Source organism: Geothermobacter ehrlichii, from assembly GCF_008124615.1.
Classification (GTDB): Bacteria; Desulfobacterota; Desulfuromonadia; order Desulfuromonadales; family Geothermobacteraceae; genus Geothermobacter; species Geothermobacter ehrlichii.
In genome coordinates this window covers 55689-110110 of sequence record NZ_VNIB01000012.1, presented here as the reverse complement: position 1 = coordinate 110110, position 54422 = coordinate 55689, and the positions used below count along the sequence as shown (strand labels likewise).

The following is a 54422-nucleotide window of genomic DNA, read 5'->3' as shown; positions in this document are numbered from 1 at the left end:
ATAATATTTAGTGTCACCAGCTTTTTGGAAATCCTTCCAGAAACAAACAAGAGCTATATCGTTTATAAATATCCAGCTTTTTTTCGTCTTGCCGTAGATATTATAGCAAACCCAATAAAAACATTTTCTTGGGTCACCGCTCTAATTATAATTTTTAGCTTATTAAGTGGAATTTATCGACAGCCAATATTTTACTATTTGTTAAGCAAGTATAGAGACATCCAAAGAATATTCATATGCCTTCCATTGCTATTCAACATAGTCACACAACTATGCTTTGGAGTAGCCGTATTTATAATATATTTTTTTATAATTAAATAGAATTATTTTGAACTCCGTGCGGAATTCCGGGACATAATACTATTTTTTACTCCCACCTGCCCCCGAATCCCCCACCTGTCTGGCCTTGCAACTTGAGAGCAGGGACATGGACCAGACCAACCTTCAATCCGGCCGTCCGCCAAGAACCGCCTAGGCCCATCTGCTGCGCCGGCTGTCCCACCCTCTACGCACCGGAGAAGATCTTTCGTCGGGAAACGCCCTGGGGGCAGGTCTTGAATTATAACCTTTTTGCACTATCCTCAATCCATGTCCAGACCACTGCGAATTGAATTTCCCGGCGCAGTCTATCACATCACCTCACGTGGCAACGCCAAGGCGGACATCTTTCTGGATGACGGCGACCGGCTTCTGTTTCTGAAGACCCTGACCCGGGTCGTCAAACGCTTCAACTGGCTCTGTCACGCCTACTGCCTGATGGACAACCATTACCACCTGCTGATCGAGACCCCGGAAGGAAACCTCTCTGCCGGGATGCGGCAGCTCAATGGCGTCTACACCCAGGCTTTCAACCGAAAACATGGTCGCGTCGGTCATGTTTTCCAGGGAAGATTCAAGGCCATCCTGGTCGAGAAGCAAAGTCATCTGCTCGAACTGTGTCGCTATGTCGTACTCAACCCGGTGCGGGCAGGAGCGGTTGGGCATCCGGCGGACCATCCCTGGAACAGCTTCCTTGCGACGCTTGGCAAGGAGCCTTGCCCACCCTTTCTGTCCACGGACTGGATCCTCAGCAACTTTTCCCAAAGCCGCGACAAGGCCAAAAGCACCTATCGGCAGTTCATTGAAGGCGGATTGGCTCAATCTCGCTCACCCTGGACACAGCTGCACAGCCAGATTGTGCTGGGTGGGGATGCGTTTGTGCAGAAGGTCAAGAATTTACTGGAAGACAGAAAGCTCGCCGCCGAAATCCCTCGTCATCAGCGGCAGCTTGGCCGCCCCGCGCTGGAAGACCTGTTCCCCCGGGACAAGCTGCTCTCAAAACAGGAGCGCAATCGTCTGATCCGTGAGGCGCACCTTGCGCATGGCTATCGACTGACAGAGATTGCCCGGGCTTTCGGGCTGCATTACACCACCATCAGCAAGATCGTCAACGCCGAAAACCGATAATTCAAGACCTGACCCCAAGCTTGTGGGAAAGAATATGACTGACAAAGATCAGCAAAAACTCCCGATTCTTGCCCATCCGACAGAAGAGCCTTCGGTTTTTCTGCCAGAAAACCTGCTTGCCAAGGCGTCATCAATGAAAGGCGGCAGTCGCAGCAAACTCCCTGCCTGTTGCCTGCTCGACTTTGATGGCGAGCTGGTGGCAGTGGCACGAGAGCATTTCGGTGCAACAACCAATGCTGATTGGCCCTGTTTCCATACATCGCTTCTGGTGATTGAACGAGACGGTTTCGAAATGGGCCTGATCGGTGGAACGGTCGGGGCCTCCTTTGCAGTACTGGTCTGCGAGCAGTTGATCGCCAGCGGTTGCCGCCATTTGATCGGTTACAGTTCCGCAGGATCGATCAGCAATCAGCTGCCTCCACCCTATATGATGGTTCCCGACCGGGCCATTCGTGATGAAGGTACATCCTATCACTATCTTCCTCCCGCACCCTGGATTGAAGCCGGCGGCCAGTTGCCTCAGATCTTGGCTCGTCATGCGGAGAGCTGCGGCTTACCGGTCTGCCGTGGGGCGACCTGGACCACAGACGCTCCCTACCGGGAAACCGCCTCGCAGATCGAGCAATATCGTGCTGACGGGGTGCAGACCGTGGAAATGGAGGCAGCGGCCTTGATGGCTCTGGCCCAAGTCAAGAAGGTTGAAATTGCCTCGCTGCTGCATGTAACGAACACCATGGCCACTGGCGATAGCGATTTTCACAAAGGGCCGAAAGATATCAACCACAAAGTGATTGAATGTTGCCTGGAAGCGTTAAGAGAAGCCATTGAACTGGGGCCTTGCCGATGAAGATCAGGGAAAGCGGCATGCCCGAAGAGGGGATGTGGGCCGATTTTTTCAACCCGGGAAAAATTCTTGAAAAACTCGGGTTGTCATCATCCACAGGGAATGTGGTCGACTTCGGTTGCGGTTACGGAACCTTTTCCATTGCCGCAGCACGAATGGTTTCCGGCCATGTCTACGCCATCGACATCGATGCAGAGATGATTGCCGTGACCACGAAAGAGGCGCAGCAGGCGAACCTTGACAACCTGCAAACCGTGTTGCGGGACTTCATGAAAGAAGGGACAGGTCTTGCTGACGGCAGTATCGACTATGTCATGCTTTTCAACATCCTGCATGCCGAACAGCCCGAACTCCTGCTGAATGAGGCCTGTCGCATCCTGGCACCAAAAGGCAAGCTGGCCGTCATCCACTGGAATTACGATCCGACTACGCCGCGTGGCCCTTCGATGGAAATCCGTCCCCGCCCCGAACAGTGCCAAGCCTGGGCCGAAGACGCCGGATTCCAACTGTTGCCGCCGGGCCTCATTGATCTGCCGCCTTACCATTACGGCATGCTGTTCGAACGGATACCGAGTGGAGATGCGTGATGAAGGCTGCAGAAAGCGAAAACGGAACAGAAATCTCACTGGGATAAAACATTCACCGAATCCACAGCCTTCTTGAGTCGGGAATTCCGGGGGCATAATACTATTTTTTTACTCCCACCTGCCCCCGCCCCCCACCTGTCTGGCCTTGCAACTTGAGAGCAGGGACATGGACCAGACCAACCTTCAATCCGGCCGTCCGCCAAGAACCATCCAGGCCCAGCTGCTGCGCCGGCTGTCCCACCCTCTACGCACCGGAGAAGATCTTTCGTCGCGTGCGGACCCTGGCCAGTTCGGGGGTCGATGCCGTGCACTTGGCCAACTGCGTGATGAGCCTCTGCCCACTCCACAAGAAGTACCTCAACCTGCTACGGGCCGAGTTCCCTCAGATCACCTTCGTCGAGAGGACCCACGAGGTGGACATGAAACTCGAAAGGCTGTTCGTACGCGACTTTCGGGACGGGGTCTGCAGCGGAAAGACGATTGATGGTTTCCTCGACAAGGTTATGCCTGTACTCTTAGCCAAACAGCAAAACGCGCCCAGATAGTTGCAACGAAGAACTTTTGCCGGTCAACACGCAAACCCAGGAGAAAAAAATGAACCGAAAGGAATTGATGGCCCTGTTCAACAACCCGACCCGCCTTGGCACCCTGGCCACCGCAGACAGCAGCGGCAAGGTCGACAATGCTGTCTTCTCGGCCCTGCAGATGGTCGACGAAAACACCGTAATGATGGCAATCGGCGACAACCGTTCCTATGCCAACCTGCGCGAAAACCCCCGGGCGGCTTTCGTCTTTTTCCATCCCGCCCCCGACCCCTATGCCTGGCAGGGCGGCCGGGTCTACATGTCGGTCGTGAAGGCCGACGAGTCAGGACCGGTTTTTGACCAGATGGTCGGCACGGTTCGCCAGATGGCCGGCGACAGGGCGGCCGACAACATCAAGGCGGTACTCACCTTCGCGATCGACGAGGTACGTCCGCTGATCGACAGCGGCAAATAGGACAGTTAATCCACGCTCTCCCTTTTCGCCTTCGAGTGAAAGGGGAGGGGCATGGCTGCCGGCAACGCGAACGAGTCCTCCACCAGAAAAAACGCTTTCCTTGATATTGAGTGAAGGAGGGGCGAAGAAGGGCCGGTGAACGACTCGTCCCTACTTCAACCGCCAGGTCGTTCCTTCCTTGCTGTCGAGCAGCTCGATGCCGGCGGCGGCCAGTTCGTCGCGGATCTCGTCGGCGCGGACGAAGTCGCGCTCGGCCCGCGCCCGGCTGCGCTCGGCGATCAGCGCCTCGATCTGTTCCGGAGTATAGTCGACCGCCTGCAGACCGCTCGCCTTCTGCCTTTCCAGCCAGTCGGCCGGATCGGAGCCGAACAGCCCCAGCACGCCGCCCAGCTCCCGCAGCTTGCGCGCCCCGTCGGCGATCACCTGCAGTGACAGGGGGCATTCGTCGAACCGGGCCTCGCCGATCAGCCGGTTGATCCCGCGCACCGCCTCGAACAGGTGGCCGATGGCCGCGGCGGTGTTGAAATCATCGTCCATGGCGGCGGCGAAGAACTCGTCCAGGTGCTCGATCTTGTCATAGACCTCCCGCTCGGCATCGGTGATCTGCGGGCAGATCGCCTTCTCCGGCAGCGGATGCCGGCGCAGGGTGTCGTCGGCGGCCGCCAGCGCCTCATAGAAGCGGGTCAGCCCGGCTTTCGCCTCCTTCAGGTTCTGATCTGAAAAATCGATGGGCGACCGGTAGTGGGCGGTGAGGATGAAGAAGCGCAGAATTTCCGGATCGTACTGCCGGAGAATCTCGCGAATGGTGAAGAAATTGCCGAGCGACTTGCTCATCTTCTCCTGGTTGACGTTGACGAAACCGTTGTGGATCCAGTAGCGGGCGAAGGGCTTGCCGGTGACGCCTTCCGACTGGGCGATCTCGTTTTCGTGATGGGGGAAGATCAGGTCGCGGCCGCCGCCGTGGATGTCGAAGGTGTCGCCGAGCAGGCTGGAGCTCATGGCCGAACACTCGATATGCCAACCGGGACGGCCCGGCCCCCAGGGGGATTCCCAGCTCGGCTCGCCCGGCTTGGCCGCCTTCCAGAGGGCGAAGTCCATCGGGTCCTCCTTCTGCTCGCCCGGAGCGATGCGGGCGCCGGCCTGCATCTCCTCCATGTTGCGCCCACTGAGCTTCAGGTAGCCGGGAAACTTGCGCACCCGGTAGTAGACGTCACCTCCGGCCTCGTAGGCGAGACCCTTGTCGATCAGCCGTTCGACCAGCTCGATGATCTGCGGGATGTACTCGGTCGCCCGCGGCTCAAAGGTCGGCTTGGCCAGGCCCAGGGCTTCCATGTCCTCATCGAAGGCCTTGATGAACTCCTCGGCCAGCTCCCGGCTCGAAATTCCCCGCTCGTTGGCCCGGTTGATGATCTTGTCGTCGACGTCGGTGTAATTGCGCACGTAGGTGACCTCGTACCCGGCATACTGCAGGTAGCGGTAGATGACGTCGAAAACGATATTGGCGCGGGCATGGCCGATGTGGCAGTAGTCGTAGACCGTCACGCCGCAGACGTACATCCTGACCTTGCCCGGCTCCAGCGGAACGAACTCTTCCTTCTTGCCGCTCAGGGTGTTGTAAACACGCAGGCTCATTTTTTTCTCCAGAATTCAAATGCGGCCACGAAGACATGAAGATCACGAATCAACCCTGGAGAGAGAATTTCTTCGTGTCCGTCGTGACTTCGTGGTGGATTCTAACTTCTACTTTTTCAGCTTCGCCCAGCTGTCGCGCAGGGTGACGGTGCGGTTGAAGACCGGCGCCCCAGCGCTTGAGTCGACGCTGTCGGCGGTGAAGTAGCCGGTCCGTTCGAACTGCACGGTCTGTCCCGGGGTCACTTCGAGCAGCGAAGGCTCGACCCAGGCTTCGGTTTCGACCAGGGAATCGGGGTTGAGGCAGTCGCGGAAATCCTCGGCCCGGTCCGGGTTCTCCTCCCGGAAGAGGCGGTCGTAGAGCCGCACCGGCACCCGGCGGCCGTGGACCGCCGACACCCAGTGGATGGTCCCCTTGATCTTGCGACCGTCGGCCGGATTGGCGCCGAAGGTATCAGGATCGCAGCTGCAGCGCAGTTCGACCACCTCGCCGGCGGTGTCCTTGATCACCTCGTCGCAGCGGATGACGCAGGCGTTGCGCAGGCGCACCTCGCGGCCGGGCGCCAGGCGGAAGAACTTCTTCGGCGCCTCCTCCATGAAATCGTCCCGCTCGATGTAGATCTCCGGGGTCAACAGCAGTTCGCGCTCCCCCAGTTCCGGCCGCTGCGGGTGATTGGCGCCACGGCAGACGATTTCGCTCTGCGGCAGATTGGTGATGGTCACCTTCAGTGGCCTGAGCACCGCCATCCGCCGCAGGGAGGTTTCGTTGAGCACCTCGCGGACGCAGTCCTCGAGCACCGACAGATCGATCCAGGCCTCCGACTTTCCGACGCCGATCCGGTCGCAAAAGAGACGGATCGCCTGCGGCGGATAGCCGCGCCGGCGCATGCCCGACAGGGTCGGCATGCGCGGATCGTCCCAGCCGGCGACCAGCTTTTCCCGCACCAGCTGCAGCAGCTTGCGCTTGCTCATCACCGTGTAGGTGAGGTTGAGGCGGGCGAACTCGATCTGCTGCGGGGCGTGAATGCCGAGCTGCTCGATGAACCAGTCGTAGAGCGGCCGGTGATCCTCGAATTCGAGGGTGCAGATCGAATGGGTGATCCCCTCGATCGAATCCTCCTGGCCATGGGCGAAATCGTACATCGGGTAGATGCACCACTTGTCGCCGGTGCGATGGTGCCGGGCGTGCAGGATGCGGTACATGACCGGATCGCGCAGGTTGATGTTGGGCGAGGCCATGTCGATCTTCGCCCGCAGCACATGGCTGCCGTCGGGGAATTCGCCGTTCTTCATCCGCTCGAACAGCTCGAGGTTCTCCTCCACCGACCGGTCGCGATAGGGGCTGGGAATACCCGGTTCGGTGAGGGTGCCGCGGTTGACGCGGATCTCCTCCGGACTCTGGCTGTCGACATAGGCCTTGCCGGCCTTGATCAGCTGCACCGCCCAGGCGTAGAGCTGGTCGAAATAGTCGGAGGCGAAATAGAGGTGTTCGCCCCAGTCGAAGCCGAGCCAGCGCACGTCGCGCTGAATCGCCTCGACGTACTCCTGCTCTTCCTTGACCGGGTTGGTGTCGTCGAAGCGCAGGTGACAGCGGCCGCCGTAGATTTCGGCCAGGCCGAAGTTGAGACAGATGCTCTTGGCGTGGCCGATGTGCAGATAGCCGTTCGGCTCCGGCGGGAAGCGGGTCACCACCTCGCTGCGGCGGCCGCTGGCCAGGTCGGCGTCGATGATGTTGCGGATGAAGTTGCTCGGGGTCGTCGTGGTTTCTGCCATGTCTGTTCTATCCAGGAAGATGAAAAAACTGCCGGAATCTCACCACGAAGACACGAAGAAGATTCTCCGGTTTTCGCTCCGTGTCCTTCGTGCCTTCGCGGTCGCTTCACCCATTTTAAACGTCCAGCTCGGCGCCGATGTCGACCTCGGCCATCAGCACCACGGCGTGGGCGGCGATCCCTTCGCCGCGGCCGGCAAAACCGAGTTCCTCGGTGGTGGTCGCCTTGATGTTGACCTGCCGGATGTCGACCTGGCAGAGGGCGGCGATCGTCTCCACCATGGCGCCGATGTACGGCGCCAGCTTCGGCCGCTGGGCGATGATGGTGGCGTCAAGATTGCCGACCCGGAAACCGCGCCGGGCGGCGATGGCGAGAGTTTCCGCCAGCAGCTTGCGGCTGTCAATCCCCTTGTAGGCGGGATCGCTGTCGGGAAAATGCCGGCCGATGTCCCCTTCGCCCACGGCACCGAGAACCGCATCGCAGATGGCGTGCAGCAGCACGTCGGCGTCCGAATGCCCCATCAGACCGAAATGCCAGGGAATCTCCACCCCTCCGAGAACCAGCCTGCGTCCGGAGACCAGGCGGTGCACATCGTATCCGTGTCCAATACGCATCATCGGTCCACCTCCTGCGCCGCCAGCAGTGCCTCGGCCAGAATCAGGTCTTCCGGCGTGGTGATCTTGATATTGCGGTAGTCGCCGCGCACCACGGCCACGGGCCGCCCCAGACGCTCGACCAGCGAAGCGTCGTCGGTGCCGACATGGCCGTCGGCCAGCGCCCGCTCGTGCGCCTCACGGATGACGGCAAAGGGGAAGGCCTGTGGCGTCTGAGCCAGCCAGAGCCGGTCGCGCCGCGGCGTTCCGGCAATCAGGCTGTCTTCGACCACCTTGACCGTGTCCTTGACCGGCACGCCGACGATGGCACCGCCCGTTTCGCGCGCCGCCGCCAACAGGGGCTCGATCAGGGCAGCGTCGAACAGCGGCCGGACGCCGTCATGAATCAGCACCAGGTCGTCGTCGGCAGCAAGACAGGCCCGCAGTCCCAGACGCACCGAATCCTGGCGCTCGACGCCGCCGTCGACCATGGCCCGCAGCTTGCGGTAGCCGCCGGGCCCGACGACCTGCTGCCGGCAGAGTTCCTGTTCACGGGCCGGCACCACCAACACCAGGTGGTCGATCGCCGAATGCCGCTCGAACAGATCGAGGGTATGGGCCAGAATCGGCCGTCCTCCCAGTTGCAGAAACTGCTTGCTGGTTTCGCTGCCCATGCGCCGACCCATGCCGGCAGCCGGTATGACGACCCATACGGCCATGAATCCGCCTTTCCGCCATCCTCCGGGCCACCGCCGCGCCCCGGGGCCAAAAAGAAAGACCGGGCGGCAAGGCCCGGTCGGCTCATTGGTCTCTGCAATCCGGATCAGTTCAGGAGCATGTTCTCGACCCGCTGGGCCACCTTCTCCTCGTCCTTGCCCTCGGCCAGGGCGATCTCCGAAATCAGCAGCTTGCGGGCCAGTTCCAGCACCTTTTTCTCGCCGTAGGAGAGCTCCTTGTCTTCCTTGATCAGGTAGAGCTCGCGCAGCACCTCGGCCACCTCCAGCGGATCGCCCGACTTGATCTTCTCGTTGTACTCCCGCTGTCTCCGGCTCCAGGAGGCGATGGCGCCGACACCGTTTTCCGGCTTGTTCTCCAGCACCTGGTAGACACGGGCCACCTGCCGCTTGCTGATCAGGCGACGCAACCCCACCTGTTCGACATTGCCTACCGGTACCATGATGGTCATATCGGTGTCGACAATGCGCAATACATAGAATTCGCTCTCGATACCGGCGAACTCCCGCGACTCGATGGCCTCGATGACACCTACCCCCTGTGCCGGATAGACTGCCCGATCACCGACCTTGAACGTCTTCTCTGAATTTCGCATTCTTACAAAATAGCACAACAAACCATGGACGTCAAACCGAAAGGCTTTAGAAACTCTATACTTACAGATTTTGCCTGCCGTTTTCGCCCGCCCTGTGCTAGTCTGCTTTCCAGTCTGAATTCCCCCCTGCCGGGTACGGCCGTGCACCGGCAGGCATTTCCTTGCCACGAGGGTCGCCCATGCCGCGTCTGCTGCTCTACACCCTGCTGCTGAGCCTGTGTCTCGCCCGTCCCGTCTTCGCCGCAACCGCCGACGATCAGCTCGGCTTTGCCGATCGGCTCTTTTCCGAAGAGGACTACTACCGGGCCGTCACCGAGTACAAGCGCTTTCTCTACCACTTTCCGGACCATCCGGAAGCTCCCGGCGCCCTGCTGCGCATGGCGCGGGCCTACCTGGCCGGCGAACGCTTCGAAGAAGCCGACAGAACGCTCGAGCAGCTGGCGGCCTCCTTTCCCGACAGCCCCGAGGCCGTCCGCGGCGCCCTGCTCTACGCCGAAGCGGCCTTTCGCCGCCACGACTATCTGCGCGCCCGGCAGCGCTACCGCCAGGCGGCGCGAACCTATCCCCGGCTGCGGCAGCAGGCCGACTACCGGATCGCCTGGTGCCTGATCGAGGAGGAAAAGTACGCTGACGCCCGTCAGCTGCTGGCCCCGCTGCCGGGAACCCAGGCCACCGCCCTGGCCGCCGGCATCGACCGGCTGCAGAGCCTCCCCCTGAAGTCCCCCGCCACCGCCGGCGTCCTGTCGGCGCTGCTGCCGGGCGCGGGGCAGGTCTATACCGGCCGCTACCGGGACGGCGCCATCGCCCTGGCGCTCAACGCCGCCTTCATCTTCGCTGCCGTCGAGGCCTTCGACAACGACAGCCCGGTGCTGGGCGGCATTCTGACCTTCATCGAACTCGGCTGGTACGGCGGCAACATCTACAACGCCGTCAACAACGCCCACAAGGGCAACCGCCGCCGGCTGGAAGAGGAACGGACATCCCTGCGCCGACGCTACGGCCTGGACCTGGAAGCGGGCCCGAATCTCGGCATGATCCGGCTGCGCTGGAGGTTCTGAGATGGGCGAGCATCCCGTGATCGGTGTGGTCGGCGCCGGCGCCCTCGGCCTCTATTACGGCGCCATGCTGCAGCGCAGCGGCCTCGAGGTCCGCTTCCTGCTGCGCCGCGACTTCGAGGCCGTTCGCCGGAAAGGACTGTGGGTGCACTCGTCGGTACACGACAGCTTTCATCTTGCCGGGGTGCGCGCCTTTGCCGACAGTCGGGCGATGGGGCCGGTCGACCTGGTCCTGGTCGGCCTGAAGACTTTCGCCAATCACCTGCTGCCCGAGCTGGTCCGCCCCCTGCTCAAACCCGAGACCGCCATCCTCACCCTGCAGAACGGCCTCGGCAACGAAGAGCTGCTGGCCGATGCCTTCGGTGCCGAACGGGTGCTGGGCGGCGTCGCCTACCTCTGCTCCAACCGCGGCGAGCCGGGGCACGTTCACCATCTCGGCGAGGGGCGCATCCGCCTCGGCGAGATGACCGGCGCTGCCGGCGGCCGGACGCGGCGGCTCGCCGAGCTGTTCGACCGGGCCGGCATTCCCTGCGAGGCGGTCGACGATCTGGGCCGAATCCGCTGGGAAAAACTGGTCTGGAACATCCCCTTCAACGGCCTGTGCGCCCTGACCGGCAGGGATGTCACCGAGCTGCTGGCGCATTCGCCCAGCGCCCGGCTGGTGGAAGCGATGATGCAGGAAGTGGTAGCGGCGGCCAACCGTCAACCGTTGCGCCAGCCGATCGACGGCGACGCCTTCATCGCCCGGATGCTGGCGATGACTGCACGGATGGATCACTACCGCCCCAGCATGATGATCGACCGCAGCGAAGGCCGGCCGCTCGAGCTGGACGCCATCTACGCCGTCCCCCTGCGCCGGGCGGAACGGGTCGGCAGCCCGATGCCCCGGGTGGCAATGCTCTACAGCCTGCTCGATCTGGGCGAAGCCGGCGGCGAAGGTCAGTAGGACTGGCGGAAGGGGCGCAGCACGATGTCGCCGACTTCGCGGATCTCGCCGGCATCGACCTGCAGACAGCCCGCCTCCCCCGGCGCCAGCAGACCATAGAGTTCTCCCTGCCGGGGCTGGCCGCGGGTTCCCTGGCGCGCCGCCAGACACCAGACGCCCGGCCCGTCGACAAAGAGCCGGAAGCGGCCGTCATCGGCCGCCGGCGGCGAGGTGAAATCGGGCATGCGGTGCATGTCCCGGCCGCGATAGGCCAGGGCGAAGGCGCCGGCGACCGGTCGGCCCCGCTCATCGATCAGCCGGCCGGCAAATCCGGTGTCGCCGCTGACCAGACTCCCCTGACGCAGAATGTTCGGCTGCACGACCGGCATCAGCACGAAATCGGCGACAGCGACCCGCCCCGGACGAACCTGAAGCGGATTGCGCGGCCAGGGTGCCCAGGCGTCGCCGCGGCGCGGCGGCCCACTGTCGCCGGCGCCGGCCCGCCGCAGCCGCGCCACCAGCCAGAAGCGCCCGGCCGGAAGATCGAGTTCGTAACGGCCGTCGGCAGCGACCCGGGCAGCGTAATCGGCCGGTCCACGCAGACCGCCGCGGTCACTGCGGTAGGCATAGACCCAGGCTCCGGCCGCCGGCCGGCCCTGCCGGTCGACCACCCGCCCCCGGGTCCCGGTCCAGTCCGCCGGCCGATACTCCACCCCCTGCCCGCCGGTCGTGGGCGCACAGGCGGACAGCAGCAGGAGAAGGACAGGCAGCAGGCGGAATGGAAGGCCCCCGAAAAACATGCTCGCGACCGCCTAGTTGATCTGGACGATCCGGCTCTTCTGGATCTGCAGCAGAAAGAGGAGCTTGTCGGCTTCGCCGTTGAAGTCGAAGCTGGTGGCGCCGGTGACGCCGGGGTAGTTGCGCAGCTGGCTGAGGGCCAGGCGGACATCCTCGCGGGTCCGGATGTCGGGCCGGTCGAAGATCGAGAGCAGAATGCCGGCGACATCGAAGCCCTGCGCCTCAAGGATCGACGGTTCCTCGCCATAGCGCTCAAAGTAGCGGCGGACGAAATCCTGCACGAAGGGATAGGAACTGTAGCGGAAGAACCCGTCGGGAAAGATCGCGCCCTCGACATAGCGCCCGGCGTGCCGCAGCAGGTCGGGATCGTTCCAGCCGTTGATGCCGAGCAGCGGCACGCCCTCGATGCCGTAGAAGGGAAGCTGCGGCGCGATCAGTTCGACCTTGTCGGCGTAGTCGGGAATGAACAGCGCGTCAAAATCGACCGGCGGAAAATCCGGAACGAAGAGATCCTCGAGCTGCTCCTCCTCGCTCAACGGCCCGGGATCGTCCGGCGCCTCCGGATCTTCGCCCATCAGCAGCCGGATCTGCCGGCGAAAATCGGTGGCGTCGGGGGAATAGGCCTCTTCGTCGATCACCAGCCCGCCCAGGGCGGCGACCTCCTCGGAGAAAACCCGGGCGAACTCCTCGCCGAGACGGCTCTGGGGACGGAGAATGCCGAACGCAGTCCAGCCCCGCTCCTGCACCGCGTAGCGGGCCAGGGTGCGGGCCTGCAGCCGGCTGGTCAGCGAGTCGCGAAAGACGTAGTCGCCCAGCTCCGGAATCCCCTCCCTTTGCGCCAGGGAGAGGATCGGCACCTGCTGGTACTGGGCCTGGCGGGCCGCTTCCATCGCCCTGCCGCCGGTGATCGGGCCGGCCAGGGCCATCACCCGCTCCTCGTTCGCCAGCCGGTCGACCTCGAGCGACACGTCCTTGCCGGCGATGTCGGTGTAGATGAAGCGGACCGCGTCGCGGCCGTAGACCTCCCGCGCCAGCTCCATGCCCCGCCGGACCAGCTCGCCGAAGGTGGCGTAGCGTCCCGACAGCGGCAGCATGACCCCGACGGCCCGCTGCAGCCACGGTTTGCCGGTCAGCCGGTCGAGCAGCAGCACCGCGTCCCGCCGGTAGGCGAAGGGCACCGGATCGGCGATCAGGCTGCGAACCTGCTGCTGAGCCTCGTCGCTTCTGCCTGCGGCGTAGAGCCGCCGGGCCTGCAGCAGGCGGGCGCTCTGGCCGAGGGCCGTCCCCCGGAACATGAAGGCCGCCTCGCCCAGAACGGCGTCGTCCAGCTGCTGGAGGATGTCGTAAGCCTGTCCCTCGAGCGCCCGACGATCGATGGCGGGCAGGTCATCTCCCCGGTTCAGAACCTGGTGCAACGCCAGCAGGCCTTCCAGCGCCCGGCCGCTGTCCGTCAGTCCTCGTGCCAAAGCCCGGGCGCGCAGGAAACGGTCGCGCGGGGCGAGATCGTCCGCCGCCAGGGTCCGCAGGCGGCCGAGTCCTTCGGCGGTACGACCATCGGCCACCGCCAGGGCTCCCTGCATCAGCTCGAATTCGGGCGTACCGGCCCGCTGTGCGGCCCGGTCGAAATAGAGACGCGCCTCATCGAAGCTGTCGTTCAGATAGAAGATGCGGGCCAGCAACAGGGCGGCCTGGGGGGCATAGACCGAATCGGGATAGCGGATGACGAAACCCCGCAGCCGCTGCAGCGCCTCGTCCTGCCGCCCCTCTTCCCAGGCCTTCAGCCCGTCCTGGAACAGTTCCCGGTCGGTCTGCGGTCGACTCACCACGCTTCCGGGCAATTCAACGGCGGGGAGCGACGCAGGCAGCGCGAGAAAAACCAAAGAGAACAGGAGCGGCAGCAGGCACCTCGTCATGGGCCCTCTCCTTCCGGGGAAATTGCAGCGGCTCTCAGCCGAAAAGTTCCTTCACTTTATCAAAAAAACTCTTGCCGAGGGGATGAATATCTTCCCCTCCCTCGCGGGCGAATTCCTCCAGCAGCTCCCGCTGGCGCGGCGTCAGCCTGGTCGGTGTCTCGACCCGCACCACCACCAGCTGGTCGCCCCGGCCGTAGCCCTGCAGCACCGGAATCCCCTTGCCCGGCAGCTTGAAAACCTTGCCGGTCTGGGTTCCGGGCGGAACCTTCAGCTTCACCTTGCCGTCGAGGGTGGGCACTTCGAACTCGTGCCCCAGCGCCGCCTGGGGGAAGGAGATGGGAAGTTCGCAGATGACGTCGTTGCCCTCGCGCTGGAAGAGGGGATGCTCCTCGACGGTGATGACCACGTAGAGGTCGCCCGGCGGGCCGCCGCCGATACCGGGCTCGCCCTCGCCGGTGAGCTTGAGCCGGTTGCCGGTTTCGACGCCGGCGGGAATCTTGAGAGAAATGGTCTTCTTGCCGCGCACCCGTCCGGTTCCCCGGCACTGGGGGCAGGGATCGTCGATCACCCGCCCCTCCCCTTCGCAGTCGGGACAGGGCCGGGTCAGGGAGAAGAAGCCCTGCTGGTAGCGGACCTGGCCGGCACCGCGACAGGTGGGACAGGTCCGCGGCGCCGTCCCCGCCCGGGCGCCGCTGCCGGCGCAGGCGTCGCAGTTCTGGTGCCGGGGAATCTGCACCTTGGTCTCGAGGCCGAAGGCCGCTTCCTCGAAGGAGATGGTCAGGTTGTAGCGCAGATCGTCGCCGCGCCGGCCGCGAGCGCCACGCCGCGAATGACCGCCGCCGAATATGTCGCCGAATATGTCGCTGAAGATGTCCTCGAAGGGGCTGCCGGAGAAGCCGCCGGACGAAAAGCCGCCCATCCCTTCGACGCCGGCGTGGCCGAACTGGTCATAGTTGGCCCGCTTCTGGGCGTCGGACAGCACGGCGTAGGCCTCCGAGATCTCCTTGAACTTCTCTTCGGCGTTCCTGTCGTCGGGATTCTTGTCGGGGTGATACTTGACGGCCAACCGCCGGTAGGCCTTCTTGATCTCGGCCTCGCTGGCATTGCGGTTGACTCCGAGTATTTCGTAATAGTCTCTTTTGGCCAAGGGTCCTCGCCACTGTCAGTCGACCGGCCGGACGACGCCGGCGCGCACGGATTCAGAACGGGACCGGGGCGCCGTTCGGCGCCCCGGTGGTGATGCCGGATTATTTCTTGTCGTCGACGTCCTCGAATTCGGCATCGACGACATCGTCGTCCTTCTTCTCCGCGGAGCCGGCAGCTCCTTCGCCTCCCTCCTGGGCCTGCTTGTACATGAATTCGGCCAGTTTGTGGGAGGCCTGCGCCAACGCCTCGGTCTTCTGCCGGATGGCGTCTGCGTCATCGCTCTCCATCGCCTTCTTCAGCTCCTCGAGGGCGGTTTCGATGGCCCCCTTGGTGTCGGCGTCGACCTTGTCGCCATGCTCCGACAGGGCCTTTTCGGTGGTGTAGACCAGGCCGTCGGCCTGGTTGCGGGCCTCGATCAGCTCACGCTTCTTCTTGTCCTCGGCGGCGTGGGCCTCGGCGTCCTTGACCATGCGCTCGATCTCTTCCTCGGACAAGCCGCTCGAGGCCGTGATGCGGATCGACTGCTCCTTGCCGGTGCCGAGATCCTTGGCGCTGACGTGCAGGATGCCGTTGGCGTCGATGTCGAAAGTGACCTCGATCTGCGGCACGCCGCGCGGCGCCGGCGGAATGCCGACCAGCTCGAAACGGCCGATGGTCTTGTTGTCGGCCGCCATCTCCCGCTCGCCCTGCAGCACGTGCACCGAAACGGCCGGCTGGTTGTCGGCGGCGGTGGAGAAAATCTGGCTCTTCTTGCAGGGGATGGTGGTGTTCTTCTCGATCAGCTTGGTCATCACGCCGCCGAGGGTCTCGATGCCGAGGGAGAGCGGCGTGACGTCGAGCAACAGCACGTCCTTGACATCCCCCTTGAGCACCCCGCCCTGGATGGCGGCACCGATGGCCACCACCTCGTCCGGGTTGACGCCCTTGGACGGGTTCTTGCCGAAGATTTCCTTCACCTTCTCCTGCACCGCCGGCATCCGGGTCATGCCGCCGACCAGGATCACCTCGTCGATTTCCGATGCCGACAGGCCGGCGTCCTTCAGCGCCGTCTTGCAGGGCTCGACCAGTCTGTCGAGCAAATCGGCGCAGATCGCCTCCAGCTTGGAGCGGGTCAGCCTGATGTTCAGATGCTTGGGGCCGCTCTGGTCGGCGGTGATGAAGGGCAGGTTGATGTCGGTCTCCATGGAGCTGGACAGCTCGCACTTGGCCTTTTCCGCCGCCTCCTTCAGCCGCTGCAGGGCCATCTTGTCGCCGCGCAGGTCGATCCCCTGGTCCTTCTTGAACTCGTCGGCGACGTAGTCGATGATCCGCTGGTCGAAATCCTCGCCGCCGAGAAAGGTGTCGCCGTTGGTCGACTTGACCTCGAACACCCCGTCGCCCAGCTCGAGGATGGAGATGTCGAAGGTGCCGCCGCCAAGGTCAAAGACGGCGATCTTCAGCTCTTCCTTCTTGTCGAGTCCGTAGGCCAGCGCGGCGGCCGTCGGCTCGTTGATGATGCGCAGCACGTTCAGGCCGGCGATCTTGCCGGCGTCCTTGGTCGCCTGCCGCTGGGAGTCGTTGAAGTAGGCCGGCACGGTGATGACCGCCTCGGTCACTTCCTCGCCGAGGTAGTCTTCGGCGGTCTGCTTCATCTTCTGCAGCACCATGGCCGAAATCTCCGGCGGGCTGTACTTCTTGCCGCGTACTTCGACCCAGGCGTCGCCGTTGTCGGCCTTGATGATCTTGAACGGGCTGATTTCGATATCCTTCTGCACCGCCTCCGAATCGAACTTGCGGCCGATCAGGCGCTTGATGGCGAACAGGGTGTTTTCCGGGTTGGTCACCGCCTGGCGCTTGGCCTGCTGGCCGACCAGACGTTCGCCGCTTTCGGTAAAGGCGACCATCGACGGCGTGGTCCGTGCTCCTTCGGCATTGGCGATAACCGTCGGCTCACCACCCTCCATGACCGCGACGCAGGAGTTGGTGGTCCCGAGATCGATTCCTATGACTTTTCCCATGGCTGTAGATCCTCCTTGGATGCGTGATCAGTTGTCGTCCGTTTCGCTTTCTTCCCCGGCCCCGGTCGCAGCCTCCGCCTCGACGGACGCGCCTGTCTCCGGAGCCTTGCTGACCATGACCAGGGCGGGGCGCAACAGGCGGTCATGGAGGCGATATCCCTTCTGCAGTTCCTGGGCAACCGTGTTCGGAGGAACTTCCTCCGACACGACCTGTCCCATGGCTTCGTGACAGCTCGGATCGAAGGGCTTGCCGATCGCCTCGACGGGAGTGACGCCGAACTTTTCCAGCGTGCGGGCGAACTGGCTGAGGGTCATCTCCACCCCCTCCAGCAGCGCCGTGGCCTCGGCCTGTTCCTCCCGGGCATGATCGACAGCCCGCTGCAGATTGTCCATTACCGGCAGCAACTCGCGCAGCAGCCCTTCGTTGGCGAACCTGGCCATCTCCTGCTTTTCCCGCTGCATGCGCTTGCGGAAATTCTCCATGTCCGCCTGGCTGCGCAGATAGAGGTCCCAGTTCTTGCGGGCCTCGTCCTTCGCCGCCGTCAACTCGTCCTGCAGGCGCTCCATGTCGGACGGCGCCCTGTCGTCGGCCGCCGCTGCGGCCTGCTGTCCGGCCGGGGGCTCGCCGGCGGCCGGCGCCGCCTGGACCTCCTCGACCGGCGTTTCGGTTTTATCCTGGTTCTTCTTCTTTCTTGCCACGATGGTCAGCTCCTAATCGACATCGCCGTCGAGCACCTGGCTCAACAGGCGGGCGGTGTAGTCAACAATGGGAATGACGGCGGAATAGTTCATCCTGCTGGGGCCGATGACCCCGAGCGCGCCGATCGTTCCCCGCTTGTTCGAGTAGTGCGAGGTTATCAGGCTGCATCCTTCGATACCTTCGATGCCGGTTTCACTGCCGATGAAGATCTGCACCCCCTGCGCCTCCTGGCTGCGATTGAGCAGGTCGATCAGCCGGCCCTTCTGCTCGAAGGCGCGGAAGAGCTCACGCATGGTTTCCACGTTGGCGAATTCGGGCTGCTCGAGAATGTTGCTGGTCCCTTCGATGAAGACCTCGGTGCCCAGATTCTCTTCCAGCGCCTCGCGGGACAGCGCCAGCGTCTTGGCCAGCAGGCTGTCGTAGCGGGCCTTCTCGGCCTCCATTTCGGCGAAGATCTTCCGCTTGACCTGCTGAATCGACAGCCCGGCCAGGGTCTGGTTCAGATAGGCCGAAATCTGTTCCAGCTCCCGCGGCGAGATCGGTTCGCCCGGCTCGATGATCTTGTTCTGCACCAGGCCGCTGTGCGTCACCAGGATCACCAGCACCCGCCCCTGCGACAGCGGCAGAAATTCGATGTGCCTGAAGACCGTGGTCTCCAGGCGCGGCGCCATCACCAGGCCGGTATAGCGGGAGATGGACGAAAGGGTGCGGCTGATATCGCGCAGCACCTCCTCGACCTTGCGTCCGCGCAGCTGGTAACTGCTGCTCAGCTTCTTCTGCTCGCTCGGCGTCAGCTTGCGCACCTGCAGCAGCGAATCGACATAGAAGCGATAGCCTTTTTCCGTCGGAACCCGGCCCGCCGAGGTGTGAGGCGACTTCAGGTAGCCCAGTTCCTCCAGGTCGGCCATCACGTTGCGGATAGTCGCCGGCGACAGGCCGAGCGGATGCCGCCGCGCCACGGTGCGCGAGCCGACCGGCTCGGCGGTGGCGATATGCTCCTCGATGATCGCCTCGAGAATGAATCTGTTGCGTTCCGAAAGTTCCGACGTCATCTTTCACCCGGAAAAAACTGAGCCGGCAGAACCGGCCCGGTCAGGTCGCGACAGCGGAAACTCCGCGGCGCCGTTTAGCACTCTCGGCCCCGGAGTGCTAGCGGCGTACAAAATAACAACGGCCCTACCCTTTGTCAAGGAGAGGGCCGGGCAAATTCCAGCGAAAAATCAGAGAAAATACGCGATCAGATGATCATAGAGCAGCCAGTCGCGCCAGGAGAGAAACCAGCGGTCACCTTCCCGGCGCAATGCATCGCCCGCCCGCGTCCGGGCGACGGCGAAGACCTCGGCGAAATCCTGGCCGAAAATCTCCCGGAAGCCGGCAGCGCTCAGTCCGTCCGCCGTGCGCAGTGCCAGATAGACGGTCTCGGCCATGGCGCCCCGCCGGTCGAACTGCTCCAGGCTCTGCATGGGGTCGCGCCCCCCGTCCAGCCGCCGCCGGTACAGGTCGAGATCGGCGGGTGTCGCCAGCCGCTCGCCCCAGCCGGCGGCGGAAAAGCTGTGCGCCCCCGCACCCAGCCCCAGGCAGGTGCGCCGCCGCCAGTAGGCCAGGTTGTGCCGGCACTCCCGGCCGGGCTGCGCGAAATTGGAGATTTCGTAGTGCCGGTAGCCGGCATCGGCAAGCAGGCCGTGAATCAGCCGGTACATGGCGGCATAGGTCTCTTCGTCCGGCAGCGCCGGCGGCGCAGCCGCCCATGGCGTCTCTTCCTCGATACTCAGACCGTAGATCGAAACATGCTCGGGAGCAAAGGCGAGCAGGCGGCGCAACTCCCCTTCCAGCTCGCGGCAATCCTGCCCCGGCAGAGCGAACATCAGGTCACAGGAAAGGTTGTCGAAGCCAGCCCGCCGCGCCTCGTCGATGACCCGGCAGGCGGTGGTGGCATCGTGCAGTCTCCGCAGCTGCCGCAGCCGCCCGTCGTCAAGGCTCTGCACGCCGAGAGAAAGCCGGTTGACCCCGAGCGAGCGCAGCTGCCGCAAGGTGTCGGGTCCCAGGGTACCCGGGTTGGCCTCGAAGCTGATTTCGGCGTCCGGAGCCAGTCCCGGTCCGGCGGCGACCGCCTCCAGAATTTCGGCGACCTGGCCGGGGCGAAGCAGCGACGGTGTGCCGCCGCCGAAAAAGACGGTGGCGAAGGGCCCCCGCCAGCCGGCATCGACCGCCATGTTCAGCTGCCGGATGAGCAGACGATGATAGCTGGCGAGCAGCTCTTCCCGGCCCGCGACCGAAAAGAAGTCGCAGTAGGGGCACTTGCGCCGGCAGAAGGGGATGTGCAGATAGAGTCCGGACATGTCCTGTCTGTGGTCCTCAGGGGCGCGTCGGCGAACAGAGACCGGTACGCCGCACAAGCGAAGAGGCAGCCAACGCCGAACTGGCGGAAAAGAACCACCCCGGGCACCAAGAAAAAAGCGGGAGCCTTGTCGGCTCCCGCCCAGAATATCCTTCTCCCTCTTTCCTGTCAGTGAAAATCGGCCATGTGGCTGGCGTTGATGATCAGGTGCAGCCAGATGCTGGCGGCGTATCCGAGGGCGATGGCCCAGGTCCACTTCAGATGGCGGCCGAAGGTGTAGATGCCGCGCGCCGTCCCCATCAGACCGACGCCGGCCGCCGAACCGATGGAGAGCAGGCTGCCACCGACCCCGGCGGTCAGGGTGACCAGCAGCCACTGTCCGTGCGACATGTGCGGATCCATGGTCAGAACGGCGAACATCACCGGGATGTTGTCGACCACCGCCGACATGATGCCGACCAGGGTATTGGCCCAGGTCGGGCCGAGATCGGTATAGAAATAGTTGGAGGCCATGATCAGGTAGCCGAACTGCGACAGACCACCGACGCAGAGGATGACCCCGTAAAAGAAGAGCAGGGTATCCCATTCGGCCTTCGCCACCTTGCGGAACAGGTCGAATCCGCGAACCGTGTGGCCATGGGCCTCGACATTGTGGCCCATGATGTCGAGCGGATTGTCGCCGGAGGCGATGGTGCGTTCTTCCTTGCGGCGCAGGTAGAAGCCGAAAAAGCTGAGATAGCCGAGGCCGAGCATCATGCCGACCGCCGGCGGCAGGTTGAGATACTGGTGAAAGCAGACGGCGGTGACGATGGTCATCATGAACAGGAACATGATGCGTCGAGCACCCAGCTTCATCTTCACCATTTCGCCATGGGTTTCCGGACGCTCCTTGGAAACGGCGAAGCTCATGATCAGGGCCGGGATCAGCCAGTTGACCAGCGAAGGAACGAAGATGGCGAAAAACTCGACGAAATCGACCTTGCCCTTCTGCCAGACCATCAGGGTGGTGATGTCGCCGAAGGGCGAAAAAGCCCCGCCGGCGTTGGCGCCGACGACAATGTTGATGCAGGCGACGACGACAAACTTGACGTTGTCGCGCGCCACCGCCATGACCACCGCTCCCATCAGCAGCGCTGTCGTCAGGTTGTCGGCGATCGGCGAAATGAGAAAAGACAGCAGGCCGGTAATCCAGAAGACCGTACGCAGGGTGAAGCCCCTGAGCACCAGCCAGGACCTGAGCGCCTGAAAGACGTTACGCTCGGTCAGGGCGTTGATGTAGGTCATGGCCGAGAGCAGAAAGAGGAAGAGCTCGACATATTCGATCAGGTTGTGGCGGATGGCCACCTCGGGCGTGTGATGGTCGCCCAAGGAGCCATAGGCCAGGGAGACCAGAATCCAGATGATGCCCGCCCCCAGCAGCACTGGCTTGCTCTTGCGCAAATGGACGCGCTCTTCCAAAATGACCAGCATGTAGGCGGCAATGAAGATCACGAGAGCCAGATAGCCGTAGCCGCTGTCCGCCAGCGACATGTTGATCTGAATACCCCCGCCTTCGCTGGCGAAAGCCGGTGAAACTCCGAGCAGAAACAGCACAACCATCAACAGAAGATGCTTCACTCACTCCTCCTGGTCAGGCGTGGCCTGATCTTTTTGTCTTTTTAAACTGTTGGTGAAAAGCGCCCAGAGGACAAAAGACTATTTTACGCCCTCCGAACAGCGACGTAAAACGCCTTGTTTTGTAGCACCGCCCCCGGGGCGAGTCAAGAAAATCCGGTTTTCAAGGGGACTTGTGAGCCAACAGCCGTTTGTCTATAATGCCCGGACAAGTCTGGCGACCTTCTCGTCGCCTACCGATTGGAAACAGTGTTTTGGCATAAAAAAGGGGAGACTTCATGCAAGCTTGCACCATCGCCTCCTGCCTGCAGTTCAACATCGCGCTGGGGGAAATTAAAACAAATCTGAAAAAGGCGGAAGCCGCCATCCGCCAGGCCGCCGACCAGGGCGCCCAGCTGGCCGTTCTGCCGGAAATGTGGAGCTGCGGCTACGATTACCGGCGGCTGCCGGAACTGGCCCTGGCCACCCCGGAGGTGGTCGACAGAATCGGCCGGCTGAGCCGGGAAACCGGCATGGTACTGGTCGGCAGCCTGCCCGAACGGCAGGGGGACGCCATCTACAATACCGCCTACGTCATCGACCGGGGGGAGGTGGTCGGCACCTACCGCAAGCTGCATCTCTTTTCGACCATGCGCGAAGACCGGTTCCTGACCGCCGGCGACACAACCCTGGTGGTGCAGACCAGCGCCGGACGGCTGGGCGTGGCGATCTGCTACGATCTTCGCTTTCCCGAGCTCTTCCGCAAGCTGGCCCTGGACGGCGCCGAGATCATCTGCCTGCCGGCCGAGTGGCCGAAGCCGCGCCAGGAGCACTGGCGCACCCTGCTGCGCGCCCGGGCAATGGAGAACCAGCTCTTTATCGCCGCCGCCAACTGCTGCGGCATCCAGGACAGGCTCGACTTTTTCGGAATGAGCCTGCTGATCGAACCGCGCGGCGACATTCTGGCCGAAGGCGGCGAAAACGACACTGTCCTCACCGCCAGATTCGACTATGCCCTGATGGAGGATTACCGGCAACAGATCAACTGCTACCGCGACCGCCGTCCGGAAATCTACGGACACCTGCCCTGACAGGCGACCGGTGAACCGGGCAGCTCATTTCTCGAGTTTCTGGGCCGAAGAGCGGAAAGATTGCGGGATATCGTCCAGGGAATCGGCGAATTGGAGGGTGCCGCGGTCGTCGACGTAGAGATAGCGGGGACCTTTGCGCGCAAGGCCGGCCGGCGCCTGCTCAGCGGTGTCTGCGGCCCGGTCGATGACCTGATCGATGGACTTCGGGGCACCTGAAGAAACCAGGGCGAACAGGCGGGCGCGAAAATCGCGATAGAAGGACTGAACCACCTGCAGCGGGCCGCCGGCAGCGGGCATTCGCAGCACAAGCTGGTCGAATCCGGCCAGCAGCGCCAGAAAGACCAGGCTCCAGAGCAGAAAACGGCGCACTCTTTTCATAACGCCCCAAGGCTACAGCCCGCCCGACCGTTCGTCAATGGGCATCCCGCCGCCGGCGGTTCCCAAGGCCGGACGCCTGTGGTACATTGCCTCGATTTCACTTCCAGGAGTTCCCAGTCATGAACGATACCCTTTACGACGTCGTCATCATCGGCGGCGGCCCGGCCGGGCTGACCGCCGGCCTCTACTGCTCGCGCGCCCGGCTCAAGACCCTGCTGATCGAACGGATGATCATGGGCGGCCAGGTGATGACCACCACCAAAGTCGAGAACTATCCCGGCTTTCCGGGCGGCATTGACGGTCCCGAACTGATGATGCGCTTTCAGGAACACTGCCAGGAATTCGGCCTCGAAACCACCACCGGCGAGGTGACCGCGCTGCGGGTCGAAGGCGTGGAGAAGGTCCTGACCGTCGACGACCGGGAGGTGCGCGCCCGGGCAGTCATCATTACCACCGGCGCTGAACCAAGCAAACTCGATGTCCCTGGCGAGGCCGAATTCACCGGCCGCGGCGTTTCCTACTGCGCCACCTGCGATGGCGCTTTCTTCCGCGACCAGACGATCGCCATCGTCGGCGGCGGCGACACCGCCGTCGAAGAAGCGCTCTTTCTCACCCGCTTTGCCAGCAAGGTCTACCTGATTCACCGGCGTGACAGCCTGCGCGCCACCAAGGTGCTGCAGGACCGCATTTTCGCCAACGACAAGATCGAGGTGCTCTGGAACCAGGTGGTACAGGAAGTCAAGGGCGATTCGTCCGGCATGACCTCGGTCGAGCTGCGCGACACCCGCAGCGGCGAAGTCCGCGACCTGCCGCTGCAGGGCCTGTTCGTCGCCATCGGCGTCACGCCCAAGGCCAACTTCCTTGCCGACATCCTCGAACTCGACCCGGACGGCCACATTCTCACCGACGCCGACTGCCGCACTTCCATTCCCGGCGTCTTCGCCGCCGGCGACGTGCGCAAGAAGATCCTGAAGCAGATCGCCACCGCCGTCGGCGACGGCGCCGTGGCGGCCATCGTCGCCGAAAAATACATCGACGAACTGAACAACGCGTAAAAAGACCAGAGACCGCAAAGGGCGAAGGGCGAAAGGGAGATGCAACTCCGCTCCCTTTCGCCCTTTACCTTTGCCGACTTTCTCTCCCCTCCCCCTTAACCGGTTTTCATCCTGTCCCTTGCCGATTCCGGTATTTCCGTTTATCTTTGGCCTTGGTCATAGACGACCGCACGCCATCCCAGGAGGGGAATCCATGCTCGCCAGAATCACTTCCGGCGCCCTGCTCGGCATCGACGCCTATCCCGTCGAGGTCGAGGTCGACATCGCCCAGGGCCTGCCCCAGTTCGCCACCGTCGGCCTGCCGGAAGGCGCCGTCAAGGAAAGCAAGGACCGCGTCAAATCGGCGATCAAGAACTCGGGCTACGAATTTCCCGCCCGCCGCATCACCATCAACCTCGCGCCGGCCGACATCAAGAAGGACGGCGCCGCCTTCGACCTGCCGATGGCCATCGGCCTGCTGTGCGCCACCGGCGTGGTGAAAAGCGAGCGCGCCGGCCGCCACGTGCTGCTCGGCGAACTCTCCCTCGACGGTCGCGTACGGCCGGTCAAGGGAGTGCTTCCGGTCGCCGTCGCCGCCCGCAGCTGGGATATCGACGGCATGATCCTCCCCGAGGAGAATGTCGGCGAAGGCGCCATCGCCCTCAAAGCCCCCGTCTACGGTGTGCGCACCCTGGGCCAGGTGGTCGATTTTCTCAACGGCGACCTCCAGCTCGCCCCCGCGCACCAGACCGCTTCCGAGCCGACGGTCCCCGGCCCGGCAGGCGGCGAGGACTTCGCCGAAGTTGCCGGCCAGGAACGCGCCAAGCGTGCCCTGGAAGTCGCCGCGGCCGGCGGCCACAATGTTTTGCTGGTCGGCCCACCTGGTTCCGGCAAGACCATGCTCGCCCGCCGGGTCCCCTCCATTCTGCCGCCGCTCAATTTCGAGGAGGCACTGGAGGCGAGCAAAATCCACTCGATTGTCGGCCTGCTGCCCGGCAACCGGGCACTGCTCGACCGCCGCCCCTTCCGGCACCCGCACCACACCATTTCCGACGCCGGGCTGATCGGCGGCGGCACCTATCCCAAGCCGGGCGAAGTCTCCCTGGCCCACCGGGGCGTCCTCTTTCTGGACGAACTGCCGGAGTTCAAGAAGAACGTGCTGGAGATGCTGCGCCAGCCGCTCGAAGACGGCCAGGTCACCATCAGCCGCGCCGCCAGCACCCTGACCTATCCGGCCGATTTCATGCTGGTTGCCGCCATGAATCCCTGGGGTTGTGTGCCCCTTTACCAAGTGCCCTGAAGGGAGGGGTATAGGTCAGAGTGAAGTGCAGTTTTTCCTTTTGTATTTCAACGCTTGCGACAAGCTCATCAACCAGCTTTCGTCTTTCTTCGTATGTGAGAACAGGCCACATGCCGGCGAATGTTGTCGCCTTGTCGATCAGGTAGTCTTTGGCGGTCGAGCTCGTTTTGAGGTGATCGATCTCTGCCTGTATCCTCGGCAGTTCATCCTGGATTTTCTCCTTGCGCTCTTTCAGCGGCAGAAAACGCTCCGTGAAGATGCGCCGGTCGATGCTCTTATCCGCCACCAGGTCAACCAGGGCGTCGATCCTTGTGTCGATACGCCGCAGTTCCTTTTTCAGAAGTTCCAGACGGTTTTCCAGTTCTGCCTGCTCTTCGGCCACGTCCTGGTTTGCTTTCAACTCTTCCGGCTTGACTATCAGGGTGTTGAGGATTTCCAAAAAGTGTTTCTCAATGACATCCTCGTTCAGCTTGGTGTGGCAGGTACGGCAGCGATAGCGGGGAATCTTCATCCCATTGTAGGGAGCAACATACATTTTGGTGCCACAGGAGCAGGCCAGTTTTCCGCCGAACAGATAGCGGCTGCGTTTCGGTACTGAACCTGGGGACGATTTGGCCCGCGCTGCCAATAGGGCGTTAACGGTTTCCCAGGTATCCTGGTCAACCAGAGGCTCTACTTCGGCGTAGACCCACTCTTCTTTCGGCTTGAGGACCCAGGATTTCTTGTCGCCCCTTCTTTTGCTGTAGTTGGCTCGGCGCAGGCCCTTGTAGGTGGTGTCGGTGAGGACACGTTTGAGGGTCACTGGACTAAAATCACTCTTGCGGGCCTTGTAGCCTTCTTTCTTGAGTTGGGCACAAACGGCCTTGAGTCGCCCAAGAGACAGGTAGAGTTCAAAGGCCCGCTTGACGACAGGTGCTTCTTCGGGATTGGGGACGAGCCGCCTGTCCTTCCACATGTAACCGAACGGGCCGATGCCCCCTGTTGGCTTGCCCTGCCTGGCACGGATTGGGACGGAAGCGGCGACGCGGGCGGAGATTTCTTCCCTTTCCCATTGGGCCAGGGCGCCGATCACAGTGTAGAGCAGCCGACCGGCCGGCGTGGAAGTGTCGAGAGATTCTTCCAGACTGATCAGGTCGGCGTCGTGCTTCTGGAAGAAGTCAGAGAATTCGAGCAGTTCTCGGGTATTCCTTGCGAGCCGGGCCAGTTTCGAGAAGATCAGGCCCTTGATCTTGCCTGAAGCGACATCAGCGAACATGCGCTGGGCTTCCGGGTGAGAGGAAACCTCCTTGCCCGACACTCCCGACAAGTCGTAAATCTCCACAACCTGCCAGCCCTTGATTTCGGCGTACATGCGGGCGCGGGCCTCGTGGTTCTTCGGGGATTCGCCACGGGCCTGGTCTTCGGTTGAGACTCTGATCCAGATGCCTACGTTCATGGTGTGGTTTCAGGCGTGGTAAACAACCCCTGACTGAAGCCAGAGGTTTCCTTGCGGAGGTGCCATGATGTCGTTGATATACAGCGGCCCTCTTCGGTCGTGGATGTCGAGCATCCGTTCGGACCATTCCGCCCAGCGGGGGTGGTCACCAGGTCGAGAATGACACTGGAATCGACCAGAACCCCACTCACATGTCCCTCCGAGTGAGGCCCATGATGTCCTCGGTGCTCATCTTTGCCGTGGCGGTGCCGCGCATTTGGGCGAACTTGCCCTTCTTTTGCCTGCGGGATTCGCTTTTGACGATGTAGACGCGGCCCCGCTCTTCGATGAACTCCACTTCCTCGGACGCACGGATGCCCAGCTTTTCCCGCACGCGCCTGGAGATGGTGACCCGTCCTTTGACGGTGACTTTCATGGTGTCTCCCTGCCCGAAGGTAATGCCAGGTTCCGCCTTCGGTAGCGTCAAGACTCACAATCCCATTATGCCGTCCTGTGTAAAGACGGGGGCAGCGCACCCTCTTTTGCCGACTTGCAATTCTAGTGGGCGACCACCAGAAATAGTGGGCAGCTCTTTCCTTCTGTCCAGCATGAACATGGAGAATGGATTTTCCTGTTTAGCGATCCTTCCGTTGTCCATTTCGGACGGTGAAGGCGTAGCCATGTTCATTGTCCATTCTGGACTCAGAGCTTTTTCCCCGTCCATACGACCCGGCCAACAATCCGCAGGGCTTCCGCCTGGTCCTTCTTCAGAATCTCCGGCTCGTAAAGGGGGTTGTCGCTTTTGACGACAACCGTTCCGTCCAGTTTTCTCTGAATCCTCTTTACCAGCAGCGCATCCTCGAATTCGAGGACATAGACGGCGCTGTCCTCCAGCCTGGAGGCCCGCATATCAACCAGAATGAGATCCCCGTCGTTCAGGGTTGGGGACATGCTGTCCCCCTTGACAGTCAGTAGCGCCAGGTGTTGTCGAGGAACGCGCAGGTAGTTGATAACCCAGTCGTCTTTGAAGGCAACGAAATCCACAACTTGTTCGCTTCCAACCAAACGTCCGGGGCCTGCCCCCGCTGAAATTTCATATCTTGGGAACAGGGTGAACCCTTCTGGCAAGGGTTCCGATCTTTCCTTGTCTCCAATGCCCGTAAGGAGCCACGCAGGGCTTGTGTTCGGGAATATCTCCAGGAGTTTCTGCAGGAAAGAAACGTCTGGGCTGGCCCCTCCTTTTTCGTATCGCATCAGCGTATTCGGGTGTATCTCCAATCGCCGCGCAAGCTCGACCTGCTGCATGTCGCCGCGCAGCTCCCTGATTCTTTCACCAAGGGTGCTCATGGTGTCCTCCAAAAAAAGTGGCTAGCCACCATTTGGAGTGTTGACACACAATAATAAGTGGTTTACAACTAGCACGCGTGGGTCATCACTCTTTATGGTGGTCTTGCTTTGTGTTTTTGTGGTTGCCCATATTCCATGTGCTGACGTGTCGGTTGTTAGTCACGAAAAATGGGGAACGTCACGGAAAATACCACACATTCGTGTGACTACAAAGCCTCTTTCAGCTTTTTGAGCTTACCCGAGGAGCAGGCCAGGGCCAAGCACGCCCGCGTCCTGGAAATCTTCAGGAGTGCGCTGCTTCGGCAATTGCGGCAGGAAGAGGTGGTGGACGAGGCGGGTCATGGGTGATTCAACCAGGCCACCGCTGGACAGGGACATCATGGCCATCCTCAACCGCCTGAAAAGGGAAATGGAAGATGGCCCCAAGTACCTGCCGGAGTGGGCCGACGAGAAGGCCGCCACGCCGAACGAGATTGTCCGGTCGGCGCTCTTCACGGCCAGAAACCACAGACAGCCAAGGATCTGGTTCAGGGACGAGCCTATCGTCGTGACCGGTGGTGGCGAGATCACCTACCGGGGCGAGGAATTGCGCCAGGACGATGAGCTGGTCTGGTTCCGGCTCCTGCAGCTGGCCAGGGAACAGGCCCTGGGACAGACCATCTTTTTCACGCCCTATTCGTTCCTGAAGTCGATTGGATGGCACGTCAACAAATGGGGCTATCACCACCTCAAGACCTGCCTCTCCCGCCTGACGGCCACCGCCGTCCATATCACGTCGCACCGTATCGGAAGCGTGGTGGTCAGCCTGGTCGACGGGTTTGAGTACGTCGATCCCGAAAAATACACGCCGCTCTATCTCTGGGAAGTACGCATGTCTCCGGTGTTGAGCCGGCTGTTTTCCGACCATGAATTCACGCTAATCGACCTGGAGCAGCGCAAGGCCCTGCCGCAGGGAATCGCCACCAAGCTCCACAGCTACTGGGCGAGCCATCGGGAGCCGTATCCCGTAAAGGTCGAGACCCTTCAGAAGCTTTGCGGCAGCAAGAGTTCACCCAAGGAGTTCAACCGGCTGCTCAAGTCGGCCCTGAACGCCCTGGTTGAGGTTGGGTTCCTGGAAAGATGGGAGATTCGTCGGGGAGTGATAGTTGTCCACAGGAAGCGGTGAGGGATATCGACGATTGACCCACCGGGTATCGACGATTGACCCACCAACTATCGACAAATGACCCACCGAGTATCGACGATTGACCCACCAGGTATCGATAAATGACCCACCGGGTATCGACAATTGACCCACCAGAGTATCGACAATTGACCCACCGAACTCTGGATGTGGATAACTTTTTTGTTGAGTAATTTCAAAAAGTTGCGCTCGAAAAAGTCTGGAATCGCTGAAGATAATATAACCATTCTTTAACCATATATATAGGGGAGGCCCAAATGACAGCCGAAGACGCCGTGACCTGGGTTAACCGCAACGCCCACGCCATCAGGGGGCACATCCGCAAGTACCTTCCGTTTGTCCCCTACGACCAAGAGGATTTCATGCAGGATGCTTTCGAGGCGGCGCTTATCGCGGCCAGAATCGCCTCAGAACGCGAAATTCCGTTCGCGGCCTGCTTCTGGGTCACGCTCCGGTCGAAAATCAGCTCTGTGACGCCGCATCCCGAGTCGGCACACCATTCAGGATCGTCATCGCCACCCTCTACCCTCTGTTCGTCCGAGGATGGTCTGGACCGTGTCGAGGCACGTCCGCCTTCCATCACGGATCGTATCGACATGGACCGTCTGTTTTGGATGATCAGCAGGTTCCTCACCCAGAAGGAAAGCCGGGTTCTCGGGATGGCCATTGGCCTTGATGGCGGGCGAAGGGGAATCAGGGAGATCGCCAGGATTCTCGGCTGCACACCGGCCAATGTCCGGCAAACCCTGAGCAGGGCCTATCAGCGGCTCTCCAGGCTGGTGGAAAGCGGTCAGCTAAAAATCAGGCTCCAGGATCTGGAATATGGAGAAACAGCTTTCGTTCAGCCTTGCAGGCAAGGCATTGAAAAGACGGAAAAACCCGAAGCTGCTTGATGGAGGTCGGCATGTGGCAGGCTAATACCGTGGGCGAAAGAATACGGATGCTGCGTGGCAAACGGTCGCTGGCTGCCTTCGCGGAAGGACTGGGAGTCCATCCCAACACCCTGAGCTGCTACGAAAACGACAGGAGGCGGCCAGACACCGAATTTCTGACCCGGTTGTGCAAAAGGGAAGGCGTAGAGCCGAACTGGATTCTTGGTTTTTCCGACGTGAAGAAATCGGAACCGTTGCCGTACAGGCCACTGGTGCTACAGAGCGTCGCTGCGGAAATCGCCCGGCAGGCTCCCCTGCATACGGCATCGAGGCTTGGGAAGCTGATGACGCTGGCCTATGAGCGGGCGGTCGTTTCCGGCGCCAGCAAGCGGCAAGTCGAGCAGATCGTGCGCGATCTGGTGGAACTTCTCGCGTCGACCGACGCCTACGAAGACGAGATCGACCGGATTGCGTGTTGACACGGTAGCCTGGGATGACCCTGAAAGAAGCGGCGGAGCTGGTCGATCTTCCCGCCTCCATTGTCGAACGGCTGCACAGGGACGGGATCATTGACGATCCCGTGTCCGAACTCGACCTGAAGGGACTGGTGATTCTTTCCCATGTCCGGGGCCGGGCCTGGTACATGAGAAAGATGCTGGCCCCTCTTCCACGCGGATACCGGCTGAAAATCCTTCAGGAGGGGGATTTGAGCAGGGCCGAGAGGTATGCCCTGTCTTGCTACCTGGAGGCCAAGAAAGGGGAGAGGGTGTTTGTGCAGGACGTTATGCAGAGAGTCCACGACTATCTGGGCGTTGAGCTTGGACGGAAGCAGGTCGAGCGGATTAGGGCCATCGCTTATGACATCCGGAGGGGGAAGAGCCGAAAGGCATTGGATTTGTAGAAAGGACTTGCGGTGGTGCCGGATTTAGAGTATAGGTTTGCTTAACACACCCGCCATGCCTCTGGCCGCTTGCGGCTATGCACACTTTGGTGGGTTTTTTATTGCCTGCGCTTTGACCTTCTCACAGAGTTTCTTCCCCTGGCTGCTCTGTTACAGCCCACAGATTCCCCTGAAAGCACATAACCCTGAATTTTGCGAACGGCCTAGGTGGTAGCTGCCCTGTCCTGTCTGGACTCAAGCAGCCATAGGACTCCATACTGCTGTTGGGGCGCAGGTTGGGTAGGAGGCTGATAGATTTCCTAATAGTGCCACCTGCCTCTATGGAGCGTTAGAGTAAATAGAGGACAGGAGGGTCGTTTTTATAACATTTGACGGCTGGTTTGGCACCGCCCGCCAGTTTTTCAGGTAACCGGTGGGAAGGAAATCGTCGTGGAAATGCTGGCGGGCGTCATCTACTTTTTCGGCGGGAGCGGGCGGCGCAGGATAGGCTTGGCGTTCGCCAGCACCTTCCTCGACTGCTCGCGGAACTCCTCGAACGACATCGGCTGCTGTCGCGAGAGGATTTCCTTCACTTTCTCGGAGTATTTCTTCGCTTCTTCTGATCTTGGCATTGAAGCCTCCCTTGTTCTCCGGTGCGATCGAAAAGCGATCTTTGATCTTTCTTTATTGAAGGATACCCGGCGCTACCTTTTTCATCAACGAAAACACCCCCACGGGCGTGGGGAAGACACCAAGTATGGTGTGGCCCTATATCCGATTCAATTCAATATACTGGGCTAAGGCGCTTTTTTCAATGGAACCAAACATGAAACAAAACCTTCCCTCCCTCCCCATCTCCCAGGCAAGAGCATGTCAACAAAAATGGCAACGTAGCCAAGTTTGGCTGCTTCCTGCTGATTTGTTTATCAGGATGTTGCCAGCCATGTAGCCAAGCAGGGCAACGTTGCCAACAAAGGCAACGAAAGGAGCTACATCATGGCATTCGTCTGTGACCTAGGATTTTCTTCCCTGAAATGGGTTCACGGGGACAACAAGGGGCGGATCGTGTCGGCCTACCGTCGCGGCCATGACGGTCTTGTGGTTGGGGAGGACGCCTTACTCACGGCAGGGTCGAGCTACCTCAAGACTCTGGAAGACCTGGTACATCACTATCCTGCCTTCGTTGAAGAGGCGGCTTCTGTCGCCAGGGTGCCAACCGGCGAATCTCTTGTTGTTGGCCTGCCCTATGGTGCCTGGGTTGCTGAGAAGGATAAGCCCGCAGGCGTGGTGCAGACCCTGACCAAGGTTCTCAATGCATCAGGCTGGCCGGAAGTGCGGGTTCTTCCCCAGGGACTGGGTGGTGTCCGTCTGTTCCTCAGCCAGAACCAGGACCGCGCCGGCAACATTCTCGCCGTCGATATCGGCTTCAACACGGTCATCTTCACGCTGGTGGAAGGCGAATCCCGCTCGATCATCTACGGCGACACCTTTTACAAGCGGGGCGTTCACCAGATGGCGACGCAGCTGCTTCTGCCGGCCATTCGTGACCTGGCTCCGTCCAGAACCTTCACTCCGGTCGAAATCAGCTACCTGATTGAGCGGGGATATGTCCAGTATGGGTTTGAACGCCACGACATCAGCGATGAAATCGAAACGGCTGCCAAAGCCTACATCGAGGATATTCTGCGGGACATACACGGGGAGCTGCAGGCCCATCTCGGCCTCAAGGCATCGTTTGAAACCGTGCTGATTTTCGGAGGCGGCGCAACCCTGATCCGGGACGTTATCAGCGCCAGGAAGGTGGCCATCGAGATTCTACCGGAGCCAGAATTCGCCAACGCCCTTGGCTTTGCCCTGGCCGAAGGCTAGGAGGCGTTCATGGCCCAGAGACTGATCCGGTTGACGCTCTATGACGACGCGATTCTGTCCGCCCTGGACAGGCTGAGCAGGGTTCGCAAACAGTCGATGTTCGTCGTGGAGGCGTTGCGCCATTACCTGGATACGAAAGAGGGCCAGCAGTTGTTGCTGGCCCTCACGGAGTCGGTGTCATTTCAACGGCAAAGTGAAACAAAGATCCACGGCATCGTAGAAAAGGAAAAGTCGAAGTCAAACATTGACGATATTTTCAGTTGAAACCAGAATTGTTTTCTAGAGTTATTGATTATTTGTTTAGAAGTTCTTTTAATGACGGACTTGGCTTAAATACAAGCACCCTTCGAGCGGAAATTTCTATTTGTTCTCCTGTATGAGGGTTGCGACCGACCCTTGATTGCTTGTTTCTTACCTGAAACTTTCCAAAACCGGTAATTTTGACGTCTTCGCCTTGGGTAAGCGTCGATTTTATGAGTTCAAGAACCTCCTCAACCGCTTCTGCGGCGTCCTTCTGGGTGAGTCCTGCCCTGGTACTGACATTCTCAACAATATCGGCCTTAGTCATGCTCTCTCCTGATGTAAATTCAAAAAATGGCTAACACCTTAAACATACAGGACTTTGTGTTTGATGGGAAGATCAGGATGTCTTTTTCCTGTCCTGCCGTTCGATTCTGATTGTCTTTGGAGCATCTATCCCCAGCTTGATCTCTCCGGGGCGGCATTCAAGCACCTTGATGACGATATTGCCTCCGATCCTGACCGTCTGTCCTTCCTTTCGTGTAATCACAAGCATCGGAACCCCTCCTTCCTGAAATTGTAGAGAGTTAGAATACGCCAACCTTTACCTCTGTGTCACTCCATGTTCTGGAGATAACGGCCTTTTTTTCTACCGCTGGCTTCCCCCTACCCCCATATCCCAGGCAAATCCCGATTCCGGAGGCTTCATGCGACGCCTGTCATGGATTTGCCTGTTTGTTCTTTGCGCTGCTCCGGCAACGGCGGCGACCGTCTGCCGGGAGGTCTACTCCACGGACTTTGGCCCGGTCGTCTCCAGTCCGGCGTCCAGGGGTTACCTGATTCAGGACGGGTGCCCCGACAACAGGCTGGTCACCCGACGGCTTCCCCCACTCACCATCCGCATGGCCGCCAACGGCCGGAATCCGGCTACGGAATCCGAAGCTACCCCACGGCAATGGGTTGTCCTGTTCGGTTTCGACCGGTCGGATCTGGACGCGCAGGACAAATCCGCTCTGGACGGCATACCGGCCGGTCTGCGCGTTCGCGTCGACGGCTACACGTGCCGGCTGGGAGGCGAAGCCTACAACCAGAGACTGTCGGACCAGCGGGCAAGCGCCGTTGCGGGCTACCTGAAAGAACGCGGCCTGACGGTCGTTGTCCAGGAAGGACACGGCGAGTGCTGCCCGGTGTCCGCTACCGACCTGGCGGCCAACCGCCGGGTGGTTGTCACGGAGGTCAGTAGATGAAGCGGCCCGTCCTGTTGCTGGCTCTTCTGGCGGCCACTGCCGCCCCGGTTCTGGCCGCCGACCAGGCGCCGGAGAAGGAACTGAGCAAGGCCCTCAAACTGTTTGCCAAGACCCTGCCCAAGACCGGGATCGACAGCTTCAAGCCGTCGCCCATTTCCGGTCTGTACCAGGTGGGGGCCGGCCCGCAGGTCTTCTACTTCTCTCCCGAGGGCTACCTGTTCTTTGGGGAGATCTGGACGGCGGACGGCAAAAACCTGACCGCTCAGGCCAGGGAGGAAATTATCCGGGACAACTTCGCCAGGCTGCCGCTGGAGAAGGCCCTGACCATCGGCAGCGGTCCGGTTCAGGTGGTCGAGTTCACCGACCCGGACTGCCCCTTCTGCCGCCAGCTCGACCAGGTTCTGGCCGGCAGGAAGGACATCACCCGTCACGTTTTCTTTTTCCCGCTGGAGTCGATCCATCCCTCCGCACGGGACAAGGCCAGATTCATCCTGTGCAGCGCGGACAGGGAGAGGGCCATGCGGGAAGTCTACACAGGAGGACTGGATGGCCAGCCCATTCCGGAAACAGGCGATTGCCAGGCGGACGCCCTGATTGACGAGTATCTGCGGGCCGGTGGTTCGGTCGGCGTGCGGGGGACGCCGACCATCTGGATCGACGGCAAGCGCGTTCAGGCAGACGCCCGGACGATCGCCACCATTCTCGATCAAAAAGGAGGCAACCAATGAACAGGAAAGCCCTGATTTTGCTACTGGCGCTGGCGTTTCTCATGATCGCCGGCCCGGTGTTCGCCTTTACCGCCCCGACCGATCCCAACTCCTTCGGCTACGTCTTCTACGACTACGTTGTGGTCAAGGGTCTTCAGGGGGCCATCGGTTTCGTCATCGGCATCGCCCTCGTCATTTACGGCGCGACCTTTCTGCCCCAGGGCAAGTACATGACCGGCTTCATCGCCATCATCACCGGCGGCCTGATCGCCGCTGCCGACAAGGTTGTGACCGGCTTCGGCCTGATCTGCTGATTCCCTTCCGGGGAGTCCCCCGCTCCCCGTTTCCACTTCTGGTGCTCCATGAATGATTCGCTTTCGCGGCGGATGCCGCAGTACCTGACACAGCCGTACCAGCTGCTCTGGTTCGAGCCGGACGACATGGCGATCATGGCCATCGCCTACCTGTTCGCAATGATTTTCGGTGGCTGGTTCTGGTGGAGCATGTTGATCGTCCTGCCCACGATCTACTCCCGTGCCAAGCGCAACCGGCCCCGTGGCTTCATGCGGCACCTTCTTTACATGCTTGGCTGGTCGCGGATGCAGGGGTATCCGCAGTATTTCGTGGACGAGTTCATTGAGTAGGGAGCAAGCCGTGAGACTCGACCTGTTCATTCAGAAATCGAGCAACCTGTTCGCCACCAACCGCCTGCTGATGCTGATCGTCGTGCTGATCGGCGGCCTGACGCTGTTCAACACCCTGATGCTCCAGGTGGCCCTGAACCGCCAGGCGGTGGTGCTGGTGCCGCCCGGCCTGAAGGACAGGGCGAGCCTGACCGCCAGCACCATCAGCGAGGACTACGCCCGCGAGATGGCCCGCTATGTCACCTCCCTGCTGCTGACCTACAGTCCCGGCACCATCCGGCGGCAGTACGAGGAAGTCCTGGCGCTCATCGCCCCGGAGAAGTTCGCCGAGATGCAGAAGGCGCTGATGGAGGCCGTGGATACGGTCGAGGTCGCCACGGTGTCGCGGGCGTTCTTCGTCACCCGGATGGAGCTGAAGCCGGACGAGAAGGTGATCGAGGTCACCGGCATCGAAAAAACCTTCGTCCAGGACCAGAAGACGGACGAAAGGCAGAAGGTCTATGCCATCGGGTTTTCCGTCCGTGGCGGGCGCTTCTACGTGACCAGCTTCGAGGGGAGGGATCTGCGATGAGATGGAAGGAGGTTACCCTGGCCCTTCTGCTTGGGCTGGCAGCGATCCCGGCAGTGGCTTCGACCGGCGAACAGGAAGAATCCCTGGTCGTTGTCTTTCCCGAACACACGACCAAGGTTCCCCTGTCCAGCACGGACGTAAACCGCTTTGTCTGTCCCGGCCCGATAAAGGACGTGGTGTTCTCGCAGGACAAGGGGATCAGGATAAAGATCGCCGGCGAGAACGCCTTTGTGAAATTCCAGGCGCTGAAGAAGGGGCAGGAGGTGATCTACACCAAAACGCCTTCGGAGTTCTTCGTCATCTGCGACGGGGACGTTTACTCGATGATCGGCCTGCCGAAGAAGATTCCCTCCCAGACCATCCGCCTGACCAGCGGCAGGAAGAAGCGCATCGAGAAGAACCTGTCCATCTTCGCCGGCCTGCCGCTGGAAAAGAAGATCCTCAAGCTCATCAGGCAGGCGTACACCGGCGATCTGCCGGAGAGCTACTCGGTCCGGCCCGTCTGGAAGCAGCTCAACGTCTTCGACCAGCTCTGGCTGACCGCCAAACGCGACATCGAGGTGGAAGGCGAAGGGCTGGGCCTGCGGGAGTACATCGTTTCCCTCAAGGCCGGCCAGGGACAGTGGCGGCTGAACGAGGCGGACTTTCTGAACCCGCAACTGACTCACAGCCCCCTGGCCGTCGCCATCGAGGAACCTTTGCTCGATCCCGGCGACATCACCCGCGTGTTCATCGTCGAGAGGCGCAACCCGGATGCCCGGCGCAATCCCCTCGTCCGGCGGGGACGGCCGGAAGTGGCCGGACCGCCAGCGGGCGGAGATGAGACGGCAAGCGTGTTTGGGGAGGACGGTAGCGATGAACCTTAAAGAGACGTGGAAAAACCTGGACCCGGAGCGGAAGAAGAAGGTGGTCAAGGCCCTGTGCGTCGCCGGCGTCCTGCTGTTCGCCCTGTTCGCCTACAAGGTCCGCTCTAAACCGGCACCGCCGCCGAAGCCCAGGGCGAAGCCGATTGCCCTGCTGGACGACGCCAGGACGTTCCAGAAGTCCCTCTACCAGAAGAGCCAGAGCGAGCTGAAGAAGCGGGACAGGCAGATGGCCGAGCTGAAGAGGAAGCTCGACGAGCTGATGAAACGCGAAGAGGAAGAGAGAAAGAGGGACGAAGCCACCATCTCCAGCCCGGACAAGGGCAAGAGGATGAATCCAGATGGGATACCAGCGTTCGACAGGGCGCCTTCCTCTTCTCCGCCGGTGCTGCCGGCCTATCCGCCACCCCCTCCGCCCGGCGCCGTCTATCCGTCCGCCGTGGCGAACGGCACGAACAGTTCTCCGGGACAGCCGCCGGCTCCGGACGAGGTGGTGATGATCGGGGAGATCGGCATGGTGTCCGCGCCGGCCAGCGATCTGCCTGAGCCGGATAAAAAAAAAGACTCCACACGCCGGATCTATCTGCCTCCCTCCTTCATGGAGGCGACCCTTCTTTCCGGCCTGGACGCACCTACCGCTGAGGTCGGCAAGGGCAATCCGGTCCCGGCCCTGGTCCGCATCCAGGACCTGGCGGTTCTGCCGAACGACGTGAAGGCCGACCTGAAGGGCTGCTTCGCCATCGTCTCCGGCTACGGAAACCTGGCGACCGAGCGGGCCTTCATGCAGGCGGTGTCCCTGTCCTGCCTGACCAACGAAGGCAAGGCGGTCATCGACCAGGAGATCGAGGGATTCCTGGTCGACCGGGACGGCAAGATCGGCCTGTCGGGCCGGGTCGTCTCGCGCATGGGCTCCACCATCGCCCGGTCGATGCTGGCTGGCTTCTTCGGCGGCCTGGGCGACTATATCTCCGCGTCCAACCAGATCACGTCCACCAGCGCACTTGGGACCACGGTCACCATCGACACCGGCGATGCCGCCAAATACGGCGTCGGAGCCGGACTTTCGAGCGGGTTCAAGGACATCCAGAAGTTCTATCTCGACCTGGCGAAGCAGGCGATTCCGGTCATCGAGATTCCGCCGACCAAGGACGTGACGCTGGTCATCCAGAAGGGCGTCATGCTCAAGCTGCGTGATCCGAACATGGAGGCGAAGAAATGAAGCAGTTGATTCTGGTTCTGACGGCTCTGACGCTTTCCGCGTGCGCCGTTTTCAATCCCTACGAGGAAAATTTCCGCTGCCGCAGGACGGACAGCGGCAGGTGCGTGGACGTGCCGACCGCCTACCACATGGCGAAGGACCTGGACGGGAACACGGCTCGCGCGGCGAACACGGAGTACGAGGAATCGCTGTACAGGCGGGTGACGGAACTGCTCCAGGCCCCGTCCACTCCCGTCGTGGCCCCGCCCAAAGTGATGCGGGTCCTGATGCTGCCCTACGAGGGCGACGGCAACGAGCTGTTCATGCCGCGCTACGCCTACATCTTCCTCGACCGGCCCCGGTGGGTGCTGACCGATCCGTTCGCCAGGGGAGGAAAGTAACATGGCCCTTGTGTCCCTGCTCTTCGGCGACGGCGGGCTGCGGAAGTCGGAGATGGCGGCGGCCGTCCGGCGCAACAGATTTTCCGACTACCTGCCCTATGTCGCCTACGATCCGGACAGCAAAACCTACCTGAACAGCGACGATACCCTGGGGATGCTCTGGGAGTGCGTCCCGCTGACCTTCGCCGGCGAGCGGGCCGTGCTGTCGATGGAGGGCCTTCTGCGGGTGCCGTTCCCGAAGGGAGCCATCCTCCAGTTCATCCTCCACGCCGATCCGCACATCGACCCGATCCTGGATGCCTACAAATGCACCATCCGCCGGGAAGGAGAGCTGTTCATGGCCGTGGCCGAGGCCCTGACCGAACATTTCCGCCGGGGCGCGGAGGGAACGTGGGCCAGCGGCCAGGTGCTGCGGAATTACCGGCTTTTCGTCGCCGCCAAGTGGCCCAGGGAAGCCGGCAGGGGCGTCAACCTGTCCGAGATCCACGGCATGTGCAACGAGGCGCTGACCGGGGCCGGGCTGGCTCCCCGCGACGTGGGCCCGGAGGAGCTGCTCGACTGGCTGCGGCGGCTTCTGAACGACAGTCCGACGGGGAACCTGCGGGCCTACAACGACACCATCCCGATCCGCAAGCAGGCGATTTTCGCCGAAACCATCATCCGGCGTGAAAGCGACCATGTCCAGGTCGGACGGCGCCAGTGGCGCTGCCTGACGCCGAAGACCTGTCCGCAGGAGATCTCCCCGCTGACGACCAACCGGCTGTTCGGCGGGGTCGAGGGGATGGCGTCGGACGCCGACCAGGTGCCGAGTCCGTTTCTCTATTCCCTGACGGTGCTGCTTCAGGACCAGAAAACCCTGCTGCACGCCAAGTGCAACGCCATCATGATCCAGCAGGCCGCGGGCTCGTTCGTCATGAGTCTCGCCCGGAAGAAGGAGGAATACGTCTGGGCGACGGGCGAGACGGACAGGGGAAAGAAGTTTTACCGGATCATCCCGATCCTGTGGGTCTACGACGAACCGGACAGGTGCCGGCGTTCCCTCGACCGGGCGCGGCGGCTGTGGGAGAACCAGAACTTCCTGATGCAGGAGGACCGGGGGATTCTGCCGATCCTGCTGGTGTCCTCGCTGCCGTTCGGTCTCTACGACATCGGCAGGAACGTCGAGCAGATCGACCGGCACTACATCACGCCCGCCGACACGATTGCGGTGATGGTGCCGAACCAGGGGGACTTCGGCGGCGTCGGCCGGCCGGAAATGCTCTTCGTTGGCCGCAAGGGACAGGTGGCCACCCTAGATCTGTTCGACCCGTCGGCCACCAACCACAACGCCTATCTCGCGGCGACCTCGGGCGGCGGCAAGTCGTTCCTCATCAACTACCTGGCGACCAACTACTACGCCGCCGGCGCGAAGATCCGCATCATCGACATCGGTTTTTCCTACAAGAAGATGACCCATCTGGCCGGGGCGCGGTTCCTCGACTTCTCCGACCAGACCCGGATCTGCATCAATCCGTTCACCAACATCATCGAGCCGGAGCATGACATTCCGGTGATCGCTCCGATTGTCGCCCAGATGGTCTACTCGGCCACCGACGAAGAGCCGACCGAGACGGAGATGAGCCTGCTGAAGAACGCCGTCTGGTGGGCTTGGGAAAACGAGGGAAACAAGGCCGGCATCGACCATGTGCATCATTACCTGGCCCACTTCGGCGAGATCGCCAGAACCAATGGCGAGATTGCCCAGGCCGCAGAGAAGCTGGCGTTCAACATCACCGACTTTACCTCGAAAGGCCCCTACGGGCGGTTCTTCAACGGCCCGTCCACGTTCGACATCGCAAGTGACGACTTCGTGGTGCTGGAGCTGGAACACCTGGAGCAGAAAAAGGAGCTGTTCAAGGTGGTGACGCTCCAGATCGTCAACGCGGTGACCAAGGATCTCTACCTTTCCAACCGCCAGGACCCGCGCTTCATCATCTTCGACGAGGCGTGGAAGTTCCTGAACAGGTCGGACCACCTGCGGGAAGTCATCGAGGAAGGCTACCGGCGGGCCCGCAAGTTCAAGGGGAGCTTCAACATCGTCACCCAGTCGATTCTCGACATCAAGCGGTTCGGCCCGGTCGGCGACGTGATCTGGGCGAACAGCGCCTTCAAGTTCTTCCTGGAGTCTGGGGATTTCGCCCGCGCCGAAACGGAGAAGCTGATCACCTACGACCCCTTCACGATGAACATGCTCACGGGGATCAGGAGCCGGCGGAAGGTCTATTCGGAGATCTTCATGGATACTCCTTCCGGCTGCGGCGTCGCCCGGCTGGTGGTCGATCCGTTCAGCTACTACGCCTACACGTCCGACGCGGACGAGATCGCGGAAATCGAGTCGATGGTGCAGGGAGGGATGAGCTATGTCGAAGCGATCCGGGCGATGGTGGATAAGTATCGCCGCAACGGCTAGCGTTCTGGCCCTGGTGCCGGCGCTGGCGGGGGCAGCTCCCGTCCCGGCCGGACAGCCGGACCAAGCGGCCCTTGACCAGGCGCTTCAGGCCGGCGGCGAGGCGGCCTCCAGGGTGATGCGGAAGTACGGCGGCCGGCAGGAGCTGAAGCAGGGGGCCATCGAGCCGATGACGACAACGGCTCCCCTGTCCACCATCGACAGCAGCCGGCAGTTCCAGGCCAGGCTTTCCTTTCCAGGCTCGAACAGGTTTCTCGACGTGATGATCCAGCCGGGATCGACGGGGGACATCGCGACCCTGATCGTGACCCAGGACCTGGACTTCAACGACCAGATGGACAGCCGGTGGCAGGCTCCGGCCCCGGTGTCGGGTGTCTGTGCCAATGGCGTCATCATGTGCGACCCGGGAACCTGGAACAACTGCCGGGATTTTCTGTGGCGGGCGGATTCGGCCGGGAAGGTTGCGCTGGTTCCGGCCACGCCGGACCGGCTCGGCGGCTGCTACTGTGTCAACAACGGCTGCGGCAGCAACCTGATCTGGAACAATTCCGCGATCCTGCTGAAAGACCTGGGCGGCGGCATCGTCGGGGCGATCCAGGCGGCCAATCCGAACCTGGCCATCTCCAGCGTGCAGTCCACCCCGGTGACGATCTCCTACTTCGGCCAGGACATGTCCCGGCCGGCCACGGGCCAGAACGGAGCCGGCGGCGGGCAGCCAGCCCCGCCACCGCAGACGGCCTACTTCCGGAATCCTCCCGACCTGACCTCGGCGGCGACCGCCACGGCCACGGCGCAGGCGGCGGACAACTCCAGCCTGTACAGCCAGGTGGTCAACACCTTCGGAACGAACATGCAGCGGCGCACCTGCGCCATCAAGCGGATCGTGACCCTGACGGAGGTTACCTTCAATGACGTGCTGCTGCCGCTGGGCGGTTCGCTTTCCTCCTTCGGGCTGTGCGGCCCGGAGTGCGGGACGCTGGTGCTGGACACCACCTACAAGCTCGGGCAGCCGTGCAGGACCTACATCTCCCGCTTCTCCTTCTTCGTCAAGCGGCCTGACCTGATCCAGTCGGTGGTTCTACGGAATGTCGCCTTCGACGACCACCTGAAGATTCTTGTCAACGGCACGGAAGTCTACAAACACGGGTATTACTTCGGGCAACAAAGCGGCCCTACTGCGGGGTGCGAGCGGTCCACCGAGTGGCGGTACACCCTCAACAAAGACCTGACGGCACTGTTCAGGACAACGGGGCAGGTGACGGTGGAGATGATTACCACCATCGCCGGCGGCGGTCACGGGCTGGCGAACATCGACATCCGCCTGAAGCCGCTGTCCTGCGACGTGACCGACACCATCAACGACACCTGCCAGGCGCTGGAAACGGACCCGTCCTGTTCGCTCTACGACGAGAAGGTGGACGGCGTGCAGACCTTCCGGCAGGGGAACGCCACCGGGCTGACGCCGCTGCCGTCGGCCAGGCAAATCACCCAGGGGACATGCACCAGGACACTGAACTATGACTGGTGGCAGAAGGAACGGGTCTACATGTGCGACGCCCGGTCGTTCGACTTCTCCACGGCGGCCACGCGCTACGGGGCGGTGGTCGATTCCGTTGTCTCGGGAGGGATGACCTACCAGGACATGCGACTGGTGGGTGGAACCTGGCAGCCCGGTTCCGGCTCCCTGTCGATGATGGACTTTGGCTCTCACGCCGAGTGCGAGATGGCCTGCAAGACGCGGCGGGTGTCGAGCAAGGACCAGGCGCTGCTTTCCGGGCCGGTATCGCAGGCCCAGACTGACCCGGTGTCCTACGACATCCTCTATCACACCTGCCAGGACGGAGCATGTCCTGTTGGACCGGGAGAGGAAATCCTGAAGGACTGCCAGTGCCTGAATGAGTTCGCCGAGGCGGCCACCGTCATGCAGATGCTGCGGCAGGCCCAGAAGGACATGATCTGTTCGGACGGAGTGGCGAAATGAGACGGCTGACGGCTCTGGTGGTTCTGGTCTGTTTTGTGGCCGGTTTTCCGGTCAACGGCCTGGCGGTCATGATGTGCGGGACGGACCTGAACGGGGACGGCTACACCGACGGTCCGAACGAGACGGCGCAATGCCAGAACGTCCCTGTTCATGGCGGACAGGGGAATCAGGATTTCTGTCCGGTCCAGGCGGTGGACTGCGAGGCGACGACGAGCAATCCGACCACGGAAAAGACCTGTTCCGATCCGGCCTACAGCTACAACGCCACGGCGGACCGCTGCGAGAAAACCCCTGACTGTCCGGGCGGGACATGGGACCCGGCGACAAAGGGCTGCACGGGCGGCCCGGCCATTCCGGCGACGCCGGTGGTCCCTTCAACCTGTTCGGCTGAGATTGTCTGGGACATGGTAACCACCACGACATGGACCGGTTCGGCACCGCCTGGCGGAACCGTCGAGGTCAAGAGGATCAGGCTGACCACCGGCGGGGCTATGGGATACTACTATTTCCGTTTCGACCAGGCGTGCAACTGGGTCGATTACTACGTGGTCGACACGCGAACGAATCCGCCCTCGACCACAAGCATGGCTCCCACGGGCGCTCTTCCCCTGGCGCCTGGCCAGAGATTTCAGCAGACCTACCCCGACTTCTGGGGGACCGGAACCTGGAGCGTCACCTTTACCAACACCACCCCACCGACGACCGGCTACACATGTCCCGCCGGCTACACCCTCCAGGGGACGAGCTGCGTTCCGCAGCCGCCGGCTCCCGATTGCGGCGCCGGAACCCTGAACGCACCGGCTGGCCTGTGCGTCATGCCGCCGACGACGACACAGACCTGCCCGACCGGGACGCTCGATCCGGCCATGGGACTGTGTACCGGGGATTACGTCTGTCCGCTGGGCGACCAGTACGCCTGCCTCGATACCGGGGGACAGGTGCCGCAATGTTCCCCGAACGCCTGCACGGACATCCCCCAGGACCAGATTGGGGTCGACACGACACCCCAACCGGTCACGGACACCTGGCTGCGAGACGACGGTCCGAAGGACGCGGACGGTAACTGTCTCGGTGTGCTGTACATCTTCTCCGGCAAGCCGTCCCGCTGCCGGCCGCCGGGGATGAAGGTCGGCTATCTGAACGACTGCTGCGATAGCGATGGCAACACCATTGCCGACACCAGGACCGGGCAGAGTTTTACACAGACGGCGAACGCTCTCCACACGGCCTACCAGATGGCGCAGACGGCCTACTATTCCTACCAGATCGGTGCCGGAGCAATGGCCGTATCCCAGACTGCGACCGGAGCGGTTGTCATCACCAACGCCGCGACCGGGGCTACGGTGACGACCATAGCGGCCGGGTCGGAAATGGCCTCCGGCGTGCTTGCCGCCAATGGCGCGGCCATGTCCGGAGCGGGCGCATCGGGAGCGGTCAGTGCCGGTCTGCAAGGCTACGCCACGGCGATGCTGAACCCGGCGACCATTGCCTTTGCCCTTGCCATCATGGCGGTGATGAAGGTGGCCTTCGGCAAGGGGTGTGACCAGAACGACGGCGAGACGGCCCTGTTCGCCGCTTCGGGCTACTGTCACTACCTGGGGACTGTCTGCGACCGGAAGTGGCCCGTGGTCGGCTGCGTGCAGCGGTCCAGACGGTATTGCTGCTTCAACTCGAAGATGGCCCGGATCGTGGCCGAGCAGGGGCGTTCACAGCTCAAGGCGTTCGGCCCCGACGGAGGATGGGGAACGCCCGAGAACCCGAACTGTCGCGGTTTCACGCCGGAGGAATTCCAGCAGCTCGACTTCTCGAGAATCGACCTGTCGGAATACTTCGACGACATCATGGCGGACATGAACCGGAACGTCCAGGACGCCCGGCAGAGGATTCAGCAGGGCATCCGTGCCCACTACCAGCGGACGACGCGATGAGGCGCCTCGTTTTGGTTGTGGTTCTGGTCGCCTGCACCGTCCAGAACGGACAGGCGAAAGACCTGGGGACGTTCGGCAGGACATACCCGATTGTCGAGCGGGACGCCCTGGAGGAAACCCGGGAGCGGGCCGGCCAGGTCGACTGGCGGGCGGTGATGAGACGGATCAGGCCGGAAGCGTACCGACCGAAGGGGCTGAAGCGTCTTCCGAGGGCGGGTGAAGACAGGACGTTTCTGGTGGACATGACCTACACGCTGCCGTTCGACATTCCGGACGGCAAGGGTGGCGTTCTCTATCCCCGTGGCTACCAGTTCAATCCACTGGACTACGTGCCGTTCAACCAGACGCTGGTGGTGTTCAACGGCGATGACGCGGACCAGGTGGCGTGGCTGCGTGAATCGGGGCTGCTGGAGGAAACGGGAACGGTGCTGATTCTGTCGGGCGGCAGCTACGTGGAGATGGCAAGGGATCTTGCCCGCCCGGTCTACTACCTGAATCCGCAGATCGTGGACCGCTTCCACCTGCGAGCCGTTCCTTCGGTGGTTCGCCGCATGGGGAAGATGATGGAGGTCAAGGAGTTCAAGGTCGAAGGTGGACACGGGGAGGGAGAGGGATGATGAGGGTCTTCGCCGCCTGTCTTCTGGTTCTCTGTCTGGTGTCGACGGGCTGGGGACGGTGCCAGTCGCGGGTGTTCAACCCGGTGGAGGACATCTGCTGGCAGTGCATCTTCCCGGTCCAGTTCGGTGGCCGGGTGACCTTGGGCAACACGCGGGGAGATGTTCCTCCGGAAACGCGGTCCTCTCCGGTCTGCGCCTGTTCCAACGGCGGGTCGGTCACCGTTGGGACGACGGTGAGCTTCTACGAGCCGGCGCGGATGATCGAGACGGTGCAGGACGCGTACTGTTTTCCCTCCCTGGGAACGCGGATGTCGAACCCGCAGCCGGGTTTCCTGAACGGCTCGAAGGACGATCCGACACTGCACGGCGGGGCCAAGATCTTCCAGCAGGTTCACTACTACGTGCTGCCGGTCTTCCAGCTCATGAACCTGTTCGTGGATTTTCCCTGCCTGGAGCAGAAGGGATTTGACCTGGCCTACATGACGGAAGCCGACCCGCTGTGGTCCAACGACGTGCTGGCGCTGCTGCTGAACCCGGAGGCGCTGCTGTTTGCCAATCCGGCGTCGCAGCTGTCATGTGTCCCGGACAGCGTGGCGGCCAACACGGGCTATCCGATTGACCAGCTTTTCTGGTGCATGGGTTCGTGGGGCAGCGCCTATCCGCTGACCGGTTCCATCGAGGGCCGGGACGACACGATCGCGAACGCGGGGCTGGCGGCGCGAATGCTGTTCAAGCTGGGCCGGGAAATGCTGCTGTTCGACCGGGGGACCGATCCCTGCGGCGCGGTCATGACGCCCATCTGGAAAAAGAGCCTCTACCGACTTCAGATCGCACGGCCGGTCAGGGGAAACGACTGCATCCCCATCGGCCGGTCGGACTTCCTCTGGGGGGCCGGGAAGAATCCCCCGACAGGGGCCGGTCCCAATGCCCCGAACAATTTTCTCTGGGTGCTGACCCGGAAGAACAGGTGCTGCATCGGCTACGCGCCGTGATGGAGGGCTGGACGTGAAGGGATTGCTTGCCGCGCTGATGGTGCTGTCGGTTCTGTCGTCCGCCGTTGCGGCGTCTCTGGAGGAACAGGCGGCCGGGTTGCGGGACCGGGCGACGAAGATGGATCTGGACAAACCGGAGGTGGAAATCTCCCCGGAGATCCGGCAGAGGGTGGACCGGCTGCTTTCCCTGTATCGTTCCCCGGAGTACCAGCGGAAACTGAAACGGGAGCAGGCCAGAATCCGCGAAATTCTGGGCCTGGAGGGGCAACCGGAGGCGGACAGGGGGGATGATGGCCACGGGAAGACGTTAGGCCGTTCTGTGTATGTTTTCGTCTCTTCTTCGGTTCCGTTGCAGACCCTGCGGAACTATGCCGCCGACATGGCCGCTCTGGAGGGATATGACGCGGTGATGGTGTTCCGGGGATTCGTTGGCGGGGCCGGGAAAATCGGGCCGACCGCCAGGCTGATAGGGGACATTCTGAAGGTGGATTCGTCCTGCGACCTGTCGACCGGTCAGTGCGATGCCTGGCCGGTGTCGGTGACCGTCGACCCGGAGAAGTTTCGCCGGTTTGGTATCCGGCAGGTGCCGGCCATCACTCTCGACCGGGAGGGGAAAGAGCCGCTGACGGTTTATGGCGATGTGAGTCTGGGGTATGCCTTGAAGAAGTTTTTGAGCGAAGTAGGCAGCCTTTTGATTGAGGGCATAGGAGCTGAATAAAAAATATACTGTATCGTCATTTTAGATTGCCGAATAGGTGTTCCTTGATATAAACGATTGTTTTTTCTTTGGTTTCTACTATTTGTAGAGAGTAGCTCCTGTTGCCTGTTGTTATGCTTAGTGTTTCTATTGTGCCAGCAGGTAGGTGATGGGTAGTGGTTTCGATTTTGCCAAGATCGATACTATTGCTTGAAAGGAGTTCAATATATTTTTTTATCCCTTGAGACAAGTCATGTTCATGGGCTACATATTGGTTTACGCTTATTGATATTGTTTTGTTGTATATAAATTGAATGTTGCCAAGGTATTCGCCTTTATTGTTTTTGCATAAATAAATGCCATCAGGCGTGGTGTTGAAATTGCATATATTGTCAAGCTTGTTTAATACTTGGTTCTTTTCTTCCCCGATATATAGTTTCTTTCCGTGAAAAATGATAGACTCTTCTGAGTGTGCTGACTTAACACTAATTAAAGCGATCAATAAAGCCAATAAAAACTTCATGGCCGCTCCTTTTTTTGGTTATAAAGTTTAAACAATGGTTCTTAGTTGGTTGGTGATGTTTTATTTGCTGTCCGCACGAACTAATCCATGTTTTAAAAGAATGTCATTTGTTTCCCAAAATTTCCCTTTGCCATTCCAAGTGTATCTGATTTCAACCTTTTCTTCTGACTCGGAAATAATTTCTAGATCTTCAATCCCAGGGATTCTTCGGAGAGCATTTAGAGCATCAGTGCCAATGCTCTGATTTGATAAAAATCCGCATACACCATCGCGTTTTAGAGTGATGGAATGTCTAGACACAATTGGTTTCCTTTGAGTTATCTTTGTTTCTCTGTTTATAGTTAGGAGGGCTATGGGTTCAAAGATTTAGATTGGCTGAAGTGCGGATATCCCCCCTCCAAGATTTCCTGCCCGACAAGCGGTAGTTGGTGCCCAGCCTAAAAAATTTCTTAGAACCTGTCAATTGCCACTGGACTCTAGAGGCTGCCTTCACTGATAAATTGGTTGGTGTTTCGGCCATAGAGAGAGGAAAGAGGCACTGTGGCGGGGCCCCCAATCCGCCTGAAGCGGCAACCCCGCATGGCCATCCCCGCAAAGCGAGTGGTACGGCCGGGGGAATTTCACCGTGTCACACAGTGCCCACTGAAGAACATCACAGCATTGATGGCAGATGAGTAGTAGAAGCAGGTGGGGTGGGTGGCCGGCTACTCCCCACCATACCGGCATCGACCATAGGGTCGATGGCGCCACAGGCAACGCCGAAAATTTCCTGCTGTCGCCCCGCCTTCAGGGAGGAAGGCAGATGCTGGTAGCTGTTGCAGTATCTCCCGGTATTCGCCCCAGATAAAGCCCTCCTGACCAATCCAGCACAAGCCTGTCCATGAACGCCTGGCAGGTTGAGCCGTCAGGTTTGGATCTGCCAGAACAGGCTCTTTGTCTAGCGGTCTTCCGCGCCAAAAACTTCCTTCTCCAGCTTTATGACTTCATCGAGCATCCGGAGGTTCATAGAAGGCCCTTCGACGAGTCCCAGGTAGGCGCGAATCAGGAGGCATTTCTTCAGGAGGTTATCCTGGCTCCGGCTGAAAGCCGGTTCGTCTTCCGGTCCAAAAGAGGTCAGGTACTTGGCAAAATTAAGGCGTGCCGTTTCAAGCCTTGAAGCCCCCTCTTGGTCTTCATGGCTCTGGATTGTCTGCTCTGCCCAGCCGCATAATCTGCAAGGTCTGGTGTCTCCCTTTTTCAGGGTCGGCATCCCGCAGACAGCGCACGGTTGGCGATTAAACTTCCCCGGCATTTTCTCCCGGCAACGGTCGCAGGTTTCCTCCATGCGATCAGACAGCAACTCTAAATGGTACAGGGCTGAATCCGGAGTTATCCAGCCACCATGCAAGCTGGTGCCTTCCCATACCGGGTGTCCAAGCCATCTGTCGTCACTAATTACTCTTTTGCGTTGCTTGTAAGTGAGTGCTTGCCTGCCCAGATACTCCGCCAGGTTTGTTGGCAACCCCAAGAAGCGTTTGACCTCAATCACCCGTTCTGGAAGGTCCGGGGAGTCGCGAGATTCCAGCATCCTATGGAAAAGATGAATCAATGTCCTGTTTTCCTCACGGTTCTCTTTGACGCGATCAAAGTCCGGCTCACCGGGACGGTACATGCACCCGTAACGTGCAAAGTTCAGCCGCGCTTCTGTCAGGGAATAGTCACCGTTCGGCCCGCCCCAGACCTTGTCGGCCTCATCGTCGTCCTGTCCGTCATCTTCCCAATCACAGAGGAAACATAAGTCATAGTTGCCGCGTTCCGAGAGAGTGGGATAACCGCACACCGGACAGGTGCAGCAGTTGAAGGCTTCGTAAGATGGAACCTGGTCGTTCCACATGCGCTGGCAGAGTTGATCGAAGGCCTGGCGGCGCTGCTGGAATTCTTCCAGAATCTGTTCCTTGCTTTGCGACATAAACGGCCTCGGCTCTCGGGTCAGGGCTTTCTTGGGCTTTTACTCTTCACCCGCGATTTCCTGGGTGGCCTACCATACATTGGCCACACGATGAATCGTTTTCCGGGCCTTCCCCTTTCGTCCTGTCAACAATGGACAGCGTAGCTTCTTTGCGGGCTCTCATCAAGAACGGGCGAAGAAAGGACGCCTTTTGGCAAAGGCTTGGAAGGGCAAACTCTGGAATCGCTGAAAAAGTTTTCTGGAAAAACTGAAAATAATATAAATAGTTATATCTCTCTGGAAAAAGTCCGCCTGCTTCTTTGACGAGACGGTCACCGTTCTTTTCTGGAATCGCTGAGAGATTCCCCCCTTCGGCAATACAAGGGTAGGGAGCCTCGAAAGGAGATCCGGATGAGTGGTGACCATCAGGACCGGACAACCCACCCTCACTTTACCTCAATGGAGGCTGGACCGGCCCCCGCGAGTTTTTCCCCCCTCCCTCGCGCAATGGGGCCGGTCCAGGTCTTTTTTCTCTGTCTGCTGACCAGTCTGGCAACGGCGGTTGGGACCGTCTGGTACTACGACCAGCACTACGCCCAGAAGATCGTCGCGGTCGATCTCAAGGGTTTCCTGCAGCAACAGAAGGATGACTACCTGAACGGCAGGATCAGCGAGGACGATCTGAACCGGCGCATGAACGAGCTGGAAGCGTTCGTTGACCGGATTCCCGAAAACCACTCCGTCATTCTCGGCGATGTTGTTGTTCGGAACATCGAGGTGCTGAAGCCGTGACCTGGCTGCGGGATTTCGTCCGGGAACGCCGGGGGCTGGCTCTTGGGCTTGTGTCGGCCCTTTTTCTTGGCACCTACATCATCCGTCACCTGTTCATTTCCATTACTCCGTCCATCTCCTACCGGGTTCTCTGGCTCGATGATGTCCACAACGCGCGGAAGGGAGATTACGTCGTCTTCCGTCTCGACACCAGGCGGCTACAGGGAGTCCCGTTGCCGGTGGACCTGAAGGACGAAAAGGGCTTCATCCGGGCAGTGAAGCGGCTGGCCTGCGACGAAGGGGAAGTCATCAGCCACCGTGGGCCGAGAGGCCGGGACATCTACTGCGGCAACGAGTTCCTTGGCCGGGTGAAAGAGCGCAGCCACACCGGACAGATGCTGCGTGCGCTTCGGTTCGAGGGTGTCATTCCCCCCGGCAGGGCGTACATGGCCGCCGACAACATGGACAGTTTCGATTCGCGGTATTTCGGCCTGGTGGACAAGCGGGATTTCGAGTACCGCGCCATCGGTCTTTTCTAGGAGGCGTCGTTATGGACTGGTTCGCCAACATCAACCCGCTGACCCACGTGAGCGCCGGCGAATACGCCACCTTCTGGCAGACCCTGTTCGCAACGCTTTTCCTCGGCATCTGGAGCCGCACCTTCGCCAGCCTGCTGCTTGTGCTGTCGTTCTGGTTCGGTGTGCGCCGACGCAACTGGATTCTCGGGTTCTGGACCTTCGTCGGGGCCGGTTCTCTGGCCTATGGCGCGGCGTTCATGCGGTTTCTTGGGCTTCTGGCCCGCTAGGAGGACTCAATGGGGAAAGACACTGGCACCACGGACATCATGCCCATGCCGGACGGCCAGGAGATTCATCCAAAGGGCTTTCTGGAGGCGATTTCCTTTATCGAACAGAGCTTTGCCAACGAGCTTGGCGGCGCAATAATCCGGGACACCTTCCTGACCACCAAGCAGCGGCTGGAGTTCTTCGAGGTCGGGTTCCGCAGTTCGTTTCTTTCCGGCCTGATTTCGGCCCTGCTGACCCCGATAGCGATTGGCGTGGTCGAGCGGTACATCCCGATCTTCGGAGACGCCGACCCGTCCAGGTTCGACCTGGTGTTCGCCTTCATGCTGGCGGTCGGCTATTCCATCGGATTTGCGATTTTCCTTGCCTACGCCTGCACCAAGTTCATCGGAAGCTACACCAGGTCGATGATCAGGAACCTTCTCGGCGGAGTGGTGGCCGGATCGATCCTGAAGGCGATCCTGGCGTTTCTCGGATTCCACTTCCTCTATTTTGTCGTCCTGTCCGACGCGAACATGGTGAAGGGAGCGCAACTGCTGTACAAGGCGCACCTGCCACGCCGTTTCGTCATGTCGGCCTACTCGTGGATCTACGACTTCAAGCCGGTGCTTCTGACTTCGGCATGGTTCGTCGTCGGTGTCACGCTGGTGTTCATCCTGATTCCAACGGTTTCGATGGTGCTGGCGACCATCAGAAACCGGAAACTGATCAAGGCGGGGCTGGTGCATGTTGAGTGAGATTGTCGATGTTGTCCTGAAGTCCCTCTATGCGAGAAGTGCCAGCCTGTACAACCACTCAATGGTGACCGGCCGGCTGGCGCAGCAACTGGTGGTGGCCGGCGATCTCTGGCGGGACTACGACCCGCAGCAGGCCCATATCGCCGGGTTGCTGCACGACGCCGGAAAGCTCTTCCTGCCGGACGCCATCCTGCTCAAGTCCGGTCCGCTGGACGACACGGAGCGCGGCGTCATGGAGCTGCATCCGATCTGGGGCGGCCAGTTCTGCCAGGGAACCGTCCTCGAAACGTTCAAGCAGGTCGTTCTCCAGCACCATGAAAAACCGGACGGGACCGGGTATCCGCTGGGAACCAGGGAAGTCTGCTTCGAGGCCCGGATCATCCAGGTGGCGGACACCCTCGCCGCCCTGATGGACGACCGCCCCTATCGCCGGGAGATCCTGCATCCGCATTTTCTTCTCCGGCAGGTCCGGGAAACCGTGGAAGGGCTTTTCGCCGGCGAGAAGGAAAGGAAGGTGCTGCACGCTGTCCGGGTTGTTCTCGGGCTGGCCGAAGGCAAACACGCCAGGCCGCCGCTGAGCCTGGTGACGACATAGGGAAGGGGGAAAAGAAGATGTATCGGTTCATGGGCTGTCTGCTGGCGGTTGCGCTGTTTCTTTCCGGGTGTAGTGGCATCCAGGACATCAAGATCGTCCACGACTTCAGGCAGGAGATGCGAAAGCAGCGGGCCAGACGGGGCGAGTGCCAGTTCGTCGAAGTCGGCCGCCGGGAAATGGATGTTGTCTGCCCGGAAGACCCGGACTGGGAAGAGAAAACCGGCGAGGCCGCCAGGGCCAGAAGAATTGAGCGGCAGAGCGAGGTCATCCTGAACAACAGCTACTACCGCCAGATCATGCTGGACCAGCGCCTGGCCGGCATGTCGACCCTGGCAAGGGAGCGTTTCGTTTACGAGGAATACCTGCGGGGCTACCGGGCGGCGAAGAACCGGAAATACGTCCCGGGAGCCTACACGCTGGTGGAGCCGCTTTTCTGCTTCGAGGACCGGCAGAATCCCTTCAACTACAAAGGGTGGGTTTGTGCCCCGGTTCGTGGAGGATGGGGAGAGCCATGAGGAAACGGATGCTTTTCGCGGTTGCGGTTCTTGTCCTGTTCCCCGTCTCGGCGTTCGCGCTGGACGGGGAATTTTACACCTACGGGGGCTTCGACGCGGTTGTGTCGGGCTTCCAGCGGATCGCCCTGATCTTTTCCGATGGCGGATACAGGGCACTGCTCTACTCGGTCGTCGTGCTTGGGCTGCTACTTGGCGTCATCAACGTGCTGGTCCGGGCGGGAACCGGGGCGCGGATGTCTCCCATCGGCTGGCTGGTGCCAATCTTCATCGGGTGCCTGGTCTACCTGGGCATGGTGGTTCCGACCGGGACGATGCACGTCTACTCGACCAAGACCAACCGCTACATGCCGGTGCCGGGCGTGCCCGTGGGAGTCATCATGGTGTCCCACGTCCTGAACAGCATCGAGCAGGGGCTGGTGGAGATCATCGAGACATCCTCCGATCCGAAAAGCTACACCTACCAGGCCGGCGGAACCGGCTACATGGGGCTGCTGAAGCTGGTCGGCAGGAGCGTCATCCCGGACGACACCTACCTGATGGACAACATCAATACCTACATCGACACCTGTGTCGCTTTCGAGGTCGATTCGCCGTATTCGCAACTGACGGTGCAGGAGCTGCGGCGGGAGAGCGCGGACTTCCGGGTGTCCTTCGGCAAGGCGGCCAATCCGGCGATCCCGACCACGGTCTACACCGCCAGCAGCCCTAAGGGGATGCAGGCGAACTGCGCAGACGCCTGGAGCAGGTACATCCTGCCTGTGCTGAACAACATCGCCACCTTCGAGAAGGCGATCAATTCCGTCTGTTCGGAGATCGGCTTCGACGTGTCCGTGGCCAGCTCGAAACAGCAGTGCCGGGTCGCCATCGAGGGCGTGCTGGACGATCTGGGGCTGACGGGCGTCAATCTCACGGACTTTGCCCGTCAGAAGTTTATCGCCGCCCGGCTGCACCAGATTTTCCTGACCGGGGACACCGCCAGCCTGACC

59 protein-coding genes and 1 pseudogene (2 of these 60 cut by a window edge) are annotated in these 54422 nt (G+C 61.1%); 37 read left to right on the top strand and 23 right to left on the bottom strand.

Annotated features, from left to right (window positions below; translation table 11 throughout):
- The 5 genes from EDC39_RS12215 to EDC39_RS12190 all read left to right on the top strand — a co-directional run.
- Window positions 1-321: the end of a hypothetical protein gene (locus EDC39_RS12215; protein WP_148896675.1), read on the top strand. Its footprint begins 987 nt before the window's first position; only the last 321 of its 1308 coding nucleotides appear in the window; the start codon falls outside the window, past its left edge; the stop codon is at window positions 319-321.
- Between the two features lie 267 nt (window positions 322-588).
- The gene (locus tag EDC39_RS12210) at window positions 589-1446 is read left to right on the top strand and encodes an REP-associated tyrosine transposase (protein ID WP_148896674.1); all 858 of its coding nucleotides are present in this window, start codon (window positions 589-591) and stop codon (window positions 1444-1446) included.
- Window positions 1447-1480: 34 nt separating this feature from the next.
- Window positions 1481-2293: a nucleoside phosphorylase gene (locus tag EDC39_RS12205; protein ID WP_148896673.1), complete on the top strand. Its 813-nt coding sequence runs from the start codon at window positions 1481-1483 to the stop codon at window positions 2291-2293.
- On the top strand, window positions 2290-2877 hold the full coding sequence (locus EDC39_RS12200) for a class I SAM-dependent methyltransferase (protein WP_148896672.1): 588 nt from the start codon (window positions 2290-2292) through the stop codon (window positions 2875-2877). Before EDC39_RS12205 ends, EDC39_RS12200 begins: the two co-directional genes overlap by 4 nt.
- 594 nt (window positions 2878-3471) lie before the next feature.
- Window positions 3472-3876 carry a pyridoxamine 5'-phosphate oxidase family protein gene (locus EDC39_RS12190; protein WP_148896670.1) on the top strand — a complete coding sequence of 135 codons (405 nt, stop codon included), beginning with the start codon at window positions 3472-3474 and terminating at the stop codon, window positions 3874-3876.
- A gap of 150 nt (window positions 3877-4026) precedes the next feature.
- Here EDC39_RS12190 and cysS read toward each other — a convergent pair whose 3' ends face one another.
- From cysS to EDC39_RS12165, 5 genes are all read right to left on the bottom strand, one after another.
- Window positions 4027-5508, bottom strand: coding sequence for a cysteine--tRNA ligase (cysS, locus tag EDC39_RS12185; protein ID WP_148896669.1), 1482 nt, complete (start codon window positions 5506-5508; stop codon window positions 4027-4029).
- Between the two features lie 108 nt (window positions 5509-5616).
- Window positions 5617-7278, bottom strand: a complete 1662-nt coding sequence (locus tag EDC39_RS12180; RefSeq protein ID WP_148896668.1) for a glutamine--tRNA ligase/YqeY domain fusion protein — start codon at window positions 7276-7278, stop codon at window positions 5617-5619.
- 115 nt (window positions 7279-7393) lie between these two features.
- On the bottom strand, window positions 7394-7891 hold the full coding sequence (gene ispF, locus EDC39_RS12175) for a 2-C-methyl-D-erythritol 2,4-cyclodiphosphate synthase (RefSeq protein WP_187426788.1): 498 nt from the start codon (window positions 7889-7891) through the stop codon (window positions 7394-7396).
- Window positions 7891-8589 carry a 2-C-methyl-D-erythritol 4-phosphate cytidylyltransferase gene (gene ispD, locus EDC39_RS12170; RefSeq protein ID WP_148896666.1) on the bottom strand — a complete coding sequence of 233 codons (699 nt, stop codon included), beginning with the start codon at window positions 8587-8589 and terminating at the stop codon, window positions 7891-7893. The genes ispF and ispD overlap by 1 nt, the downstream gene beginning before the upstream one ends.
- A gap of 104 nt (window positions 8590-8693) precedes the next feature.
- Window positions 8694-9200: a CarD family transcriptional regulator gene (locus EDC39_RS12165; RefSeq protein WP_148896665.1), complete on the bottom strand. Its 507-nt coding sequence runs from the start codon at window positions 9198-9200 to the stop codon at window positions 8694-8696.
- A 179-nt stretch (window positions 9201-9379) separates the two neighbouring features.
- On the opposite strand from EDC39_RS12165, the gene EDC39_RS12160 reads away from it, so the two are divergent.
- Together EDC39_RS12160 and EDC39_RS12155 are read left to right on the top strand one after the other, a co-directional pair.
- Window positions 9380-10258, top strand: a complete 879-nt coding sequence (locus tag EDC39_RS12160; RefSeq protein WP_148896664.1) for a tetratricopeptide repeat protein — start codon at window positions 9380-9382, stop codon at window positions 10256-10258.
- Window position 10259: 1 nt separating this feature from the next.
- Entirely contained in the window at window positions 10260-11201 is a 942-nt protein-coding gene (locus EDC39_RS12155) for a putative 2-dehydropantoate 2-reductase (RefSeq protein ID WP_148896663.1), read from the top strand.
- Here the strand turns inward: EDC39_RS12155 and EDC39_RS12150 are convergent.
- The 8 genes from EDC39_RS12150 to nhaD all read right to left on the bottom strand — a co-directional run bounded on the left by EDC39_RS12150 (window position 11195) and on the right by nhaD (window position 21689).
- Window positions 11195-11980, bottom strand: coding sequence for a carboxypeptidase-like regulatory domain-containing protein (locus EDC39_RS12150; RefSeq protein ID WP_148896662.1), 786 nt, complete (start codon window positions 11978-11980; stop codon window positions 11195-11197). The genes EDC39_RS12155 and EDC39_RS12150 overlap by 7 nt on opposite strands.
- Before the next feature lie 12 nt (window positions 11981-11992).
- Complete coding sequence (locus EDC39_RS12145; protein WP_187426787.1) at window positions 11993-13801, bottom strand: ABC transporter substrate-binding protein; 1809 nt, start codon at window positions 13799-13801, stop codon at window positions 11993-11995.
- A gap of 124 nt (window positions 13802-13925) precedes the next feature.
- Window positions 13926-15038: a molecular chaperone DnaJ gene (gene dnaJ, locus EDC39_RS12140; protein ID WP_148896660.1), complete on the bottom strand. Its 1113-nt coding sequence runs from the start codon at window positions 15036-15038 to the stop codon at window positions 13926-13928.
- Window positions 15039-15138: 100 nt separating this feature from the next.
- Entirely contained in the window at window positions 15139-17034 is a 1896-nt protein-coding gene (dnaK, locus tag EDC39_RS12135; protein WP_148896659.1) for a molecular chaperone DnaK, read from the bottom strand.
- Between the two features lie 27 nt (window positions 17035-17061).
- A complete protein-coding gene (gene grpE / locus EDC39_RS12130; protein ID WP_148896658.1) occupies window positions 17062-17733 on the bottom strand; it encodes a nucleotide exchange factor GrpE in 672 nt (223 codons plus the stop codon).
- A 12-nt stretch (window positions 17734-17745) separates the two neighbouring features.
- Window positions 17746-18786, bottom strand: coding sequence for a heat-inducible transcriptional repressor HrcA (gene hrcA / locus EDC39_RS12125; protein WP_148896657.1), 1041 nt, complete (start codon window positions 18784-18786; stop codon window positions 17746-17748).
- A 168-nt stretch (window positions 18787-18954) separates the two neighbouring features.
- Entirely contained in the window at window positions 18955-20073 is a 1119-nt protein-coding gene (gene hemW, locus EDC39_RS12120; RefSeq protein ID WP_148896656.1) for a radical SAM family heme chaperone HemW, read from the bottom strand.
- 167 nt (window positions 20074-20240) lie between these two features.
- Window positions 20241-21689 (bottom strand): sodium:proton antiporter NhaD, encoded by a 1449-nt coding sequence (gene nhaD, locus EDC39_RS12115; RefSeq protein ID WP_246140252.1) that lies wholly within the window; start codon window positions 21687-21689, stop codon window positions 20241-20243.
- A gap of 275 nt (window positions 21690-21964) precedes the next feature.
- Here nhaD and EDC39_RS12110 point away from each other — a divergent pair, with 275 nt between their 5' ends.
- Entirely contained in the window at window positions 21965-22756 is a 792-nt protein-coding gene (locus EDC39_RS12110) for a carbon-nitrogen family hydrolase (RefSeq protein ID WP_148896655.1), read from the top strand.
- A gap of 24 nt (window positions 22757-22780) precedes the next feature.
- Here the strand turns inward: EDC39_RS12110 and EDC39_RS12105 are convergent, their stop codons facing one another.
- Window positions 22781-23134, bottom strand: a complete 354-nt coding sequence (locus EDC39_RS12105; protein ID WP_148896654.1) for a hypothetical protein — start codon at window positions 23132-23134, stop codon at window positions 22781-22783.
- A gap of 119 nt (window positions 23135-23253) precedes the next feature.
- Here EDC39_RS12105 and trxB point away from each other — a divergent pair, with 119 nt between their 5' ends.
- Window positions 23254-24189: a thioredoxin-disulfide reductase gene (gene trxB, locus EDC39_RS12100; protein WP_148896653.1), complete on the top strand. Its 936-nt coding sequence runs from the start codon at window positions 23254-23256 to the stop codon at window positions 24187-24189.
- A 193-nt stretch (window positions 24190-24382) separates the two neighbouring features.
- Window positions 24383-25444: pseudogene (locus EDC39_RS12095) on the top strand (YifB family Mg chelatase-like AAA ATPase); the annotation flags it as partial.
- Here EDC39_RS12095 and EDC39_RS12090 read toward each other — a convergent pair.
- From EDC39_RS12090 to EDC39_RS12080, 3 genes are all read right to left on the bottom strand, one after another.
- Window positions 25410-26903, bottom strand: a complete 1494-nt coding sequence (locus EDC39_RS12090; RefSeq protein WP_148896651.1) for a recombinase family protein — start codon at window positions 26901-26903, stop codon at window positions 25410-25412. The pseudogene EDC39_RS12095 and the gene EDC39_RS12090 sit on opposite strands and share 35 nt — an antisense overlap.
- Window positions 26904-27090: 187 nt before the next feature.
- On the bottom strand, window positions 27091-27318 hold the full coding sequence (locus EDC39_RS12085; RefSeq protein ID WP_148896650.1) for an AbrB/MazE/SpoVT family DNA-binding domain-containing protein: 228 nt from the start codon (window positions 27316-27318) through the stop codon (window positions 27091-27093).
- A 266-nt stretch (window positions 27319-27584) separates the two neighbouring features.
- Window positions 27585-28229 carry an XRE family transcriptional regulator gene (locus tag EDC39_RS12080; RefSeq protein WP_148896649.1) on the bottom strand — a complete coding sequence of 215 codons (645 nt, stop codon included), beginning with the start codon at window positions 28227-28229 and terminating at the stop codon, window positions 27585-27587.
- A 340-nt stretch (window positions 28230-28569) separates the two neighbouring features.
- Between EDC39_RS12080 and trfA the strand changes: the two genes are divergently transcribed.
- From trfA to EDC39_RS12060, 4 genes are all read left to right on the top strand, one after another.
- Complete coding sequence (gene trfA / locus EDC39_RS12075; RefSeq protein ID WP_148896648.1) at window positions 28570-29394, top strand: plasmid replication initiator TrfA; 825 nt, start codon at window positions 28570-28572, stop codon at window positions 29392-29394.
- 275 nt (window positions 29395-29669) lie between these two features.
- The gene (locus tag EDC39_RS12070; RefSeq protein WP_148896647.1) at window positions 29670-30305 is read left to right on the top strand and encodes a sigma factor-like helix-turn-helix DNA-binding protein; all 636 of its coding nucleotides are present in this window, start codon (window positions 29670-29672) and stop codon (window positions 30303-30305) included.
- 11 nt (window positions 30306-30316) lie between these two features.
- Entirely contained in the window at window positions 30317-30763 is a 447-nt protein-coding gene (locus EDC39_RS12065; RefSeq protein WP_187426786.1) for a helix-turn-helix domain-containing protein, read from the top strand.
- 14 nt (window positions 30764-30777) lie between these two features.
- A complete protein-coding gene (locus tag EDC39_RS12060) occupies window positions 30778-31185 on the top strand; it encodes a hypothetical protein (protein WP_148896645.1) in 408 nt (135 codons plus the stop codon).
- A 452-nt stretch (window positions 31186-31637) separates the two neighbouring features.
- Here the strand turns inward: EDC39_RS12060 and EDC39_RS15385 are convergent, their stop codons facing one another.
- Window positions 31638-31796 (bottom strand): hypothetical protein, encoded by a 159-nt coding sequence (locus EDC39_RS15385; protein ID WP_187426785.1) that lies wholly within the window; start codon window positions 31794-31796, stop codon window positions 31638-31640.
- Window positions 31797-32160: 364 nt separating this feature from the next.
- Here EDC39_RS15385 and EDC39_RS12055 point away from each other — a divergent pair, with 364 nt between their 5' ends.
- Both EDC39_RS12055 and EDC39_RS12050 read left to right on the top strand, forming a co-directional pair.
- Window positions 32161-33033 (top strand): ParM/StbA family protein, encoded by an 873-nt coding sequence (locus EDC39_RS12055; RefSeq protein WP_148896644.1) that lies wholly within the window; start codon window positions 32161-32163, stop codon window positions 33031-33033.
- A gap of 9 nt (window positions 33034-33042) precedes the next feature.
- Window positions 33043-33297: a hypothetical protein gene (locus EDC39_RS12050; RefSeq protein WP_148896643.1), complete on the top strand. Its 255-nt coding sequence runs from the start codon at window positions 33043-33045 to the stop codon at window positions 33295-33297.
- Between the two features lie 28 nt (window positions 33298-33325).
- Here the strand turns inward: EDC39_RS12050 and EDC39_RS12045 are convergent, their stop codons facing one another.
- Both EDC39_RS12045 and EDC39_RS15970 read right to left on the bottom strand, forming a co-directional pair.
- A complete protein-coding gene (locus EDC39_RS12045; protein ID WP_148896642.1) occupies window positions 33326-33601 on the bottom strand; it encodes an integration host factor subunit alpha in 276 nt (91 codons plus the stop codon).
- Window positions 33602-33673: 72 nt separating this feature from the next.
- Window positions 33674-33829, bottom strand: coding sequence for a carbon storage regulator (locus EDC39_RS15970; protein ID WP_148896641.1), 156 nt, complete (start codon window positions 33827-33829; stop codon window positions 33674-33676).
- A 151-nt stretch (window positions 33830-33980) separates the two neighbouring features.
- Between EDC39_RS15970 and EDC39_RS12035 the strand changes: the two genes are divergently transcribed.
- From EDC39_RS12035 to EDC39_RS11970, 14 genes are read left to right on the top strand one after another with little or no spacing between them, the layout of a single operon-like run.
- Window positions 33981-34520, top strand: coding sequence for an OmpA family protein (locus EDC39_RS12035; RefSeq protein WP_148896640.1), 540 nt, complete (start codon window positions 33981-33983; stop codon window positions 34518-34520).
- Window positions 34517-35248 carry a DsbC family protein gene (locus EDC39_RS12030; protein WP_148896639.1) on the top strand — a complete coding sequence of 244 codons (732 nt, stop codon included), beginning with the start codon at window positions 34517-34519 and terminating at the stop codon, window positions 35246-35248. Before EDC39_RS12035 ends, EDC39_RS12030 begins: the two co-directional genes overlap by 4 nt.
- A complete protein-coding gene (locus tag EDC39_RS12025; RefSeq protein WP_148896638.1) occupies window positions 35245-35541 on the top strand; it encodes a hypothetical protein in 297 nt (98 codons plus the stop codon). The genes EDC39_RS12030 and EDC39_RS12025 overlap by 4 nt, the downstream gene beginning before the upstream one ends.
- Before the next feature lie 48 nt (window positions 35542-35589).
- Window positions 35590-35871, top strand: a complete 282-nt coding sequence (locus tag EDC39_RS12020) for a type IV conjugative transfer system protein TraL (protein WP_148896637.1) — start codon at window positions 35590-35592, stop codon at window positions 35869-35871.
- Window positions 35872-35881: 10 nt separating this feature from the next.
- The gene (locus EDC39_RS12015) at window positions 35882-36442 is read left to right on the top strand and encodes a type IV conjugative transfer system protein TraE (RefSeq protein WP_187426784.1); all 561 of its coding nucleotides are present in this window, start codon (window positions 35882-35884) and stop codon (window positions 36440-36442) included.
- A complete protein-coding gene (locus EDC39_RS12010) occupies window positions 36439-37308 on the top strand; it encodes a type-F conjugative transfer system secretin TraK (RefSeq protein ID WP_148896635.1) in 870 nt (289 codons plus the stop codon). Before EDC39_RS12015 ends, EDC39_RS12010 begins: the two co-directional genes overlap by 4 nt.
- The gene (locus EDC39_RS12005) at window positions 37298-38524 is read left to right on the top strand and encodes a TraB/VirB10 family protein (RefSeq protein WP_148896634.1); all 1227 of its coding nucleotides are present in this window, start codon (window positions 37298-37300) and stop codon (window positions 38522-38524) included. Before EDC39_RS12010 ends, EDC39_RS12005 begins: the two co-directional genes overlap by 11 nt.
- Window positions 38521-38904, top strand: a complete 384-nt coding sequence (locus tag EDC39_RS12000; protein ID WP_148896633.1) for a TraV family lipoprotein — start codon at window positions 38521-38523, stop codon at window positions 38902-38904. The genes EDC39_RS12005 and EDC39_RS12000 overlap by 4 nt, the downstream gene beginning before the upstream one ends.
- Before the next feature lies 1 nt (window position 38905).
- Entirely contained in the window at window positions 38906-41353 is a 2448-nt protein-coding gene (locus tag EDC39_RS11995; protein ID WP_148896632.1) for a TraC family protein, read from the top strand.
- On the top strand, window positions 41304-43331 hold the full coding sequence (locus EDC39_RS11990; RefSeq protein WP_148896631.1) for a hypothetical protein: 2028 nt from the start codon (window positions 41304-41306) through the stop codon (window positions 43329-43331). Before EDC39_RS11995 ends, EDC39_RS11990 begins: the two co-directional genes overlap by 50 nt.
- A complete protein-coding gene (traN, locus tag EDC39_RS11985) occupies window positions 43328-45259 on the top strand; it encodes a conjugal transfer protein TraN (RefSeq protein WP_148896630.1) in 1932 nt (643 codons plus the stop codon). Before EDC39_RS11990 ends, traN begins: the two co-directional genes overlap by 4 nt.
- The gene (locus EDC39_RS11980) at window positions 45256-45876 is read left to right on the top strand and encodes a hypothetical protein (protein ID WP_148896629.1); all 621 of its coding nucleotides are present in this window, start codon (window positions 45256-45258) and stop codon (window positions 45874-45876) included. The genes traN and EDC39_RS11980 overlap by 4 nt, the downstream gene beginning before the upstream one ends.
- On the top strand, window positions 45873-46868 hold the full coding sequence (locus tag EDC39_RS11975; RefSeq protein ID WP_148896628.1) for a TraU family protein: 996 nt from the start codon (window positions 45873-45875) through the stop codon (window positions 46866-46868). The genes EDC39_RS11980 and EDC39_RS11975 overlap by 4 nt, the downstream gene beginning before the upstream one ends.
- A 13-nt stretch (window positions 46869-46881) precedes the next feature.
- Window positions 46882-47586, top strand: a complete 705-nt coding sequence (locus EDC39_RS11970) for a type-F conjugative transfer system pilin assembly protein TrbC (RefSeq protein WP_148896627.1) — start codon at window positions 46882-46884, stop codon at window positions 47584-47586.
- 16 nt (window positions 47587-47602) lie between these two features.
- Here the strand turns inward: EDC39_RS11970 and EDC39_RS11965 are convergent, their stop codons facing one another.
- The 3 genes from EDC39_RS11965 to EDC39_RS11955 all read right to left on the bottom strand — a co-directional run bounded on the left by EDC39_RS11965 (window position 47603) and on the right by EDC39_RS11955 (window position 50036).
- Window positions 47603-48088, bottom strand: a complete 486-nt coding sequence (locus EDC39_RS11965; protein ID WP_148896626.1) for a hypothetical protein — start codon at window positions 48086-48088, stop codon at window positions 47603-47605.
- 60 nt (window positions 48089-48148) lie between these two features.
- On the bottom strand, window positions 48149-48388 hold the full coding sequence (locus EDC39_RS11960; protein WP_148896625.1) for a hypothetical protein: 240 nt from the start codon (window positions 48386-48388) through the stop codon (window positions 48149-48151).
- Window positions 48389-49025: 637 nt separating this feature from the next.
- Window positions 49026-50036 carry a CPCC family cysteine-rich protein gene (locus EDC39_RS11955; protein WP_246140251.1) on the bottom strand — a complete coding sequence of 337 codons (1011 nt, stop codon included), beginning with the start codon at window positions 50034-50036 and terminating at the stop codon, window positions 49026-49028.
- Between the two features lie 390 nt (window positions 50037-50426).
- On the opposite strand from EDC39_RS11955, the gene EDC39_RS11950 reads away from it, so the two are divergent.
- The 7 genes in view from EDC39_RS11950 to EDC39_RS11920 are tightly spaced (at most 17 nt apart) and all read left to right on the top strand, a layout consistent with a single transcriptional unit that may run on beyond the window.
- A complete protein-coding gene (locus EDC39_RS11950) occupies window positions 50427-50807 on the top strand; it encodes a hypothetical protein (RefSeq protein ID WP_187426783.1) in 381 nt (126 codons plus the stop codon).
- Window positions 50804-51325: a S26 family signal peptidase gene (locus EDC39_RS11945; protein WP_148896623.1), complete on the top strand. Its 522-nt coding sequence runs from the start codon at window positions 50804-50806 to the stop codon at window positions 51323-51325. Before EDC39_RS11950 ends, EDC39_RS11945 begins: the two co-directional genes overlap by 4 nt.
- A gap of 11 nt (window positions 51326-51336) precedes the next feature.
- Window positions 51337-51591, top strand: coding sequence for a hypothetical protein (locus tag EDC39_RS11940; RefSeq protein ID WP_148896622.1), 255 nt, complete (start codon window positions 51337-51339; stop codon window positions 51589-51591).
- 9 nt (window positions 51592-51600) lie between these two features.
- Window positions 51601-52326, top strand: a complete 726-nt coding sequence (locus EDC39_RS11935) for a hypothetical protein (RefSeq protein WP_148896621.1) — start codon at window positions 51601-51603, stop codon at window positions 52324-52326.
- Entirely contained in the window at window positions 52316-52921 is a 606-nt protein-coding gene (locus tag EDC39_RS11930) for an HD-GYP domain-containing protein (protein WP_148896620.1), read from the top strand. Before EDC39_RS11935 ends, EDC39_RS11930 begins: the two co-directional genes overlap by 11 nt.
- 17 nt (window positions 52922-52938) lie before the next feature.
- Window positions 52939-53436 carry a hypothetical protein gene (locus EDC39_RS11925; protein ID WP_148896619.1) on the top strand — a complete coding sequence of 166 codons (498 nt, stop codon included), beginning with the start codon at window positions 52939-52941 and terminating at the stop codon, window positions 53434-53436.
- On the top strand, window positions 53433-54422 hold the start of the coding sequence (locus EDC39_RS11920; protein ID WP_187426782.1) for a conjugal transfer protein TraG N-terminal domain-containing protein. 2241 nt of this gene lie beyond the right edge of the window; only the first 990 of its 3231 coding nucleotides appear in the window; the start codon lies at window positions 53433-53435; its stop codon lies off the right edge, out of view. Before EDC39_RS11925 ends, EDC39_RS11920 begins: the two co-directional genes overlap by 4 nt.

What these genes read in the sequence shown, in the direction of transcription:
- hemW (WP_148896656.1), bottom strand. Translation starts at nt 20,073, where the DNA reads ATGTCCGGACTCTATCTGCACATCCCCTTCTGCCGGCGCAAGTGCCCC.
- EDC39_RS12110 (WP_148896655.1), top strand. Translation starts at nt 21,965, where the DNA reads ATGCAAGCTTGCACCATCGCCTCCTGCCTGCAGTTCAACATCGCGCTG.
- EDC39_RS12020 (WP_148896637.1), top strand. Translation starts at nt 35,590, where the DNA reads ATGAATGATTCGCTTTCGCGGCGGATGCCGCAGTACCTGACACAGCCG.
- EDC39_RS11975 (WP_148896628.1), top strand. Translation starts at nt 45,873, where the DNA reads ATGATGAGGGTCTTCGCCGCCTGTCTTCTGGTTCTCTGTCTGGTGTCG.
- EDC39_RS12165 (WP_148896665.1), bottom strand. Translation starts at nt 9,200, where the DNA reads ATGCGAAATTCAGAGAAGACGTTCAAGGTCGGTGATCGGGCAGTCTAT.
- hrcA (WP_148896657.1), bottom strand. Translation starts at nt 18,786, where the DNA reads ATGACGTCGGAACTTTCGGAACGCAACAGATTCATTCTCGAGGCGATC.
- EDC39_RS12025 (WP_148896638.1), top strand. Translation starts at nt 35,245, where the DNA reads ATGAACAGGAAAGCCCTGATTTTGCTACTGGCGCTGGCGTTTCTCATG.
- EDC39_RS12200 (WP_148896672.1), top strand. Translation starts at nt 2,290, where the DNA reads ATGAAGATCAGGGAAAGCGGCATGCCCGAAGAGGGGATGTGGGCCGAT.
- EDC39_RS12160 (WP_148896664.1), top strand. Translation starts at nt 9,380, where the DNA reads ATGCCGCGTCTGCTGCTCTACACCCTGCTGCTGAGCCTGTGTCTCGCC.
- EDC39_RS15970 (WP_148896641.1), bottom strand. Translation starts at nt 33,829, where the DNA reads ATGCTTGTGATTACACGAAAGGAAGGACAGACGGTCAGGATCGGAGGC.
- EDC39_RS12055 (WP_148896644.1), top strand. Translation starts at nt 32,161, where the DNA reads ATGGCATTCGTCTGTGACCTAGGATTTTCTTCCCTGAAATGGGTTCAC.
- EDC39_RS11965 (WP_148896626.1), bottom strand. Translation starts at nt 48,088, where the DNA reads ATGAAGTTTTTATTGGCTTTATTGATCGCTTTAATTAGTGTTAAGTCA.
- EDC39_RS12105 (WP_148896654.1), bottom strand. Translation starts at nt 23,134, where the DNA reads ATGAAAAGAGTGCGCCGTTTTCTGCTCTGGAGCCTGGTCTTTCTGGCG.
- EDC39_RS11935 (WP_148896621.1), top strand. Translation starts at nt 51,601, where the DNA reads ATGGGGAAAGACACTGGCACCACGGACATCATGCCCATGCCGGACGGC.
- EDC39_RS12005 (WP_148896634.1), top strand. Translation starts at nt 37,298, where the DNA reads ATGAACCTTAAAGAGACGTGGAAAAACCTGGACCCGGAGCGGAAGAAG.
- EDC39_RS12205 (WP_148896673.1), top strand. Translation starts at nt 1,481, where the DNA reads ATGACTGACAAAGATCAGCAAAAACTCCCGATTCTTGCCCATCCGACA.
- EDC39_RS12080 (WP_148896649.1), bottom strand. Translation starts at nt 28,229, where the DNA reads ATGAGCACCCTTGGTGAAAGAATCAGGGAGCTGCGCGGCGACATGCAG.
- EDC39_RS12050 (WP_148896643.1), top strand. Translation starts at nt 33,043, where the DNA reads ATGGCCCAGAGACTGATCCGGTTGACGCTCTATGACGACGCGATTCTG.
- EDC39_RS12155 (WP_148896663.1), top strand. Translation starts at nt 10,260, where the DNA reads ATGGGCGAGCATCCCGTGATCGGTGTGGTCGGCGCCGGCGCCCTCGGC.
- trxB (WP_148896653.1), top strand. Translation starts at nt 23,254, where the DNA reads ATGAACGATACCCTTTACGACGTCGTCATCATCGGCGGCGGCCCGGCC.
- EDC39_RS12060 (WP_148896645.1), top strand. Translation starts at nt 30,778, where the DNA reads ATGACCCTGAAAGAAGCGGCGGAGCTGGTCGATCTTCCCGCCTCCATT.
- EDC39_RS12000 (WP_148896633.1), top strand. Translation starts at nt 38,521, where the DNA reads ATGAAGCAGTTGATTCTGGTTCTGACGGCTCTGACGCTTTCCGCGTGC.
- EDC39_RS12070 (WP_148896647.1), top strand. Translation starts at nt 29,670, where the DNA reads ATGACAGCCGAAGACGCCGTGACCTGGGTTAACCGCAACGCCCACGCC.
- EDC39_RS11930 (WP_148896620.1), top strand. Translation starts at nt 52,316, where the DNA reads ATGTTGAGTGAGATTGTCGATGTTGTCCTGAAGTCCCTCTATGCGAGA.
- EDC39_RS12180 (WP_148896668.1), bottom strand. Translation starts at nt 7,278, where the DNA reads ATGGCAGAAACCACGACGACCCCGAGCAACTTCATCCGCAACATCATC.
- EDC39_RS12190 (WP_148896670.1), top strand. Translation starts at nt 3,472, where the DNA reads ATGAACCGAAAGGAATTGATGGCCCTGTTCAACAACCCGACCCGCCTT.
- ispF (WP_187426788.1), bottom strand. Translation starts at nt 7,891, where the DNA reads ATGCGTATTGGACACGGATACGATGTGCACCGCCTGGTCTCCGGACGC.
- EDC39_RS11950 (WP_187426783.1), top strand. Translation starts at nt 50,427, where the DNA reads ATGAGTGGTGACCATCAGGACCGGACAACCCACCCTCACTTTACCTCA.
- EDC39_RS12035 (WP_148896640.1), top strand. Translation starts at nt 33,981, where the DNA reads ATGCGACGCCTGTCATGGATTTGCCTGTTTGTTCTTTGCGCTGCTCCG.
- EDC39_RS12210 (WP_148896674.1), top strand. Translation starts at nt 589, where the DNA reads ATGTCCAGACCACTGCGAATTGAATTTCCCGGCGCAGTCTATCACATC.
- EDC39_RS11980 (WP_148896629.1), top strand. Translation starts at nt 45,256, where the DNA reads ATGAGGCGCCTCGTTTTGGTTGTGGTTCTGGTCGCCTGCACCGTCCAG.
- EDC39_RS12010 (WP_148896635.1), top strand. Translation starts at nt 36,439, where the DNA reads ATGAGATGGAAGGAGGTTACCCTGGCCCTTCTGCTTGGGCTGGCAGCG.
- EDC39_RS12045 (WP_148896642.1), bottom strand. Translation starts at nt 33,601, where the DNA reads ATGACTAAGGCCGATATTGTTGAGAATGTCAGTACCAGGGCAGGACTC.
- EDC39_RS11925 (WP_148896619.1), top strand. Translation starts at nt 52,939, where the DNA reads ATGTATCGGTTCATGGGCTGTCTGCTGGCGGTTGCGCTGTTTCTTTCC.
- EDC39_RS12030 (WP_148896639.1), top strand. Translation starts at nt 34,517, where the DNA reads ATGAAGCGGCCCGTCCTGTTGCTGGCTCTTCTGGCGGCCACTGCCGCC.
- EDC39_RS12065 (WP_187426786.1), top strand. Translation starts at nt 30,317, where the DNA reads ATGTGGCAGGCTAATACCGTGGGCGAAAGAATACGGATGCTGCGTGGC.
- ispD (WP_148896666.1), bottom strand. Translation starts at nt 8,589, where the DNA reads ATGGCCGTATGGGTCGTCATACCGGCTGCCGGCATGGGTCGGCGCATG.
- trfA (WP_148896648.1), top strand. Translation starts at nt 28,570, where the DNA reads ATGGGTGATTCAACCAGGCCACCGCTGGACAGGGACATCATGGCCATC.
- EDC39_RS12085 (WP_148896650.1), bottom strand. Translation starts at nt 27,318, where the DNA reads ATGAAAGTCACCGTCAAAGGACGGGTCACCATCTCCAGGCGCGTGCGG.
- traN (WP_148896630.1), top strand. Translation starts at nt 43,328, where the DNA reads ATGAGACGGCTGACGGCTCTGGTGGTTCTGGTCTGTTTTGTGGCCGGT.
- EDC39_RS12090 (WP_148896651.1), bottom strand. Translation starts at nt 26,903, where the DNA reads ATGAACGTAGGCATCTGGATCAGAGTCTCAACCGAAGACCAGGCCCGT.
- EDC39_RS15385 (WP_187426785.1), bottom strand. Translation starts at nt 31,796, where the DNA reads ATGCCAAGATCAGAAGAAGCGAAGAAATACTCCGAGAAAGTGAAGGAA.
- EDC39_RS11990 (WP_148896631.1), top strand. Translation starts at nt 41,304, where the DNA reads ATGTCGAAGCGATCCGGGCGATGGTGGATAAGTATCGCCGCAACGGCT.
- EDC39_RS11940 (WP_148896622.1), top strand. Translation starts at nt 51,337, where the DNA reads ATGGACTGGTTCGCCAACATCAACCCGCTGACCCACGTGAGCGCCGGC.
- EDC39_RS11955 (WP_246140251.1), bottom strand. Translation starts at nt 50,036, where the DNA reads ATGTCGCAAAGCAAGGAACAGATTCTGGAAGAATTCCAGCAGCGCCGC.
- EDC39_RS11995 (WP_148896632.1), top strand. Translation starts at nt 38,906, where the DNA reads ATGGCCCTTGTGTCCCTGCTCTTCGGCGACGGCGGGCTGCGGAAGTCG.
- EDC39_RS12150 (WP_148896662.1), bottom strand. Translation starts at nt 11,980, where the DNA reads ATGTTTTTCGGGGGCCTTCCATTCCGCCTGCTGCCTGTCCTTCTCCTG.
- cysS (WP_148896669.1), bottom strand. Translation starts at nt 5,508, where the DNA reads ATGAGCCTGCGTGTTTACAACACCCTGAGCGGCAAGAAGGAAGAGTTC.
- dnaK (WP_148896659.1), bottom strand. Translation starts at nt 17,034, where the DNA reads ATGGGAAAAGTCATAGGAATCGATCTCGGGACCACCAACTCCTGCGTC.